Source organism: Streptomyces sp. NPDC091377, assembly GCF_044757045.1.
Classification (GTDB): domain Bacteria; phylum Actinomycetota; class Actinomycetes; order Streptomycetales; family Streptomycetaceae; genus Streptomyces.
Window position 1 is genome coordinate 342,842 of the sequence record NZ_JBIVUE010000007.1, and the last position, 57,671, is coordinate 400,512.

The window sequence follows — 57,671 nt, forward strand, 5'->3', positions numbered from 1 at the left end:
AGCGTGGTCCAGCGCGGCGAGCCGCGCGGCGGCGTACCGCTGCTCGCGGAGCACGGCGTCGAGCCGGTCGTCGAGGGAGGCGCGGGCGCCGGGCAGCGCGTCATGGGCGGCGAGGGCGGCGGCGTGCAGCGCACGGGCCCGCACCTGTTCCCGTGCGGCGACCTCGGGGCCGTAGACGGTGGCGAGGTCCTGGAGGACCGACTCCACCACGTCCCAGGGCGGGACCTCACGCCCGTCGAGGCAGGCTCGCATGCCCTCCGGGTCACGTTGCCAGAACACCCCGCACCAGCCGGCGCTCTGGTCGAGCCGCGTCAGCAGCCCACTCAGGTAGTTCCCGAACTCCCGCAAGCGTCCCGGGAGTTGATCCACGCCCATCGCCCAGCCTCTGCACCGTCGGAGCACTTCGGGGCCTCAGCGAACACCAAGCGTGTTACAGCGTTGCTACGGGAGGTTTTCAGCGGGGGCGCGGGAAACTCCCCACCGGGTCCTCGGAGGAGTGCGCGTCGTCAGGCGACCGCCTGCGCCGGCACCACCGGTGTGCAGTCGCACGCCAGGTCGTCCAGGGACAGGCCGAGGGCCCGGGTCAGCGCGGCGACGGTGAAGAACGCCGGTGTCGGCGCCCGCCCCGTCTCGATCTTGCGGAGCGTCTCCGCGGAGATGCCCGCGCTCGCGGCGACCTCCACCATGCTGCGATCGCCGCGCGCCGTGCGCAGCAGGCGGCCGAGCCGCTCGCCGCGTTCGCGCTCTTCCGGAGTCAAAGGGGTGCGCACCATGGGGCCAGTATAGCCGGAGCACTATTCTTATACCGGTATAGTAATTGGCATGGTGGAACTCAAGACAGACACATCGCTCGACGCCATGTACGCCGCGGGCCAGGTCGTGGGCCGTGCCCTGACGGCCGCACGCGAGGCCGCCGACGTGGGCGTCTCCCTGCTGGAGCTGGACGAGGTGGCGCGCGCGGTGCTGCGGGAGGCGGGCGCGGGAGCGCCGTTCCTCAACTACCGGCCGCATTTCGCGCAGGTCCCCTTCCCCGCGGTGATCTGCACCTCGGTGAACGACGCGATCGTGCACGGCATCCCGACCGACTACCGGCTGCGCCCGGGCGACCTGGTGTCGGTGGACTGCGGCGCGGAGCTGGACGGCTGGGTGGGTGACTCGGCGATCAGCTTCGTCGTGGGCAGTCCCCGCCCGGAGGATCTGCGGCTGATCGAGACAGCCGAGCGAGCGCTGGCGGCCGGGATCGAGGCGGCGGTGGTGGGCAACCGGATCGGCGACATCGCCCACGCCATCGGCACGGTCTGCCGCGCCGCGGGCTACGGCATCATGGAGGACTTCGGCGGCCACGGCATCGGCCGCCATATGCACGAGGACCCGGCCGTCCCCAACGAGGGCCGCCCCGGCCGGGGCATGCGGCTGCGCCACGGGATGGCCCTGGCGATCGAGCCCATGCTGATCGCGGGCGGCCGGGACGACTTCCATGTCGCCCCCGACGGCTGGACCCTGAAGTCGAACGACGGCACGAGGGCCGCCCACGTGGAACACACCGTGGCCATCACAGACGCGGGCCCCCGCATCCTGACAGCCAGAACAGACCCCACCCCCTGACCCCGCCCACCCCCCGACCGACCCCCGCGGCAACGCCCCGAAGGGGCGCGGGGAACTGCGCGACCAGCCACACCCAACCCGCACCCGCCACACCACCCCGCCTCCCTCCCGCGCAAGCGCCCCACCCCCGACCCCACCCCCGACCCCACCCCCGCCCGCACGCCCGCCTCGAACATGCCCGTTTCCCACGGACGTGCGAAGGTACTCAACAGGTACGCACGCCCCCCAGCGGAACGGACCTGCCATGACCAGCGGCTACCCTCCCGCCGGCCTCCCGGACGGCGACCCCTTCGGCGAGTTCCTGGCCCGCTTCTTCGGCGGCCCCCGCCCCGCCCCCCGCCAGATCGACATCGGCCGGCTGCTGAGCCCCCCGGCGAGGGACCTGGTGCGCGGGGCCGCCCAGTACGCCGCCGAGCACGGCAGCCGCGACCTGGACACCGAACACCTGCTGCGCGCCGCCCTCGCGGCGGAGCCGACCCGCGGGCTGCTGGCCCGTTCCGGCGCCGATCCGGACACGCTGGCCTCGCAGATCGACGACCGGACCGGCCCGGCCCAGGACCAGGAGGCCGCCGCCCCGCCGCTGACCTCGCTCTCGCTCACCCCGGCCGTGAAGCGCGCCCTGCTGGACGCGCACGACCTGGCGCGGGCGAGCGGCGCCGGTTACATCCGCCCGGAGCATGTGCTCAGCGCCCTCGCCGCCAACCCGGACTCCGCGGCGGGGCACATCCTGAACGCGGCCCGCTTCACCCCGGGCCCCCTGCCGCAGGAGCCGCCGGAGGCCATGGCGCCCGGTGGGCCCGGCGCGGAGCGCCCCCGCCCCACCTCCACCCCGACGCTCGACAAGTACGGCCGCGACCTGACCGAACTGGCCCGGCAGGGCGGTATCGACCCGGTGATCGGCCGGGACGAGGAGATCGAGCAGACCATCGAGGTGCTGTCCCGGCGCGGCAAGAACAACCCGGTGCTCATCGGTGACGCGGGCGTCGGCAAGACCGCCATCGTGGAGGGTCTGGCCCAGCGCATCGCGGACGGCGACGTACCGGACATACTGGCGGGACGCCGGGTCGTGGCCCTCGATCTCACCGCCGTGGTCGCGGGCACCCGCTACCGGGGCGACTTCGAGGAGCGGCTCACCACCATCGTCGGCGAGATCCGCGCCCACTCGGACGAACTGGTCGTCTTCATCGACGAACTGCATACGGTCGTCGGGGCGGGCGCGGGTGGCGAGGGCGGCGGCGCGATGGACGCCGGGAACATCCTCAAGCCCGCCCTGTCCCGTGGGGAGCTGCACATCGTCGGCGCGACCACGCTGGAGGAGTACCGCAGGATCGAGAAGGACGCGGCCCTCGCCCGCCGCTTCCAGCCGATCCTGGTGCCCGAGCCGACCCCGGCCGACGCGCTGGAGATCCTGCGCGGGCTGCGCGACCGCTACGAGGCCCACCACCAGGTCCGCTACACCGACGAGGCGCTCGACGCGGCCGTGGAGCTGTCCGACCGCTATCTCACCGACCGCCGGCTGCCGGACAAGGCGATCGACCTGATCGACCAGTCGGGCGCCCGGGTGCGGCTGCGGTCCCGTACGAAGGGCACGGACGTACGGGCCCTGGAGCGTGAGGCCGAGCGGCTGACCCGGGAGAAGGACCAGGCGGTCACGGACGAGAAGTACGAGGAGGCGACCCGGCTGCGGGACCGGCTCGGTGAGCTGAAGCAGCGGATCGCGGAGGCGTCCGGCGGGGACGAGGCCGACGAGGGCCGGCACCTGGAGGTGACCGGTGAGGCGATCGCCGAGGTGGTGTCCCGGCTGACCGGTGTTCCCGTGAGCCGGCTCACCGAGGAGGAGAAGGACCGTCTGCTGGGCCTGGAGGACCATCTGCACCGCCGGGTGATCGGCCAGGACGAGGCGGTGAAGGCGGTCTCGGACGCGGTGCTGCGGTCCCGTGCCGGGCTCGCCAGCCCGGACCGTCCGATCGGCAGCTTCCTGTTCCTCGGCCCGACCGGTGTGGGCAAGACGGAACTGGCCCGCGCTCTCGCGGAGGCCCTGTTCGGCAGTGAGGACCGGATGGTCCGCCTGGACATGAGCGAGTATCAGGAACGGCACACGGTCAGCCGTCTGGTGGGCGCCCCGCCCGGCTATGTGGGCCACGAGGAGGCGGGCCAGCTGACCGAGGTGGTGCGCCGCCACCCGTACGCGCTCCTGCTCCTGGACGAGGTGGAGAAGGCCCACCCGGATGTCTTCAACATCCTGCTCCAGGTGCTGGACGACGGCCGGCTGACCGATTCCCAGGGCCGTACGGTCGATTTCACCAACACGGTCGTCGTGATGACCAGCAACCTCGGCTCGGAGGCGATCGGCCGGCGCGGGGCGGGCATCGGCTTCGGCGCGGGCGGCGCGGAGGCGGACGAGGAGGCCCGCCGCGAGCAGATCCTGCGTCCGCTGCGCGAGCACTTCCGGCCGGAGTTCCTCAACCGTATCGACGAGATCGTGGTCTTCCGCCGTCTCACCCCGGAGCAGCTCCACCGGATCACCGATCTGCTCCTGGAACGCACCCGCCGCCTCCTGCACGCCCAGGACATCGCGGTCGGCTTCACCCCCGCGGCCGTCGACTGGCTCTCCCGCCAGGGCTACCAGCCGGAGTACGGCGCCCGCCCCCTGCGCCGCACCATCCAGCGCGAGGTCGACAACCAGCTCTCGCGCCTGCTGCTGAACGGTGAGGTGCGGGAGGGTTCCCAGGTGACGGTGGACGTGTCGGACGGCCGACTCACCTTCCGCACGGAGGAGACATCACCGGAAGAGACGTCACCCACCCCCACCTAGGGACTCGGGAAACCGCGCGCCCAGCCGCGCCGCCCCCGCACCCGCACCCGGCACCGGACGGGCCGCACCCGCACCCGCTACCGGACGGGCCGTACGACCATCGCCGCTCCCCCGCCCCGCCGTACCGTCTCCGCCGCGGCCACCCAGGTGCCGTCCCCGAGCCGCTGCACCCCGGTGGCCGCCCCGATCTCGGGGTTGGCGCGGAACGAGTGCCCGATGGCCTCCAGCGCGGGACGCGCCTCACCGCCGTACAGCCCGGGTTCCAGCTCCGTCTGCGCGGCGTTGCGCTGACTGGCGCGGGGCGCGGCGATGGCGTCGACCAGGGGCAGCCCCCGGTCGAGGAGCCCGGTCAGGGTCTGGAGCACGGTCGTGATGATGGTGGCGCCGCCCGGCGAACCGAGCGCGACGACCGGCTTGTCGTGGCGGTCGAGCACGATCGTCGGGGCCATGGAGGAGCGGGGCCGCTTGCCGGGACCGGGGAGGTTCGGGTCGTGGACGGCCGGGTTGGCGGGGGCGAAGGAGAAGTCGGTCAGTTCGTTGTTGAGGAGGAACCCGCGCCCCGGCACGGTGATCCCGCTGCCGCCGGTCTGCTCGATGGTGAGGGTGTAGGAGACGACGTTGCCCCACCGGTCGGCGGTCGTCAGATGGGTGGTGCTCTCGCCCTCGTACGTCGTCGGCGCCGCGGTCCCCCCGGCCCCGCAGGGGACCGGCTTGCGGGGGTCGCCGGGGGCGAGCGGGCTGCTGAGCACCGCGTCGTCCTTGATGAGGCAGCCGCGGGAGTCGGCGTACCGCTGCGAGAGCAGTTCCTCGGTGGGTACGTCCTCGAAGGCCGGGTCGCCGACCCAGCGCCCCCGGTCGGCGAAGGCGATCCGGCTGGCCTCGATGAACCGGTGCAGATACTGGACGTCGCTCGCCCCGGAGAGGTCGGTGCGCTCCAGGATGTTGAGGGCCTCGCCGACGGTGGTGCCGCCGGAGGAGGAGGGCGCCATGGCGTAGACGTCGAGGCCGCGGTACGAGGTCTTCGTCGGCGCCTGGGACCGCACCCGGTAGGACCGCAGGTCCTTGGCGGTGAGGTCGCCGGGGCGGGCGTTCCAGCCGGAGGCGGGGTCGACGGGCGGCTCGTTGACGGTGTCGACGATGTCCTCGGCGAGGTCGCCCCGGTAGAGCGTGCCGACGCCGTCGCGGGCCAGTGCGGCGTAGGTGCGGGCGAGGTCGGGGTTCTTGAACGTGCTTCCGACGACCGGGAGCCGTCCGCCGGGCAGGAACAGGTCGGCGGTGTCCGGGAAGTGGCGGAAGCGGGTCTCGTTGGCGGCGGTCTGGTCGCGGAAGGTGGAGTCGACGGTGAAGCCGTCCCGGGCGAGCCGCTCGGCCGGCCGGAGCAGGCTGCCCAGGCGTTTGCTGCCCCACTTGTCGAGGGCGGAGCGCCAGGTGAGCGGGGTGCCGGGGGTGCCGACGGACAGGCCGCTGGTGACGGCCTCGGCGAAGGGCACGGGCCTGCCGTTCTCCAGGAAGAGATCGGACCCGGCGCTCAGGGGCGCGGTCTCACGGCCGTCGAGGGTGTGCACGTCACGGGACGTGGCGTCGTAGTAGACGAAGTAGCCGCCTCCGCCGATGCCCGCGGAGTAGGGCTCGGTGACACCGAGCGCGGCGGCGGTGGCGACGGCGGCGTCCACGGCGTTCCCGCCCTGCTTCAGCACCTCGATCCCGGCGGCGGAGGCGTCCGCGTCGACACTGGCGACGGCGCCGCCGTGCCCCACAGCGACGGGGCTCTTCGGCGCCGGGCCCTTCGAGGATGCGGCCTGCGCTTCGGCGGTGGGCGGCACGGCGGCCGTGGGTGGCGCCGCGACCGTGGGTGGCGCCGTGGCCCCCACCGACACGACGGCGACCGACACCGCCAGGACCGACAGCTTCCGCACGCCAGGACGACCCATGCGTACCTCCAGTCAGGAACCGTCCGCGCAGCCTAATCGACTGGGCATGCCCGCGTCAGGAACACACTCGGACGCGGCGGCACCTTCACCCGGCGTCACCTGTCCCGGAGGCGGCTGCCGTCGCCCTGCCCGGAGGCGGGCCTGGACGCAAGCCCGGACGCGGGCCCGGACGCGAGTCCGCCCGGGCCCGCTAGCATGCGCGCCCATGAATGACGACGTGCGCAACATCGTTCTCGGCGTGATAGCCGCCGGCCTGTCCGCCGCGCTCGGCTGGGCCACCCGTACCTATCTGTGGAAGCGCAGACTCCGGCGCAGGCAGGCGTTCTTCGGGCTGCCGCAGAACGCGGAGTCGCTGCTCGTCGTCAACCGCGACCCGGCGGCCTCCGAACCGGCGGTGCACCGCCTCGACGTCTTCGCGCTCCTCGAACTGGCCGCACTGATCAAGGACTGCGGCGCGCATCTCCAGATGGTGACGCAGGACAACGTCCAGCAGGGCTTCGGCGAGCGCACGGAGTTCTGTGTGGGCGGGCCGGGCTCCAACCGCCGGATGCTGGCCCATATGAGCGCGATGCTGCCGGGTGTGCGGGTGAACATCGCCCCCGAGCCGGGCCCGGACCGCGGCGCCTTCCAGATCGGTGCCGAGCGCTACCGCCTGGAGGCGGGGATCACGGAGTACGTCATGCTGGCCCGGCTGACCGCGGGTGAGCGGCGGGACGCCCGTCCGGTGTTCCTGTTCTGCGGCCAGCGGGCGATCACCAATCAGGCGGCGACCCGCTATCTGGCCCGCAACCACGAGCGGCTCGCCCGCAAGTACGGCAGCCATTCCTTCGTCCTGCTCCTGAAGGTGGTCAACTCCCAGGCGTACGGCCCCGACGTGGTCGAACTGGTGGCGGATGTGACCCGTGCGGCCCAGACCCCCCTCCCGGCGGCGGCCACCGACCCTTCCGCCGCCGCCACGCCCCGCACCTCACACCGCGCGCAGCCCTGAGCGGGCCGTGTCGCGAGGGTCGCCGCGGTCGCCACCGGGTCGACGGCCGCCGCGGTCCCCACCGGATCGACGGCCGCCGCGGTCGCCACCGGCCCCGGCCCCGGGTCGCCACCGGCCCCGGCCCCGGGACGCCACCGGCCCCGGTCCCGGCCCGATTGCGGACCGAAGCTGACCGCAAGTCGCTCTACGGTCGTCCCATGACTCAGAAGCAGAAAGTTCTTGTCGCCGGTGCCACCGGGACCGTGGGCCGTCAGATCGTCGCCGAACTGCTCGCCCGGGGGCACGCGGTCCGCGCCCTCACCCGGAACCCGGCCACCGCCGCGCTCCCGGCGGACGCCGAGGTCGTCCAAGGCGATCTCACCGACCCCGACACCCTTGTACCGGCCCTGGAGGGCGTGACCGGCCTCCATCTGATCACCTTCGGGGACGCCGGGTTCACCCCGCTGGAGACCGGCCCGCGCATCCTGGACCTGGCCCGCGCGGCCGGGGTACGCCGGGTCACCGTGCTGCACGGCGGCGGACCGACCCCGGCGGAGGACGCCGTACGGGCCGCGGACGATCTGGACTGGACCGTGCTGATGCCGGTCGAGTTCATGTCCAACGCGCTGGAGTGGGCGGACGGGATCACGGCCCGGGACGAGGTGCGTGAGCCGTTCGTGGAGCGGCTCAGCGCCATGGTCCACGAGGGTGACATCGGCGCCGTGGCGGCGGTGGCGCTCACCGAGGCCGGTCACGGCGGCCAGGAGTACATCCTCACCGGCCCCGAGGTACTCACCGTCGGCGACAAGGTGGCGGTCCTCGCCGCCGCCCGCGCCCGGGAGATCAGGCTGGTCGAACTCGGCGAGGAGGAGGCCGTCGCCCAGTGGCGGGCGGCGGGCCAGCCGGAGGAAGTGATCGAGTTCCTGCTCCATGTGTACGGCGACACCCCGGAGGTGGGCCGCACGGTCGTGGACACCGTCGAGAAGGTCACCGGCCGCCCCGCGCGGACCTTCACCCAGTGGGCGGCGGAGCACGCGGGATCCTTCACGGCGGCGTCCGGCACGACCGGTCATGGGGTCCCCCGTCACTGATCGGCTCGGACAAAGACCGGATCCGGTCCGTACCGCTCACCACGACCGAGGGGAGCGGACCCCGCGTCGCGTGGCTCCGCGACGTGGGCCCGCCCGGCCCCGGCAAGCTGGTCGGTCACGCGCCGTCGAAGACACGCTCGACCCGCTCTCCATCGAGCACAACCCGTCCGGCGCGCGGCTGACCTTCTCCTCGTCCACGGACGACCCCTGGTACGGGTCGACTCCGCTGCGCGAGCAGTGATCTCCGGCCGCTGCCGGGCGGGGCTGGCTCAGTGACATCCGCTTCACCGGCCCGTCGACCCCCTACGGCCCGTGCGGGAACTTCCCGCCCGGCAGCAGCGCACGACGCACGGCCGTACGCGCACGGGTGGAAAGGAACATGGCAGCACTCCCCCGTCAGTGCGTACGGACCCTGGCGTTCCGCAGCTCGATCAAAGGATCGATGACCATACAGCCCTACTCGCTCTCCGCTGAGTCGTGGTTGCCGCAAACTATCCAGACAACAAGGGAGCGAACTCACGACACGCACTTTTCGGGCATAAGCCGTATTTAACTCGACCTTATGGCCACGGCTTCACGTCTCCGCGACCTCGGCGTAGAGCTGCGACAGTTCAGGCACTCCGCTGGCCGCCCACTCGTGCCCGGCGCTCACCACGTCGAACTCCCGACCCGAGGCCAGCCGTACCACCGGCTGCCCGTTCGGCCACAGCACCCAGGTCGCGCCCGTCACCGTGCGCACGACGACCGTGCCGAGGTAGAGACCCGCGTCGTTGCCGAGCCAGCCCAGGGTGTCGTCGTCGTCGCGCCAGCGCGGCACCACCTGGTCCAACGCCTCAAGGGACTCCGGCGAGTCGTCCAGGGCGACCCCCGCGTCGCCCGCCTGCCTGCGCAGCAACTCGCACTCGGCGAGCAGATCGCCGATCCCCGAGGCATCCGCGACCCCCTCACCGGTGGAGACCACCGCGACTCCTAAGGCGTCTCCATGGCGCTTGCGGTGTCTGCCGCTGAGGAAAGGGATGTTCATCCGTCCAGCGTGTCATTCGCACCCCCGTACGCACCACAGGCGCGCGGACCTTCGCAACCGGTCGATTCGCCTCCCCTTCCGGGCATGGCGCGTTGACGGACCCGGCCCGGCTGCCTAGCTTCACGGTGCGCCGACCGTGCGGACCCCGCGCGGCACCGGCTGGACGAACCGTTCGGGAGGTCCGGTTGTCGGCACACCGAAGTACGCGTCGGGCGGTACGGCGGTCGGGCCGGCGCGGGCCGCGCGGTCTTCAGGCTCTCGCCGCCGCGCTGTTCGTCGTCGCCGCGCTGCTGCCGACGGCTTCGGCACGGGCCGTCGAACCCGGGGCGGCCGGGGCGGCCAGGGCGGTGGGGGCCGTGCCGTTGGAGCAGTGGTACGACAACGTCGCCGTGAGCGAGGACGCGCGGCCCGGCGCGGCCGACTTCGACGGTGCGGGAGCCTCGCTGTCCGCGCGGGATCTGGCGGCGGCGGGCTGGACCCCGGGCGCCCCGCTCACCGTGCAGGGCGCCCGGCTCACCTGGCCCCGGCGGGCGCCGGGCGAGCCGGACAACGTTCGTGCCGCGGGCCAGTCCGTGCTGGTCGAAGGGCGCGGCGACGCCCTCGCGTTCCTCGTGGCGGGCACCGACGGAGGCGACGTCCGCGGCACCGGCCTCGTCTCGTACGCCGACGGCTCCACGGCCCCGTACGCCCTCACCGCGCCCGACTGGCGCACCGGCCCGCTCGCGACCAAGGCGGTGGCCCTGCCGCACCTCAACACCCCCGGCGGACAGCGCGCCGAGAAGACCCGTCTCTACGTCGTCACCGTCCCGCTCGCCCCCGGTCGCGCGGTCGCCTCGGTACGGCTGCCGTACGCGCCGGGCCTGCATGTCTTCGCCCTGTCGGTGCGGGCCAGCGCCGGCGGCTGGACGGGGTCGTGGGCCGCGGCGCCCTCCGGTCTGCCGGCGGTCGGCCCCTGGACGGACCGGACGCTGCGCCTTGTCGTGCACACCTCGGCGGGCGGGCCACGGGTGCGGTTGCGCTTCGACAACGCGTTCGCGAGCGCGCCGGTGCGGATCGGCGGCGCGACCGTGGCGGTGCGGGCGGAGGGCGCGGCGGCGCGCGGCACCCCGGTGGCGGTGCGCTTCGGCGGTGCGGCGGGGGTCACCGTGCCCGCCGGGAGCCAGGCGTACAGCGATCCGCTGGCCTTCGCCGTGCCGCCCGACTCCCATCTGCTGGTCAGCTTTCATCTGCCGGGCACGGTGAGCGCGCTGCCGATGCACCGGCTGGCCGTGCAGCGGTCGTTCGTCAGCACCGACGGCGACCACACAGCCGACGGCACGGCGGCGGCGTACCCGACGACGATCAGCAACTGGCCGCTGCTGACCGGGGTGGAGGTGGGCGGCGGGCCGGGGTCGCTGGTGCTGCTCGGTGACTCGATCACCGACGGCGACCGCTCGACCGTGGACGCCGACCGGCGCTGGCCCGACGTCCTGGCCGACCGGCTGCTGACGCAGGAGGTGGTCCCGCGCTACGGCGTGCTGAACCAGGGCATCGCGGGCAATCGCGTCACCACCGACCGCTACCCGGGCGACGGGGTCTCCACCGACGCGGCCGGGGTCAGCGCGCTGCACCGGCTCGACCGCGATGTGTTCGCCCAGCCGACGGTACGGACCGTCGTCGTTCTGCACGGCGTGAACGACCTGCTCGCGGGCGGCGACGCGGCACAGGTCACCGAGGGTCTCCGCGAGATCGCCGAACGGGCCCGGGAGCGGGGGCTACGGGTGCTCGGCGCGACCCTGCTGCCGTGCGGCGGGCGCAGCGGCTGCACGACGGCGGTGGACGCCGAGCGCGTCGCCGTCAACGACTGGATCCGCGGCGGCGGGAGCCGGGCCGGCAACGGGAGCCGGGGCGGGGGCGCGGGGTCCGCGGTCGCCGGGGTCTTCGACGGGGTGGTCGACTTCGACGCCGTGATCCGCGATCCGCAACGGCCGGAACGGATGCTGCCCGCCCACGACAGCGGCGATCATCTGCACCCCGGGGACGCGGGGTTGGCGGCGATGGCCGGGGCGGTGGATCTACGGACCCTGTGAGGGCCCCCGCCCAGCCCCGCCCAGCCCGTCCCTGCCCCTGCCTCTGTCCCTGCCTGTGCCTCTGTCCCCTGCCCCTGTCTCCGCCCCTGTCCCTCATCCCTGCGGGACGTCCAGGTCGACCACCACCGGCGCGTGGTCCGAGGCGCCCTTGCCCTTGCGCTCCTCGCGGTCCACATAGGAGTCGGTGACGGCCTTGGCGAAGGGCTCGTTGCCGTAGACGAGGTCGATGCGCATGCCGCGGTTCTTGGGGAAGGCGAGCTGGCGGTAGTCCCAGTAGGTGTACGGGTGCTCGTACTTCAGGGGGCGCGGGACGACGTCCGACAGGCCCGTCTCGCGCAGGGCGGTGAGGGCGGCGCGCTCGGCGGGGGTGACATGGGTGAGGCCCTCGAAGACGGCCACGTCGTAGACGTCGTCGTCGGTCGGGGCCACGTTGTAGTCGCCGAGGACCGCGAACGGGCGGCTGCCCGCGGCGTCCCCGGCGACGGCCGCGCGCAGGGCCTCGTACCACTGGAGCTTGTAGGCGTAGTGCGGGTGGCCCACCTCACGGCCGTTGGGCACATAGACCGACCAGACGCGCACCGGGCCGCAGGTCGCGGCGATGGCACGGGGCTCGTGCTTGCCGTCGTAGCCGGGGTCACCGGGCAGGCCCTTGACGACGTCCTCGACGCCCACGCGGGAGAGCACCGCCACGCCGTTCCATCTGCCGTCCGCGTGGACGGCCGCCTCGTAGCCCAGTTCGCGCAACGCCTCGAACGGGAACTGCTCCTCGGCCAGCTTGGCCTCCTGGAGGCAGAGCACGTCCGTGCCACTGCTCTCCAGCCAGGCGAGCAGCCTCGGCAGGCGGGCGGTGATCGAGTTCACGTTCCAGGTCGCGATGCGCATGTCCACCAACCTACCGGGCGGGTCTGACAACCCGGTCGGGGCGGCCCGGTCGGGGGCGACCTGGTCGGGGCGGCCCGGTCGGGTCCGGGTCAGAGGTCCGCCGTCGCCCCCGACGCCAGCCGCAGGTGCTCCGCGCCGGAGAGATGACCGAGGTGGGTGTCGTAGATCGGGCGGGCGAGGTCGGTGAGGAGGGCGTCGTGGATGTCGTAGACGCGCTGCGGGCCGACCTCGCGGACGTACTCGATGACCTCGGAGATCTTGTTCCAGGGTGCCTGCACCGGGGCCAGCAGGGTCTCCACCGGGTGGTCGGGCACGGTGAGGGCGTCACCGGGGTGGAAGACCCGGCCGCCGTCGATCAGATAGCCGACGTTGGTGACGCGCGGAAGCTCCGGGTGGATCACCGCGTGGAGTTCGCCGTGGACCTGGACGTCGAACCCGGCGGCGGTGAAGGTGTCCCCGTCGCCGACCGTGTGCACGCGGCCCGGGAACGCCGCCGTGAGCTGTTCCGCGACCGACCTGAGGGTCCAGATCTCGGCCGCGGGGTCGGCCTCCAGCGCGGCCCTCAGCCGGCCCTCGTGGAAGTGGTCGGGATGCTCGTGCGTGACCAGCAGCGCGTCGGCGCCGAGCGCGGCGTCCTCCTCGCTGAACCCGCCCGGGTCGAGGACGAGCGTCCGCCCGTCCTTCTCCAGCCGGACGCAGGCATGCGACTTCTTGGTGAGTCTCATACGTCCCATCTTGCCCCTGAGGTGGTCGTGAGGGCACGCGGGAGGGCGCCCGGAGAACCGGGCGCGGGGCGCCCACGACGGATCGCGGTCGGGCCGCTCACTCCGCGGGGGTGGTCTCCTCCCGGATGACCTGCTGGGCCACCTTGAACGCGCTGTTCGCGGCCGGGACACCGCAGTACACGGCCGCCTGGAGCAGGACTTCCTTGATCTCGGCGGGGGTGAGGCCGTTGCGCAGGGCGGCGCGGGTGTGGAAGGCGAGTTCGTCGAGGTGCCCCCCGGCGACCAGCGCGGTCAGGGTGATGCAACTGCGGGTGCGGCGGTCCAGGCCCGGCCTGCCCCACACCTCGCCCCAGGCGTAGCGGGTGATGAACTCCTGGAAGTCGCCGGAGAACTCGTCCGCCTGCGCCAGCGCCCGGTCGACGTGCGCGTCCCCGAGCACCTCGCGGCGCACCTTGATCCCGGTCTCGTACGGGTCGGGCCGCCCCGCGTGGTGCGGCTGGGCGACGGCCGGGGCGGGGGCGATCTCGGCGACGGGCGTGATCGGCACGGGCGGGGCGAGCACCGGCTTGGCGGGGGTCGGCGGGATGGCGGTCTGCCCGGTGTCGTGCGGGTGCTGCCAGGCGGTGGAGAAGTGCCGTACCAGCAGATCGGTGACGGCCGCCGGCTGCTCGACCGGCACCAGGTGGGAGGCGCCGGGGACGACGGCGAGGCGCGCGTCCGGGATCCCGGCGACCAGGGTACGGGCCTCCGCGGGGCCGGTGACCTGGTCGTCGGAGCCGACCAGCACCAGCGTCGGCACCCCGACCCGGCCCAGCTCGGACCGGACGTCGAACCCGGCGAGCGCCTCGCAGGCGGCGATGTAGCAGCCGGGGTCGGTGGTGCGCACCATCTGCACGGCCCAGTCGGTGATCGCTGGCTGCGCGGCGGCGAACCCGCCGGTGAACCAGCGTTCGGGCGAGGTGCGGGCGATGGGGTCGAGCCCGTTCGTCCGTACGATCACTCCGCGCTGACGGAACTCGTCGGCGGTGCCGAACCTCGGGGAGGCGGCGATCAGCGCGAGCGAGGCGAGCCGCTCGGGGTGCCGCAGCGCCAGTTCGACTCCGACCGCGCCGCCGAGCGCGCAGCCCGCGTAGCCGAACCGCTGGACGCCGAGCCCGTCGAGGGTGGCGAGCAGCCGGGCGGTCAGCTCGGTGACCGAGTCCGCGGGGTAGGCGGGGGCGCCGCCGTGTCCGGGCAGGTCGAAACGGAAGACGCGCCACTGCTCGGCCAGCTCGGGAACCTGACGGTCCCACATGTGCCAGGTGGTACCGAGCGATGGCCCCAGGATCAGCACTGGCAGGTGCTCTGGCCCGTCGAAGCGGTACTGCAGCGTATCGGTCATGCCTTCAGTCACGGGTTCACACCTTCATCTGTCACGATCTGTCACACACCCCCCGCGAGACCTCCCCATGCCCTCCGCTGCTGGAAGCAGGTCCGCCACGTCCGGCTTCACGTACCGCTTCTTCGTCGTCTTCACGTTCGTGTGCCCAGCCCACCTGGTGAGCAAGCGGTCCGGCACACCGTTGTCGGCGAGGTACGTGAAGCAGGACGCCCGAGCATCGTACAGACGGACCCCACGAAGGCCGTTCCCGTACCCGTCGCCCGCCGCGAGGCGTTCCACCTCCATGGCGGCGTGGCCGGCGTACACCTTGCGCTCTTCAGCACCGGGCGGCAGGGCCTCCATCGGTGCGGCATCCGGTGGCCGAAGAGGCATACCTGTATCCGGTCGTGCGCGCACATGCCACCGGCGGGGACACTCTGGCGGACCGACGGCAGTCACGTGACGTTCAATTCGGGTTTCAGGCCGGTCATTTCACCGCGGTCGGCAGCCGGGGTGAATCGCTCCGAATTACTCGGATGTCACCGTGAGGGTGAATGTGCTGGGCGGCGGGTTGGCGGTGGTCGAGTGCGTGGGTATCGGCTCGGTGCAGGCCGCTGCGGAACCGCCGCGTCGGCCGCCGAGGGAAAGGAACTCCACGCTCATGCGCCGTTTTTCCACTGCCATCGGCACTCTGGCCTTCTCCGGGGCGCTGGCTCTCGGGATCGCCGCTCCCGCGCACGCCGCTCATGGCGACCTCACCAACCGCGTCGGATGGCATGTGAGCAACCCCAGCGGCTGCGTCGCAGTGCCGCTCGACAACCGGAATGAATTCCATCTGCTGAACAACACCAATGAGTACGCTCTCGTCTACCAGAACACGAGCTGTACCGGCCCGGTCATCGACGTGATTGCGCCGGGTGACCGGTCCAACGACGACGACAGCGCCGTTCTGGGACGAGCTGTCTATATCGCCTGATGAGGCTTTGCGGGCGCCACCGCAGGACGGCCATCGGCCCCTGCGGTGGCGCCCGCCAGGATCATGCGTGTCTCCACCGGCGAACGTTCGGGTCCCGGCCGACCAGGGTCTGTCGTTTGGCCGGGATGTTCCAAACGACAGGCCCCAGGGAAGACGGTCGGCCGGCGGGTCACCATCGAGCGGCATGCCCTGCGGTCGGACACCGGCATCGCCAGCACGCCGCCGGCTCCCCCCGGCCCGTCGCGTACGGTCAGTCGACCCGCCATTTTCCGTTGTCGACCCGTGCCCCGGGCTTCCAGTAGAAGACCCTTCCGCGATCACTGTCGTAGTCGAAGTGATCGTTCGCCGCGTACAGGTATGCCTTCTCCGTCGTGTTGAAGAGGTAGATGAGGTCACCTTTCACCAGGACGGGATTGTCGCCTCGTTTGATCTCATTGGATGCCGTGACCGTGACGCCGCATACCTTCCCTTGGGTCGTGATATCCCCAGTGGCTTTCACGCCCTTTTCGGCGACGATGTCTGATTTCGCGGTGAGAATCCCATCAACGGTCAGGCTCTTCTCCGCGACCAGTTCCCCCTTCACGGTGAGTGCCTGGACTTGGGCGACTCCGGTCTTGACTGTCAGAGTGTCGTTAGCGGTGACTGTCTTTGCTTCGAGCGCGCCGCTTGCCTTCAAGCTCGCACCGGAGATCTCACCTTCACTTTGAATCCTGCCGTGGCTCGTGATTTCACCCTGCGGCAGGTTGATCTCCTGCTTGTCCGCGCGGATCTCGATCTTTGCTTTCCCGGCTTCGATCAGCGTGCCTCCCTGCACGGTCAGGCCGGTCAGTCGCGGATCGCGGACGTTGACGGTGGTGGTCTGTGTGTGGGTGGTCTCCGCGATGACGTACTGGAGCTGGAAGGTGGTGTCGCGGTAGACCTCGCCTTTCCAGGTGAAGTCGAACCGCCCGTCGTTCATACCCTTCGTTTCGTGGTCGGGTTTGACGGTCTCCTTCGCCCCCGGTCCGCAGATGATCTTGTATTCGAGTTTCGGACCCCGCCACTTGAGGACGATCTTCTGTCCCGCGCCCACCTCCTGGCCGAGCTGCTGCTGATCGGCGGCTACCGCGTGGAAGTCCTGGACGGGCTCGGGGGGGACGTCGGGTCGCGGGTACTTGGTCAGGGGAAGGGTGGCGAAGCGCGGGTTGGGCGGCCAGTGTTTGACGTCTGTCGTGGTCTTTTCCCTGATCACGATACGGGCGGTGCCGGGTTTGGTGCTGATCTTGCAGTTGCGGAAGATGAAGGCGGTCCCGGTACTGGTGACCTCGCCGTCGTCGTGTCCTCCGGGCTTGGTGGCTTTGAAGCAGGCGTAGTCGCCCTCGGGAAGGGCGGCATCGGAGTTCTTGTCGACAGCCTGGATGGTCCAGCCGTCCGCGCTGGCGTCGCCGGACTTGGCGCTGAGCAGGCTCTGGCCAAGGTCACCGTAGGGGATGGAGATGATGATGCTGCTGCAGTAGACGGTATCGGTTCCTCCATTGGAGACCACGATCTGGAGGGTGCTGAGCGGGGTGGTCTCGTCGGCCGCGGCGCGGAGCGGGAAGGGATCGCTGATGATGGCGTAGTCGAGCAGTGGCGGGTTGCCGTCTGTCATGTCGACGTGCTCCCTTGGCGTGGGGCGGGTGGGCAGGGGGGATCAGTCGAGGAATCCGCCGGTCAGGCGCAGGTACCCGGTGCGTACGGTGGGGTGGTCCTCGTCGAGGCGGGCCGTCTCGTCGATCTGGACGAGGGGTTCGTGGTGCCAGACCGGGGACTTGCCGGCTTCGGTGGTGTTGAGTTCCGACCAGTTCCAGGTGCCCCGGGCGGCGGTGGGGTGGGGCAGGGCGAGAGCGGTGGTGAACTCGGGCTTGCCGGGCTTGGCGTCGGGGCCGGGGATCGTGCGGGGCGCGGTGAGGACAGGGCTCAGGCGCAGCGCGGTCTGCGTCGCGGCGAGTGCGGCGCGGGTGAAGCGTGCGGGCAGCTGCAGGGGGGTGACGGGCAGCAGGTCGGTGGTGGCGTGGACCGCCGCCTGGGGGTCGAACAGCACGGTCAGGTAGGTGTGGGTGGTGGAATCGGCGGGCAGCCGGTGCCAGTTGTCGGCACCGATCTTCTTGATGTAGCCGGTCGGCTTGGTGCCGGGGGCCGTGTCCACGGCGTAGAAGGTGGTGTAGTCGGTGAGGGCGCTCTCGGTGGTGTCGGCCGTCTGGTTGGGTTCGGTGAAGTAGCCGATGAGTCCGTCGCCCAGTTGTCCGGCGTTGCCGAGGCGGATGGGCCAGTGGAGTTTGAGGTGGGACATCGTGCCGGGCGGCTCACCCTTCTTGTCCTTCACCCGCCGGCGCCACTGGGTGAGAGCCTGCCAGTCCAGGGCGTGCTCCCAGCCGGGATCGCTGACGGGCGGGCCTTCGAGTTCGATGCCCATGCGGGCGCGGGCCAGGGCGAGGGGCCTGCCGAGGAGGGTGCCCAGAACGTCGTCGCCGTAAGGGTTACCGGGGTCGATACCGTGCAGGACATGGGCGATGGTGGACAGCAGTTCCAGAAAGACGGCCTGTCCCTTCGCGGCGAGTTCGGTGGCGAAGTCGTGGAGGACGGGCTGGTCCTTCTTGAGCTGGTCGAGGGTGTGGACGGCGGAGTCGGGCAGGGGTGACCAGGCCACCACGGTGGTGACTTTGTCCGCTTCCAGGGCGAGTTGGGGCCGCAGCTCACCGAGGGGCTTGCCGTCCGCGGCGTAGCAGAGCAGGGCCCGGTCGACGTAGTTGGGGACGATCCACGCGCCCACAGGGGTGGTGCCCGCGCTCATGTCGACGTAGCGGGTCTTGTCGTTCTGGCTGACGAAGTCGAAGCGCAGGCGCGCGGGTTGCAGCAGACGGGGCGGGAGCTGGACGAACCGGTCTTCCCTGGTGCTCTCGGCGTACCTGCCGTTGGGCTTGAGGCTGTCTCCGATGAGCGGGGTGACGAGGTCGCTGTCCTTTTGCAGGACGGCGTCGAGGCTCTGGCCGAACTCGTCGACGATGGTCAGGGCGAGTACGGCGAACTGGCCTGCGCGGATCTGAGTGAAGCCGGACGCCTGCCATCCCTTGAAGGGCAGGGGCAGCGGGCCCGGGTCGGGCAGGTGGTCGAAGGCGTCGCCGACGAGTTCACCGACCCGCCCGGGCGGGGACAGGTTGGGAGCCTTGTCCCGTCCGGCGAGGGCGTCGGTCAGGCCGTCCGTCTTCTGGGAGAGCACATCGGCCTGGGCGACGGTGTCGGCGAACGCGGTGAACGCGGCGGCGAGCCGCCTGCCTTCCTCGCCCGGACCGGCGTCGGCGGCGTACTCCCGGGCGCGGGCGACCATCTTGTGCTGGGGCAGGGGGACGAGGAAGCGGCGGCCGATGATCTCGTTGCGGCACAGGTCCGGATCGGGTGCGCCGCTGGTCCAGGTGTAGCGGCCACCGTCGAACTGCCAGTTCGCCTTGCTCGTCGCCTGGTCGGAGTGCGGGACGTGCCAGTAGCGGACCTTCCACTGGTACAGCAGGGGCTTCCATGGCTGCCGCCACGTCGGAACCTTGAGATCCTCCGGGACCTTCGGCCCGGGTTTGCCGATCAGGTGGACGAACTCGGCGAGCAGGTCGGGCACCAGCGGGGGCAGGTTGTCCAGGTGCAGCTTGGCGAACTCGGCGGGCAGGCTGTGACCGCCGAGGATCTGTGTGCGGGTACGGCAGTTGAGCAGACTTCCGGAGGCGGTGGACGTGGTGAGTGCCGCGTGCGGCTTTCCGCCCCGGGTCTGGCCCAGGACGACGGTCGGGTCCGTCGCCTGCCAGAACGAGGGCAGCGCCTCACTGCGCAGCTCCCAGCCCCCCTGCGTCGTGGCGTTGTCCTCGGTGAGTGCCTTGGTGGCCTTCGCCAGCCGGGTGGCGTAGTCGGCGACCTGTTTCTGGCGGCGCACCAGTTCGTCGGCAAGTCGTACGCATTCGGTGGTGGCGGTCTCGCCCGCGCCGGTCTCGGCGATCTCCTGGTAGAACTGCTCGCGTGTGTACTGAGCAGGCAGCAGGGGGCGCCCGTGCATCCACCACAGGGTGTACAGGCGCTGCTGGAGGGCACGCAGTTCCCGCTGGGCCTCGTCGAGGTCTCTCTGACAGGTGTTGAGGTCGGCCAGGAGCTTCTCGGCGGCGCTGGGAGCCGTGGACCAGGTGACCTGCGCCGGGTCTCGCGGGGCGTTGCCGTGGGGATCCGTGGTCGGTACCAGGCGCCAGACGGTGCCGCCGGCGCGCTGTTCGAACCAGCTGCGGTGCGTGTCCTGGGCGGCGAGGATGTCGCCGTCCGGGCCGTCGAGGGTGTCCAGGTGTCCGGCCGCGAACATATGGAGGAGGTGTGCCGCGTCGTCGCCCGCCTTGAAGAGGTCGGGTTTGGCGGCGGCGGCCTCGTCCGCGCTGGACCCGAAGGCGATGGTGATCTTCGTCTTCTCCGGGAAGTCGCTGTCGGGCGGCTGGGAGGCGCCGGGCTTCCAGTCGATCCCCGCGATGCGCCCGCAGTACAGGGTGGAGGTGGGTTTCCAGTGTGCGGGGATGTCCTTGCCGACCTGCCATCCGAGGTCGGCCAGGACTTCCGCCACCGTCCGCTTCTCGGTCTTCTTCTGATTGAGGTCGAGCAGACGGGTGAGTTCTTCCTGACCCGGGTCGGAGTACCAGCCGATCACCTGGTAGTCGACGGCTCCGGAGGAGAGCCCGGTGAGCGGGTCGTGCAGGGAGAACACGTTGCGGTGGTAGGGCTCGAAGATGTGGAAGGTCATCAGGCCCGGCCCGACCGCGGTGAGGAACAGCTCCTCACGGTTCTTCTCGGCCGGTTCCCTCCATGCCTGTGCGGCGGGCCCGATGTCCGTGGCCCGGCCGATCCGGGTGGTGACGAGAGTGGCCCGGTAGGGCGTCTTCGTGAGGTCGTCGTCGGCATCGCTCCGGAACGGGTGCATGAAGGGCGACGCGCCCTTGCGCGAGTCGAGGTAGTCGCTCTCCACCACCCAGGCGGCGGCCTTGCTCTGGTCGGTGCCGACGCGGCGCACCACCAGCCATCGGTTGGGCACGAGCGGGAACTCGCTACGGCCGCCCTGGGTGCGGGGTCGGCCGTGGCGCAGTCCGGCGGGGAGCTGCCATCGCACCACGACTCCGTTGTCGAGGTACTGGCTGCTGTTCTTGCTGTTCCAGGACGTGTCGTTGGAGAACGCCCGGGGTTCGGGAGTGGCGTTGTAGTGGAGGAGCTTGTATTCGGGAACCCAGCGGCGGAATCCCCTGCCGCCGCGCAGGCGGACGGCGTCGGTGACGGCGAGGGCGTCCACGGTCACGGGGACGATCAGCTGGTAGTCGGTGTCGGTCACGTGTGCTGGCCTTCGTCTCAGGATGCCGGGCGGGGTTGGACGCTGAAAGTCCGCCGCTGGGCCGCATTGATCATCTGAATGGCGAACTCGCTCGGCGTGAGGGCGTCCGTGCCGGTGCCGCCGGAGTCCATCAGCGCGTGCTGGAGGAGGGCGGTCCGCAGCTTCTTGGCCAGTTCGGTGACCTTGAGGACGTTGTCCGGACCGTCCGCGGGCGTGGACCTCAGCAGAGAGCGGAGCTTCTCGGTGCCGGCGTCGGGGTATTGAGAGGTGCTCTCCTCGCCGACGGTGCCCTTGAGACGCCGCAGGCGGATGACACCGTCATCCAGGGGGTCGTCGGTCTGGCCGCTGGAGGGTTCGTCGATGCCGAAGTGGAGGCCCTGGGCGGGCTCGGCCAGCTCGACCCGGCCGGGTACGCCGTCGATGAGGACCAGCAGCACATCCCGGGCGAGTTCCTCACGGCGGACGACCGGCAGGGGTGTCTCCGGCGTTCCGGTGCCGGGCTTCGGCTCCTGAGCGGCGAGGTAGGGGCGGACTTCCAGGGCCGGCCAGCCGGTCACCAGCTGCGAGCGGATCAGCAGTCCGGTCATCGGGGCAGGCGGGGCCAGCAGGTCCTTGAAGAGGTGCTTGTCACATTCCAGGTCGAAGTCACGGGCGAGGCCGACGCTCAGGGCGCCTTCCACCGCGGTGGTGATCCAGTCCTGGTCCAGGTGGAAGAACCGTACGCTTTCCGGCGGCAGCATCCGCGCGTCCGGCACCAGATGAGGGAACGGCACGCCTTCCAGGCGGCGCAGCCCGGCCAGCCAGTTCCGCACCAGAAGGCCGTCCTCGCCGCCCTCGACGGTGATGTCCCGTACGTGCTCACCACCGTTCTCGCCGGTACGTCCGGGCCGGTCGCCGGCCGGTGCGGGCCCGGTGGTGCCGGTGAGGCCCGACAAGGCGCTCTCCAGGCACGCGCGCAGATCCGGGTCCGTGCGCAGCAGCTCTCCGGTGATCCGGGCGGTCACCGGGAGTCTCGTCGCCAGCGGGGGCGGGGACACGACCGGCACTGCCGTGCCGCTTCTCCCGGCGGTGGAGGTGGGGGCGTCGGCCCAGGCCCGGGCCAGAGCGGGAGCCCCGGCGGTCACCAGCGCCTCCAGCCGGGCCCGGGCACCTCCCCGTGGGGCACCGGCTCGTCCGTCGCCGAGCGGTCCGTTCGCGTCCGGCGCCGACGCGGACCGTGATTCCTCCAGATACGTGCGGGCAAGGTCATGGGCCTTGGCCCGCACCCGCAGGAGCGCCGCACACATCTCACGGTCGGCGAGCGCCACACCACGCCCGGCGGTGAACGCCACCGCGAGAGACACGTCGAAGATGCCGTACCGCGCCAGATGGATCAGTGCCTGCGCCGCGCACCGCCGCCGCTCCTCGTCCGACCGCGGCTTCGCGTGCACCGGTGTGAAGGGGCCCCGGTACCAGCCGAACGTCATCCGCCCCCACTCGGTACGGCACGCCAGCGGGAGGTAGCCCTCCTCCAGCCGGGCGAGGACCTCCTTCTGTTCGGTGCCCACCGCGCGCCGCCCGTTGGAGGGCACCGCCAGCAGCAGTCCGGACCCGTCCGCCCCCTTGGCGGGCAGGAAATTCTCCGTCAGGGCGGCGAACCCGGGCGAGTGATCGGGCAGGGTCTCGAACGCGGACGACCACAACGACACCAGCCGCAGCTTCTCCGCCTTCCCCTTGTAGCCTTCGTCACCGGTGGGGAGGCGGTCCAGCCAGCCCTCCAGCGACACCAGGTGCGCCACATAGCGACCGCCGGCCGCCCGCGGCAGGCGGGACGAGACCATCACCGCGTAGTCACCGATCACGATCTCGTCCAGCGAACGGAACGCCTGCTGGTACTGCTCGTTGACGCGCCGCAGATGCGTGAGATGGTGCAGCTCCTGCCGCTGCGGCGCGAGTGCGTGGAAGACGGCGGCGTCCACCAGAATGGTCCGGCACAGCTCGTTCTTGTCGTCGACGGGGTTGGCCGTCAGATCGACGTCGGGCAGGATCACACCGCTGCCGTCGCCGGGGTGGCGGGGACCCTTCTCCCCCGCGGTGATCTCGGGCGCGGTGCGCTGCTCCGTGGTGCCGAAACAGTGCGGGTCCTCGGCCAGTTCTCCTTCCGCGAACAGCAGCAGAGCCATCCACGGCAGCCTGTCGGCGGGCTTGGTCTCGGCGGAGGCGATGTCCCGTTCCCAGGGGAGCGTCGGCCGGTTCAAGGTGACGTGCGGCAGCACGGTCGAATACAGGCCCACCGAGCCGTCGGGCGGGTAGAAGCCGTGCATCCACTCCGGCTGTAGAGCGAACCGCGGGGCGCGCACCTCGACGGCCTGGGTGACCGGATTCTTCTCGGTGGGCAGGTAAGGCTGATGCGCGTCGTCGACGCTTGTGCCGTTCTTCGTCAGCGTCTGCCAGGCGCTGAGGGTGTAGACGCCGGCGGCCAGTTCGGGGACGAGGTGGTCGACGAACTCGACGGCCAGGCTGGGGTCGGGGTCGCTCAGGTACTCGGGCGCGATCACAGAGGGGGTGTCCTTACTTGACGGGCGCCGGCACGGTCACCGCGAGCGCCATCGGTTCATCGTCGAGTTCCGCTGACGCGCCGGGTGAGCCGTCGTGCAGGGGGACGGTCTCGTCAAGCAGGATCGGCTCCGGCCCGGAGGTGTCGACGACCGTGATCCCCTTGACGCCCTTCAGGGCGACGAACAGCCGGCCTCCGTCCGGGCTCGCGGCCAGCGCGAGCGGCTGGTCGCCGACCCACACCGGGTCACCGACCGGGCGGATCTTCTTCGCGTCGGTGACCGAGGTGTCGAACACCGAGACCGTCCCGCTGACCGGGCTGGCCACGAACAGACGCGTCCCGTCGGCGGACACGGTCAGCGCGTTCGGGTCCGTTCCCGTGGGCAGGGTCGCGACGACCACCCCCTGGTCCACGGCGACCACGGACACGGTCGCGCACCGGTCGTTGACCGCGTACACCCACCGTCCCTTCGGGTCCACGGCCAGTCGGGCCGGTCGTGGCCCCGCCGCCCACTTCGTGCTCCTGTCGGGATTGGTCGAGGTGGCGTTCTTCCAGACATAGATCGTGTCTTGGTCCTGGTCGCAGACGTAGATCTCGGGGTTCGCGGGATCCTGATTCCCGGCCGCGACCGCCACGTCCCGGGGCGACTGCGACGGATACGTTCCGTTCGACACCCCTTTGGTGGCGGTTCCCTTGGCCGGATCCATGGTGACGATGACGACCTGGTTGTCACCGATACCGAGGACATAGGCCGACTTGGCGTCCGGGCTGAAGGCCACCCCACCGGTCCGCTTGGGGAACCACGGGTCCTGCGCTCCGGTCCAGGTCCTCGTCTTCCCAGGTGGGTTCGCGCTGATGTCGATCAGCTCGATGTGCTGGTCGTCCCGTACGTCGAGAACCGTGGTCCCGGACGGATCGATGGCCAGGAAGTTGACGTCCTCCTTGGCGACGTTGCCGATCTGATCGCTGGAGGCCACGGTCAGACTGTCGGTGTCGATACAGATCAGTCGGCCTGAGCGGCCCAGCGCGTACAGGCGCGGCCCGGGAGGGGTCGGCTCGACCTCGATGTCCGGCTCTTTCCGCTCGGTCGTGGTGTCACCGGACACCAGGGGATCGAGCGGGTCCAGGGCATCGTTGAAACCGGGGCTGACTCCCAGGTAGGCCATGGCCTCAAACAGTCGCCTGCGCGCCCATGCCACGTTCTGCGTCTGCTCGCCGGTACCGCCGACGTACAAGTCGGCCGTCGGCCGGCCGGCCTCCTCCGGTGTGCGCTCCGCTCGGGCGGGCGGGGGAACGGTGCCGCTCGTCCGGTGAGCGGCTGATTCGGCGAGCAACTGTTCCGCGTCGGCCGTGGGCGGTACGGAGACCTTGGCGAGAGGGCGGAGGGGAAGGGGTCCGTCGGGGAAGCGGTCGTCGTGGAGGAGCGTGCCGGCCATGACCTTGCCGGGGGAGGTTCCCTGGTGCGGGAGAGGCAGCCGGAGGTTGACGCCGGTGAGCTGGCCGGAGACCTGACGGTCGCTCCCGGACCCCAGGTCACCCTGGTAGCGGCTCCACAGCGCGGCCGGCAGGTTGGACAGTACCTTCGTGTCGCTGTCCTTCGTGTACCGCCAGGCGGACAGGTCCTGGGTGACCTGCTTGTTCTTGACGGTGCGCGACAGGGTGAGGGTGAGTTCGGACCGCAGGTCCTCGCCGCTCCCGCGGAGCAGCCTGATGTCCGCGCGGGACGCACCTGCGATCGTGGCCGGGTCGCCCTCGGCGCGGCTGAGGCGGACGCTGGTGGACGGGACGACGGTCCGCACGGTCCACGAGAACACGCCCGGCGCGACCACCCACGGCGGCTGCTTCGCGTCGTCGGCGCTGGGGGCGGCGGCACCGGGGACGGGGATGAGACCGTCGGTGACCGACAGCTTCACGGCCTGCCCGGCCGGCAGATGCCGGCGGAACTCGTCCCAGGTCGCCGCCCGGTCGGCCAGCTTGCGGTCGTCCCCGAAGTCGATGGTGACGTCGATGAACCACAGGTGCACGGTGACGAATCCGGCGGTCGGCGGACCCCACAGCCCCAGTGTGGCGCCCACCTCGACCTTGATCGTCTCCCGTACCAGCCACAGGTCGAGTACGTAGGAGACACCGATGCTGATCTCGATGCGGGCGTCGAACCGGAACGGCGAGAACTCGATCAGCAGGTCCGCGCCCGCGACGAGCCAGGCGTGCAGGTCCCCGGAGCGGTAGTGCACCTCCAGTCGGCCGCCCGCCATGATCGCACCGGGGGTGAGCGCGAAGTAGGCCCGCCCGCTCATCGTCAGTCCGGGCAGGATGGGCCAGTTGAAGCCGAGCGCGGGCACTCTCGGGTAGTGGGCGGGGACCGCGTACTTGGGGTGGTAGCCGCCCAGGGTGACGACGAAGTCTCCCCGGTGGGCGTCGTCGAACCACAGGTAGAACGCGAACCCTCCGGTCAGTACGCAATGCTCGTCGATCACGAAGGAGCCGGGGGCGAGCTGCGCCGTCGCCTTGAGGATCTGCTCGCTGCCCCGGTACGTGACCGACATGCCGAGCTTCGCCTGCGCGTACTTCGCGAGCCCCGCGCCCTTGGGGAAGGCGGCTTCGGCCGTGCCGAGCAGGGAGACCGCGAAGTCGTCGCCCACCTCCAGCGTCAGCAGGGCCTGGCAGTCGATGAACTCGAACAGCTGGAAGCCCAGTCCGGCGGCGAACCACAACTGGCCCACCGCGGGCCGTACCCAGGCGTCCTTGCCGCCACTCATCAGCGTGTCGAGGGCCTTGAGCGGATCGGTGTCGGTGAAGTCCTTGAGGAACGGGAAGTCGAAGACCTTGTCCGCCTCGGGCACCCGTACCGATGTGTTGTAGCCGAACCCCGCCATCAGCGCCGTCAGCTTGACGGGCGGCGGACCGCCGAACTGGCCGGTGGCCTTTCCGAACACGAACATCGACGGTGCCCCGTCGTTCGTGGGACAGGCGTAGGCGCCGAGCGCGGTGAGCCCGAACGACTTCACCGACACCACCACCGCGCCCTTGACCAGCGGGTTGTACGCTGTGGTCGGCTGGTTGACCAGCGCGCCCATCAGCGTCAGCGGGGAGCGGTCGTAGCTCAGGCTCAGCCCGTCCAGCCGGAACTTCAGATCGGCGGGTGTCTTGATCGGTACGCCGATGCCCAGCCCCAGCACCCCGAGCGTCAGACCCGCCATGCCCAGACTGGCCTCGAAGAGCACCCACACGGTGTTCGCCGCATAGCTGACGCCGGCCCGCTCCAGCCGCAGCGGCCCGAGCGCCTTGTGCACATCCACCCACGCCACCAGCGGGGCCGACATCCCGCCCCCGGCGCCTACGGTGGCGAGGGCGGGCGTGTCCGGCTCGACCACGGTCTGCGTGTCGCCGCCCACGACGAGTTCGCGCTGCTTGGGTGCGCTCGCGGGAGGGCGTACGGACACGGAGGTGGCGGTGGTGGTGCCGGGCAGCAGGACATCGACACCGAACGCGGTGCCCTTGGGCAGCTGGTCGTCCGGCAGCCGTGGCAGGCCCGTCTGCCCCGCGCTGGTGATCGCCCGGTTCACGGCGTCGAGGGCCGCGTTGAGCTGCTTGAGCTGGGGCGCCTTGTACGACTGGGGCGCGTACAGCACGCTCAGCCCCACCAGGCGCAGGTCCCGGTCCTTGGGGACGGCGTCCTTGAGCAGCGGTACCTGGGTCAGGCCCGCGTCGACCGTGATCCCGGCGCGCAGCACCCACAGCCGCTCCCCGCCTTTGTCCTTCGGATAGACCATGACGACAGTCAGGGACGGGGCGAGCTTTCCGGCAGCGAGATGGAGCACCAGCGACTTGGTCTTGGTGGAGTAGCCCAGGACGATGCCCTTCAGGCTCGCGGCCCCGTCCAGCCACTCGGAGACGCCCGATGTGTCGTCCACCCCCACCAGCTTCACCAGGTCCGCGATCGTCACCCCATGGGCTTCGGCGCAGGTCGCGGTGAACTCCCCCTTCTCCACATCGCCCGACAACGCGAAGGTGAGCGCGCGTGACTTGCCCGCGCTGTCAGGGACCTGGAGCACCAACTGGGCGTTGAACGTGCGCTTCCAGACACCGCCCTGCTGCTGGGTCATCACGGCGGTGACGGACAGTTGGGCGTCGATGTCTCCCAGCGGCATACGGGCCTGGGCGTCCAGCGTGACCGTCTTGGCGTCGCCCGTGCTGAACGAGACACCCAGTCGGTCCAGCGTGACGTCTTTGAGAACCGGCGGGGCGTCCGCGCCGAACATGTGGAACAGGTCCGCAGGCTTGACGCCGATGGCCTCCCCGCTGAACTTCCATACGTTGTGGTCTCGTTCGCCGGTCAAGGCCACTTTGCCGTCGCCGATCTTCCACGCGCACTCCAGCGTCGCGTTCGTGGACGATCCCGACTTCCTGATCTCCACGTACACCTCGGCCAGGCTCTTGACCGGGTCGATCGAGATGTCGGAGGCGACCCGGACGCCCAGCGCCACGGGGTAGGGCTTGCTGGTGTCCAGTGAGAAGAACAGTTCCTTGACCCGCAGCCCCTTCAGCTGATCGAGTCCGAGATCGGCGTTGAACGCCTGGAGCAGGGTGTCCAGCGACACGTCCTGCTCCAGACGCCCGCTGAGCACGCCCCGCGGCAGCTGGGCGCTGACGTTCATCGTGACGCCCTGCACCACGGTGATCCGGCCGCCCACCATCGTGCGCGGGGTCTTCGACCTGTTGGTGATCTCGAACTGGGCCCGCGGGTCGGCCACCGTGAAGCCATCGGTGATCTTCCAGGATCCGGACGAGGTGACCAGCGGGAAGACCTCGGTGAGCGCGCCCTTGCCGTCGGCCGCGGTGCGGGGCAGCCGCGCCATCACCCGCAGGTCCGTCAAAGACACACCGCCGGAGGTATCCCACGGCACCGTGAACCCCTGCCCCACACCGGCCCATGTGCCGAGGCCGGCCAGATCGTCCAGGTCTTTCAGCGGGACCGGGGCGAAGTCGCCCATAAGGGTCCAGCCCTCCCCCGCCATCGGCTGCGTCCCCCACACATACGGGTGCGGTCCGCTGCCCGGTGAGGGGAACTCCGTGAGTTCCACGCCCAGTCCGGCCGCGCCGGTGGTCCGGCTGCCCTGCTCGGCCACGGCCAGAACCAGATGCAGTCGGCTCTTGCCCAACTGCTGAAGCGCGGTGGGATCAACCTTGAGATGACCGGCGGGAAGCGACCAGTCGTCCACGGCGAAGCGCATCCGGACACCGGTGACCACCTTTCCCGAGGAGTCGGGCACGAAAACGGCCCGGAAGGGGAAGGGGCCCTGCTTCACACCCTTGGGTCCACCCAACTGGGCCTCACCCTCCAGCGTCAGATCCTGAGGGCTGCCCTGCGCGGAATCGACGGTCAGTGTGCCGTTCGGCAGATGTGTATCGAACAGGGAACGGCCTTCGGAGATACCGAGTTCCTCGCCCGACAGCACGAACGAAGCGCCCGCCAGTTTCTCCTTGAGTTTCTCGACCGTCAGTCTTTCACCCACGACACTCTCGCCTCTCCTACGGAAAAGTCTTCGGCCCCTCGCGGAGCACGCACGGCACAGAAAGGAATCCGGTGCCCGGGCGATCCCCCGGCCCGTTTCCGCCGCACAGCATCGCGATCAGCGCGCAAACCACCGCGGCGAACTGCGGTCAACCACACATGCGGGACACCTGCGGACCGGCTACACGCACACTGCGGAGCCGTACCACATCTCAGAATCTCAGCATGGGCACCACCATCTGCGCCAGGGCCGCCACGGGAGTGACCGTTGTAGTGCCCCCCCATCCTGAGATCAACATTCCGATCGGACGCCTCAAGTCATCGAAGACGAATGAGCCAGAATCGCCCGGAATGCTGAAGCACTCCACATGCTGACCGTTGATCGTCTGATAGTAACCCGAGCTCGGCGCGACAGTGATCGTGAACTGCTGGACGAAATAGAATGAGGTGAAAACGAACTCATTCCGCGAGTTAATAGTGGACCCGTTGACCTGAACGTCAACATTCACATGGGCGAGCGCGCCGCCGGTCCGACCGCTGAACGGTCCACACTTCGACACCGGTAGCGCCGACGCGGGTGGGTTTGCCGGGGAGATGCGGAGAGACGGGCCGTAAGCCTCCGTCGCGAATCCCCCTGGGCCGTTGGGATCCACGTTCAGAAATCCTCTTAATACAAAATCCGGGATCGCGATCCTGGCTACCGCAACGTCCACAAAGTTGACCATGTTCGTCTGAGGGACCCAGGGTGTGAGAGGCACGACCTCGATGTGATTGGCGATCGCCTGCGGGTCGGCGGATTGTTCGGGTTGATGAACGTCGTGCCATCGGTTGAACGCCGGCCCCACCACGTGATTCTGGGCGAGTACGTGATTGCAGGACACCAGCCATGCATCGCCCTGCTGGTCCTGGAGCGTGGTGCCCATTGTGCCTGCCGGCCACCAGCCCACCTGTCCTGGCACGTACATGGGTGGCTGCGTCCGGTCGTCCTTGCATCCGAGAGGATTGGGGGTGATGGGCGTCGAGCCGCAGACGGGACGGCGGTGCAGATTCGGCCACTGCTGCTGCTTCTGCACGTCGGTGACGTACAGTTCGAATTCAAGCGTGTCGGCGATGCTTTTCCCCAGAAGCGAATCGAGAGCCGCCTTCATCTCCTTGCGGTCCATTTTCTTCAGGACGTAGATGACGAGCCGGTATTTTCCTCCAGGAGCGGCGGGGAGACCGATACCCACTCCGTGAGCGTTGCCCAGTCCGCTGCGGTCCGTGCGCTTCTCGATCGGCCCGCGCACTCTGATCGCCTTGCTCACCTTCTCCTTGATCCCGGCCAGGGTGGCCATCGCGTCCTTGGAGATCTCCTGATCCCGGCCCTCCGGCCCGCTGCCGTCCGACGGGTCACCCATAAAAATCTCCTCCTCCTGATGGATCACGGGTCATGGGAAACAGGCAGGCACGCACCGGCGGGGGCTTGCCCGGGTGGACACACCTGAGTGACGCCCGCCGTCCGAACCGGCGGACAGAGGGCTGGCGGACAAGGGGCCGGCGAAGTGCGGTCACACGACGGCCCGGCCTGGCCGCATTCGGTCCGGGGACCGTGCGCTGCAGTACCAGCCGCTCAACTGACGGTACGTACAGACACGTTGGCACCGCTCGGGCGGTTGGACGGCGGCTGTCGTGGGGAAAGGCTTGTGCGGTCCGGTCGCGCGCAGTGGGACGGCGCGCCTCTGTCGCACGGTCGATGAGCGAGCGGCACATGCACTGGAGGTCCCGTCCCATCGGGCGACAGCCAGTAGAAGGACTCGATGGGTCCGCTGCACTTCCCGGACCCGGGGGCCGTCCCGCAGACGCGAGACAGCCGACCAGAACGCCGGACCACGACGCCCAGAACCAGCGCGGGGGCCGGGGCGCTGACCACCCAAGGTTCTCGTGGTGACTCGTCGGCGAGCCTAATGGCAGCGAACGCCCCAGATGAATCTGAAACCGGGTTTCGTTCCCAATGTCACCTTCCTGAGTGAGGATCTGCCGTCAGGCTCACGCGGCACCGGCGAGCTCCAGATATTCCTTGACGCGAATATTCGTTGTGGTGAATACTTTGACGCATGGACGAACTCCTCGCCGCCCTCGGCGACCCCGCGCGCCGGCGGCTCGTGTCGCTGCTGGCCGAACGGCCCCGTTCGGTCGGGGTGCTCGCGCAGCTCGCCGGGGCGCGGCAGCCGCAGACCACCAAGCATCTTCAGACACTGGAGCGTGCCGGAGTCGTCGTCTCCCAGCGATCGGGCCAGCGCCGTGTCTACGCCGTCCGGTCCACCGCTCTGCGTGAACTGGCGGCGGCGCTCGGCGCTCTCGCCGACAGCGCGGAGCGGGCCGGCGGCGCGCAGGAGACGTACGAGCGCTACGGGCGCGGTCTGGACACCGAGCGGCTCGCGGCGCAGGGGGCGGGGTGGGCCGACGGCCGGTCCTTCGGCTTCCGTCGTTCACTCGCCGCCCCGCCCGAGGTGGTGTGGCGGCATCTGACGGATGTCTCGCTGCTGGGCCGCTGGTGGACTCCGGACGATCTACGGGTCTCCGAGCTGGTCTTCGAGGCACGGCCGGGCGGGCGGATCGTCCTGGAGTACCGCGAGGCCGAGGACACCGGCGACTCCGATCCGGCCGCCGGTCGGGCCGAGGGGACCGTGGAGGGCGTACGCGCCGACGAGCGCCTCGCCTACCGGCTCTCCCCGCTGCTGCCCGACGGCACCCCGGCGTTCACGGCCCAGGTCGAACTGGACCTGCGTCCCGCCGGTTCCGGCACGGACCTCGACGTCCACTGGCGGCTCGCCGACAGCACGGTCGACGCCGCGGACTTCGTCGCCGGCATCGAGATCGGCTTTGGGCAGAGCCTCGACAAGCTGGCGACAGCGACAGCGACAGCAGTGACACATGTAGACACAGACATCGACACGGACACGGACACAGGGAGTGCGTCATGAACGGTTCTGGCGGGCGCAGGGTTTCCGCGAATCTGGCCCTCAGCCTCGACGGGCGTTACCACGGGCCCGGCGGACCGGGCGACTTCGGGATGTTCCTGCCCTATGTCGCCACCGACGTCGCGCGGGACCAGTTGACCCGCGTCTGGGAGGGGGCGACGACCGCCGTGCTCGGGCGGGGCAACGCCGAGGGGTTCCTGGGCTATTGGCCGTCGGTCGCCGATGACGAGAGCGCCGATCCACGGGACCGCGGGTACGCGAAGTGGCTGGTCGGGGTCGAGAAGGTGGTTCTGTCGACCACGCTCACCTCGGCGCCGTGGGACCACGCGCGGGTGGTGAACGCCCCGGCGGCGGAGGTCGTCACCACCCTCAGGGCGAAAGGTGAGGGTGACATCCTCGTCAACAGCAGCCCCAGCGTCATCAAGCCGCTGCTGGCGGCCGACCTGATCGACCGGCTCTGCCTCATGGTGGTCCCCGAGATCGCCGGAGGCGGCCCGCGACTGTTCGAGGACGGCCTCCCGGGGACACGGTGGAGCCTCACGCACCAGGAGTCGGGGAAGCTGGGTGAGTCGGCGCTGGTCTACGACCGGGTGCGCTGAGGCCGGTCGAGGGGAGGGAGAGGAACATGAGCGAAGCACAGCGGTCGGGGACCGAGGCGGCCGATGTCCGCGCGTTCCGGGAGCGGCTCGGACTGCCGGGGCTCATCGATGTGCACACCCACTTCATGCCCGAACGCGTCCTGCGCAAGGTCTGGGACTACTTCGAGGCGCTCACCCCGGGGACCGACGGCGTGGCATGGCCCATCACCTACCGCGCCGAGGAGACCGAACGTCTTAAGGTGCTGCGCGGCTTCGGAGTCCGCGCGTTCACCTCCATGCTGTACCCCCACAAGGCGGACATGGCCGAGTGGCTCAACGGCTGGGCCGCCGACTTCGCCCGCCGCACCCCGGACTGTCTGCACACCGCGACCTTCTTCCCCGAACCGGGCGTCGCGTCCTACGTCAGGGACGCGCTCGACTCCGGCGCCCGGGTGTTCAAGGCGCATGTGCAGGTGGGGGCGTACGATCCGGCCGACGACGCGCTCGACCCCGTCTGGGGGCTGCTGGCCGAGAGCGGCACCCCCGTCGTCATCCACTGCGGTTCAGGTCCCATGCCCGGCAAGCACACCGGTCCCGAACCGATCGGCCGGATCCTCGCCCGGCACCCCCGACTGCCGCTGATCGTCGCGCACATGGGGCTGCCCGAGTACGAGGACTTCCTCGGCCTCGCCGAGCGCTATCCACGGGTGCATCTGGACACGACGATGACCTTCACCGACTTCACCGAACGCCTCGCGCCCTTCCCCCGGCGGGCCCTGCCCCGGCTGGCCGCCCTCGGCGACCGTGTCCTCCTCGGCAGCGACTACCCCAACATCCCTTATCCGTACGTCCATCAGCTCACCGCCCTGGAACGCCTCGGACTCGGTGACGCCTGGCTGCGCGCTGTCTGCCACGACAACGCGGCGCGGCTGTTCGGGGTGTGAGCCGGGCCGTCTGCCGCCGGTGCCGGTACGCGTCGGTCTGTTGCCGGTCGCCCCTTTGTCCATCGGCCCTTTGCCCGTCGGTATGTTGCCCCGTCGGTCTGTTGTGGCCCGTCCACCCGGGTCAGCCCGGTCGAGCCGGTCAGTCGGGGTCCTGTCGGGTGCCGAGGCCGGTGAGGGCGCCGACCGGGTCCAGGTCGGGGGTGCCCCGGGGCCACCAGTCCTCGGCGCCCGGTTCGGACTCGTAGGCGTACCACAGCCCGTCCCGCCCCAGCCGGAGTTGGACATGGCCGCTGGGGTGGGTCAGGCGGTTGCGCCGGGGGCGGAACGCGGGCAGGTCGGCGGCGAGCAGCAGCGGCCGGGCGCGGTCGAAGCGTCCGGCGGGGGGATCCCAGGGCTCCTCCAGGACCGCGAGTCCCTCGTAACCGCCCTGCCGCCATGCCGCCACCGCGCGGGCCAGTTCCGACACGGTCCGTCCGGCGGCCGAGGCCAGTGACGCGTACAGGGCGCGGGTTCCGGCCGTGAGCCCGGAGCCGGGCCGGGCGGCGGCCAGCCGTACCGCGTCCTGCCACAGCGTCAGCTCGGCGACCGGGTCACGGCCGGTGCTCAGCAGGGCGTGCGCGCGGGCGGCGGCGTCGGTCGCGAGTTGATCGAGCGCGAACGGGTCGGGTCCGCCCGGGGCCGCCGGGTAGGCGGGCGGGTGCCCGGGGTGCGGCGGCACCGGCAACGGGGGCGGCAGCGGGGGTCGTACGCGCCGGGCGAAGGCGTCGCCGGCGCGCACCCCGGGCTGGTCCGCGGGGGCGCGCTCCTGGGCGGCACGGGCCGCGCGGGCGGCGCTGCGGCGGGACAGCGCGTCGAGCAGTTCACGTTCCCCGCGACCGCGCAGCAGGAGCAGCACGAAGGGGTCGGCGTCGAGCAGGCGCGCCGTTTGGTAGCAGAGCGCGGCGGCGTGCTTGCAGGGGTGGGCGCGGTCGGGGCAACTGCACTGGGGGTCGAGTTCACCGGGGCCCGGCAGTAGGCGGACCTCGCCCTCGGCCAGGGCCTGCGGCATCTCCTTGTCGAGCAGTGCCGCGATGTGTCCCGGCCGCTCGGCCGCCGCGTCCAGGAACCGCTCCCAGTCCGGGTCCTCCAGTGTCCGCAGCCGTACCTGCACCCGGTACGGCCGGGGCCGGCTGCCCCGCACATACGCCAGCACCAGGCCCGGCGTCACGGTGATCGCGTCCACGTTCCCGCGCTCGGCGTAGCCGCGTCCCCGAGCCAGCCGCGCGGGGTCCAGCGCCCCCTCCTCCAGGGCTCGCACCCAGGCGTGACCCCACCAGGTCGCCGCCAAGCCGCCGCCGTTGTCGTCAGCGTCAGCGTCAGCGTCAGCGTCAGCGGGGAGCGCCGGGAAGGCGGGGAAGGTACGGCGGTGGTCACCGTCCCGGTGCGGGGAGGCCATGGTGCGGGGGGTGTGGGGCTGGGCCCCGGTGGGGTACGGGGATCCCGTGCGGGGCGGCCGGCCGTCGTCGGGCGACGGTTCCTCGTCGGGGTCCGGCTGTACGGCCGCCCCCTTCGGCTCCATGGCGTCCGGCTGTGCCCCTCTCGCCACCTCCGCGATCAACTCCCGCACATCACGGGCACGATTCCTTGAGCCCCCGCCGGCCTCCTCGACGGCACGCGGGGCGGATCCGGGGCGCGTACCTGTACCGGTTCCCGTAGCCGTACAGGTGCCTGTGCCTGTGCCTGTGCCGGAGTCTTCCTCCGGCGGGTCGGCTGCCCTGCGCGCCGAACGCAGCGCTTCCCGTGCGGCATCGGCGGGGGACGAAGGCTTCGACTCGGCCTTCTTCTTCAGGGCTTTCGCCGCCGGGGCTTTCTCCGCCGGAGTCTTCGTCGCCGCAGTCTTTGTCGCCGAGGCCCGCTCGGTGGGGGCTTGTTCTGCGGGGACCTGCTCGGCCGAGGGCTCGTCGGCATGGCTCTCCGCGACGGCGTCGACAGGTCCGCCCTCGGTGTTCTCACCATCCGGCCCCGGCCCCGGACCCGGCTCCGGAGGCGTCCGTGGTTCTCCCGCCCGTCGGGCCTGCACCGCCTCTCTCAAGGCCGCGCGGGCCTCATCACCGGGGCGAGGCCCGACGGAGTTCACGGAACTCACGGCGCCACTGTCTCCGTCGCCGCTCCCTCGCCCCCGCGCGGCCCTCAGCGCCCGGCGGGCCGCGTCGGCGGGCCGCTCGTCCCCGCTCATGACTCCCTCCGCAGGGACACCAGGTCGGACAGCTCCCGGTCGGTCAGTTCCGTGAGGGCCGATTCACCGGAGCCGAGGACGGTGTCGGCCAGGGCGCGCTTGGAGTGGAGCATGTCCGCGATGCGGTCCTCGATCGTGCCCTCGGTGATCAGTCGGTGGACCTGGACGGGCTGGGTCTGGCCGATGCGGTAGGCGCGGTCGGTGGCCTGTTCCTCGACGGCCGGGTTCCACCAGCGGTCGAAGTGGACGACATGGCCGGCCCGGGTGAGGTTCAAGCCGGTGCCCGCGGCTTTCAGGGACAGCACCAGGACCGGGGTGGCGCCGCTCTGGAAGCGGTCCACCATCCGCTCGCGTTCGGGGATGGGTGTGCCGCCGTGCAGCAGGTCGACGGGGATCGCGCGGGCCGACAGGTGGGTGGCGATCAACCGGGCCATGCCCACGTACTGGGTGAACACCAGCGCCGAGCCGTCCTCCGAGAGGAGGGTGTCCAGGAGTTCGTCCAGGAGGGCGAGCTTGCCGGAGCGGGCCGCGAGGTGGTCGGTGGCGGACGAGGGCACGGGGTCGGGGCCGGCGGCCGGGCCGGTCGGGGCCGGGGCGGTGGCGGCTTCCTTGAGATACAGGGCGGGGTGGTCGCAGATCTGCTTGAGCGCGCCCAGGAGCTTCAGCACCAGGCCCCGGCGGGCGATCCCGTCCGCGGTCTCGATCGCCAGCATCGACTCGCGCACCACCGCCTCGTACAGCGCGCCCTGTTCGCGGGTGAGCGGCACCGGGTGGTCGGTCTCGGTCTTCGGCGGCAGTTCGGGGACGATCCCGGGGTCCGACTTCCTGCGGCGGAGCAGGAACGGGCGGACCAGGCGGGCGAGCCGCTGTGCCGCCTCCTCGTCCTCGCCGTTCTCGACCGCGCGGGCGTGGCGGGCGCGGAAGGACTTGAGGGGGCCGAGGAGTCCGGGGGTCGTCCAGTCGAGCAGGGCCCACAGCTCGGAGAGGTTGTTCTCCACGGGGGTGCCGGTGAGCGCCACGCGCGCGGGGGTCGGGATGGTCCGCAGGGCTTTCGCGGTGGCCGAGTACGGGTTCTTCACGTGCTGGGCCTCGTCGGCGACGACCATGCCCCAGCGCCGGTCGGCGAGGGTGGTGGCGGCGGAGCGCATGGTGCCGTAGGTGGTGAGGACGAAGCCGCCGGTGAGGTCGGTCAGGGTGCGGTCGGTGCCGTGGAAGCGGCGGACGGGGACGCCGGGCGCGAAGCGGGTGATCTCGCGCTGCCAGTTGCCGAGGAGGGAGGCGGGGCAGATGACGAGGGTGGGTTCGGGGCGGGCCCGCTTGAGGTGGAGCGCGATGAGGGTGACGGTCTTGCCGAGGCCCATGTCGTCGGCGAGGCAGCCGCCGAGGCCGAGGGAGGTCATCAGGTCGAGCCAGCCGAGGCCGCGCAGTTGGTAGTCCCTAAGGGTGGCGGCGAGGCCGGGCGGTGGTTCGGCGGGGCGTACGCCGTCCGTCAGCCGGTCGCGCAGGGCGGCGAGGGCGCCGACGGGGACGGCCTCGACCGTCTCGCCGTCGATCTCCGCGGCGCCGGTGAGGGCGGCGGACAGGGCGTCGACCGGGTCGAGCAGGCCGAGTTCGCGCTTGCGTGCCTTGCGGACCAGGGCGGGGTCCACGAGCACCCAGCGGTCGCGGAGCCGGACGACCGGGCGGTGGGCCTCGGCCAGGGCGTCCATCTCGGCGTCGCTGAGCGGGTCGCCGCCGAGGGCCAGTTGCCAGCGGAACTGGAGCAGTTCCTCGCTGTCGAAGAATCCGGTGCCGTCGGTCGCGGAGCCCGGCGCGGGCCGTACGACGGCCGCAGCGGTGAGGTCCTGTGCCAGGTCGCGCGGCCAGTGGACGGCGATCCCGGCCGCCGCGAGGCGGGTGGCGGCCACTCCGAGCAGGTCGCCTAGTTCGTCCTCGGACAGGGCCAGTACGTCCGGTACGTCGCGCTCGCTGAGCCGCTCCAGCGGGGGCCATACGCGCGCCGCGCGCCGGACGGCGAGGGCGGCGTCCACGCGCGTGCGCGGTCCGAAGGCGTCGTCGGCGTCGCCCGCCCACAGGGCCGCCGCGTCCGCCACCAGTGTGGGATCGGCCAGGCTGTGCACCTGGACGACGGCGGCGCCGGCTCCCCGCGCGCGTGCCCCGCCGGAGTGTCCGCCGTCGCCGCTGTCGAAGAGGTCGTGGGCGGACAGGTCCAGGCGCAGCGAGATCCGTACGCCCGCGTCCATGCCCGCGGCGACCTCGGCGGCCCAGTCCTGGGCGTCGGGCAGGCGCTGGGGGCGGAGATCGGCGAAGGGCCTGCCCAGCGCGTGCGGGGCCGCGGGGGTGCGGGGCAGGGTGTCGGCCACGGCGTCCAGGAAGGAGCGGAGGACGGCTTCCGGCTCGGGCAGGCGCAGCGGGCCGGTGCCGGGCAGCGGGACAGCGTGGCCCTCGGGCGGGAGCGCGGCGGCGACCGCGCGCAGGTGGGCGATGTCGGACGGGTCGAGCGGGCCCGCGCGCCAGGCGTCGTGTCCGGAGGGGGTGAGGCCGGGCAGCAGGCGGCCCTGTGCGGCCAGGCGCAGCGCGTGCAGGGCGGCGGCGCCCCAGCAGGCGGTGGCGGGGTGGGCCGCGGGGTCGTGGCGGGCCCGGACGAGCAGCGGGAGTGCCGCGCCGAGCGGCAGGACCAGCGCGGGCGCCCGACGGCGTCGTAGCGACGCGCCATGGGGTCGTACGACCGTCAGATCCTCGGTCCGGGCGCCGGGGACCGGGGGTGTTTCGGCGGTCGGGGCGGCGTCGGGGTCCCAGAACGCCATACGGCCCGCGCGGGGCAGGGGCGCGGGGAGGAACACCGCGGCGAGCCGCACCGGCACCTCGCCCGCGGTCAGCACCGCCCCTGCGGTCCCGGAGGTCTCGGCTGTCTCGGAGGTCTTGGCGGTCTCGGCTGACTCGGAGGTCTCGGCTGACTCGGGCATACGTCTGGTCACCTCCCGCCCGTCTGTCGGAACACTTGTCTTCGACTCTACGGGCGGGGTCTGACAATCGGCCCCGCCGCCCCGGCCGGGGCGGCTGTTCGGCCCGGGGGTCAGGGCGTGGTGCGGGAGACGAGGTAGACGAACGGGTTGTTCGGGTCGGCCAGGCTCACCATCACGTCCTGCGTGGGGTGCGGGTTCTTCTGGGCGTGGGTCAGGCCGTACCAGGGGCCGGGGGTGTGGAAGTTCCAGCCGCTCACGTTCTGGTCGCGCTCACTGATGGTGATCTTGTTGCGTTCCAGTTCGACCCGGCTGGTGCCCATGGAGCGCAGGAACGCGTCGAGGCCCGCGTTGGGGGTCTGGAACTGGACGTAGAGCCGGCTGGTGCGCCAGTTGTTGGTCTCGTAGTAGGCGACCTTGCCCGCGGGGCGCGGGATGGGGACCTGGTAGAGGCGGAGCTGGACCTTGGAGGGCCAGCCCCAGGTCAGCCCGGTCGCGGAGTACTTCTCCTCCTTCTTCTTGCCGCTGTCGCGGCTCTGGTTGGCGGAGATGACCAGATAGCCGGCCGGGATGCCGATGAGCAGCACGATGGTGAGCAGGGTCAGGGCCCGGCGGCGGAACTGGCGGCCACGGCCCTCGGGGGGGCGCGGCGGCTCGCTCGGGGTCATGGCCTCGCGGGGCAGGGACACGGTCACATCGACTCCCCTGACGTGCGCCGGGCCTCCGCGTACCGCTCGTACCGCTCGTAGCGCTCCACCCGGCGTCGCTTGGCGCGGCGGAATCTGCGGGCGACCAGACGGGCGAGGTCGGCGGCGCCGACCATGCCGGCCTCGGGTCCGAGCTGGGCGCGGACGATGGTGGCCTCGGGGCGGTAGCCGCGGCCGGTGAGATGGCGTTTGAACGCGTCGCGCGCGGGGACGATCAGCAGGTCGTCCGCGGCCGAGACGCCGCCGCCGATCACGAAGCAGGAGGGGTCGAGCGCGGCGGCGAGGTTGGCGATGCCGACGCCGAGCCACTGGCCGATGTCCTGGAGCAGCTCGGTGCACATGGCGTCGCCGTCGCGGGCCAGCTCGGTGATCATGGGGCCGGTGATGTCGGAGATCTGGCCCTTGACGTGCTCGATGATGCCGTACGCCACCGGCGAGTCGGCGGCTGCCAGCTCGCGGGCCTCTCTGACCAGGGCGTTTCCTGAGCTGTACTGCTCCCAGCAGCCGCGGTTGCCGCAGGGGCAGCGGTGGCCGCCGGGGACGACCTGCATATGGCCGAACTCTCCGGCGACACCGTACTTGCCGCGTTTGACCTGGCCGTCCTCCAGGATGGCGCCACCGATGCCGGTGCCGAGGGTGATCATGACGAGGTGGTCCTCGCCGCGGCCGGCGCCGAAGCGCCACTCGGCCCAGGCGGCGGTGTTGGCGTCGTTGTCGACCAGCACCGGTACGGAGAGCCGGCTGGCGAGGCGGTCGCGCAGGGGCTCGTTGCGCCAGGACAGGTGGGGGGCGAAGAGGACGCGGTTGCGGTCGGCGTCCACCCAGCCGGCCGCGCCGATGCCGACCGCGTGCACGTCGTGCCGGTCGGAGAGGTCCAGGACCAGTTCGACGATGGTGTCCTCGACGACCCGGGGGCTCTTGGACTTGTCCGGGGTCTCCGCGCGGAGCTTCTCCAGGATGTGCCCGTCGGCGTCGACCACGCCCGCCATCACCTTGGTGCCGCCGATGTCGATGCCGACGGTCGGGACCCGGGGCGCGGTCAGGTGGGAGCGGCGCTCCCTGGTGCCGACCGTTCTCAGCGCGGGCGCGCGTCTCGAACCGATGGGGGCTCCGCCGACCCGGGTATTGGTCAGGGCCCTCGGGAAGGCGAGGTCGCGATAGGTGCTCATCGGGGCCGATTCTGCCGCACGCCCGCCCTGGTCGCCGAATGGGGCGGACACCGAGCCGCGCCCCCGACCACCGGGAGGGCCGCGCGGGGGCGCGGCGGGGGGCACGGCAGGCGGAGGGCGGGGGGCGCGCGGCGGGGGCGCGCGTGGCGAGTGGCGGACGGCGGGCGCCGGGCAGCGGCCAGCGGGCGCCGGGCAGCGGGCGGCGGGCGCCGGGCAGCGGGCGAGCACCGGTACGGTTCCACGCGGCCCTCGGCTCCGGCAGGGCAAGCCTCCAGCTCCGACAAAGAGCCCCCTCAGCCCCGGCCGGAGTACGGCACTCGGCCCCGGCAGGACAGACCCCCGGCCCCGGCCGACCAAACCGCTCGGCCCCGGCGACGGGCGCCCCCGCCGCTCCGGCAGGGCAAGCCTCCGGCTCCGGCAAGGAGCGCCCCTCGGCCCCGGCGAGACACGTGCCTCGTCCCCCTCAGCCCCGCTGCAACTCGTGTCGTAGGTCGTCCAGGTCGTCCCCGCCCGCCATCTGGCGGGTGAGTTCGTCCAGGGTGATCTCCTCGCGGGCGTGGCTGCCGGTCATCGTGCCGCGTCGGAGGAGGACGAAACGGTCGCCGACCAGGTACGCGTGATGCGGGTTGTGGGTGATCAGGACCACGCCCAGACCCTGGTCCCTGGCCGCCGCCACGTACTTGAGGACGACACCCGACTGCTTCACCCCGAGCGCGGCCGTCGGCTCGTCCAGGACGAGCACCTTCGCGCCGAAGTACACCGCGCGGGCGATCGCCACGCACTGGCGCTGGCCGCCCGAGAGGGTGCCGATGGGCTGGTCCACGTCGGGCAGGTCGATGCCCATGCGGAGCAGCTCCGTGCGCGTGGTCTCCCGCATGCGGTGGACGTCCAGGCGCTTGAAGGGGCCGACGCCCTTGCGGGGCTCGGAGCCGAGGAAGAAGTTCCGCCACACCGGCATCAGGGAGACGACCGCGAGGTCCTGGTAGACCGTGGCGATCCCGCGGTCCAGTGCCTCGCGCGGAGAGCCGAGGCGGGTCTCCTCGCCGTCCAGGCGCAGGGTGCCGCCGTCGTGCCGGTGGAGCCCCGCGATGATTTTGATCAGGGTGGACTTCCCGGCGCCGTTGTCGCCGAGCACACAGGTGATCTCCCCGGCGTGCACCTGGAGGGAGACACCCTCCAGGGCCCGGATCCCGCCGTAGCGCTTGCTGACGTCGGACAGCTCGACCAGGGCCGTACGCGGCTCGGGCAGGCACGCGCCCTTCGGGTCGGCCCCGGTCAGCGCCGCGACCCCGGACCCGGCCCCCTGTTCGACCCCGGTCAGCCGTTCGGTCCCGGTCATGCGGCGGCCTCCGCGCGCTTGCGGACCCAGGCGTTGAGCAGGGTCGCGAGGAGCAGCATCGCTCCGAGGAAGAACTTGAACCAGTCGGGGTTCCACTCGGCGAAGACGATGCCCTTGCTGGTCATGCCGAAGATGAGCGCGCCGACCGCCGAGCCGACCGCGCTGCCGTAGCCGCCGGTGATCAGACAGCCGCCGATCACGGCCGCGATGATGTAGATCAGCTCGTTGCCGACACCCTCGCCGGACTGGACGACGTCGTACGAGAAGAGCAGGTGCTGGCCGGAGATCCAGGCGCCGAAGGCGACGCCCATGTAGAGGCCGATCTTCGTCAGGTCGACCGGAACGCCGACCGCGCGGGCGGCGTCCTTGTTGCCGCCGACGGCGAAGATCCAGTTGCCCGCGCGGGTGCGCAGCAGGATCCAGGAGGCGAGGGCGATCAGGGCGAACCACCACAGGATGGTCACCTTGAAGGCGACCCCGCCGAGGGTGAGCGTCGAGGCGAACAGGTCGCGCGCGCTCGGGAAGCCCTCCATGTCGGCGATCGACTTGGTGGAGACGGTGCCGCTGATCAGCTTGGTGAAGCCCAGGTTCAGGCCGGTCAGCATCAGGAAGGTGCCGAGCGTGATGATGAAGCTCGGCAGTCTGGTGCGGGTGAGCATGAAGCCGTTGAACGCGCCGATCGCGAGCGTGACGAGCAGGGACACGCCGACGCCCACCCAGACGTTCGCGGTCATCTGGTAGCTGAACATGGACGAGATCAGCGCGGAGGACGTGACGAGCACGCCCGCGGACAGATCGAACTCGCCGCCGATCATCAGCAGCGCGACCGGGACGGCCATGATGCCGATGGTGGAGGCGGCGTACAGGACGGTGCTGAGGCTGGACGCGCGCAGGAAGCTGTCGGCGACCACGGCGAAGAACACGAACACCGCGATCGCGCCGACCACCGAGCCCAGCTCGGGCCGGCCGAGCAGTCTCCGCAGCGGAGAGATATGCAGAATCCTTTCGTCAGTGGTCGCGGTCATCGGGTGCCCCGCTTCGTGTACTCCTCCAGCTCGGCCGCCTGGTCCTTGGTGATGATCTGCGGGCCGGTCAGCACCGGCCGACCGCCGCCGAGGACATCGGCGTTGTAGCGGTACAGCCACAGCAGATCGACGGCCTCATAGCCCTGGAGGTAGGGCTGCTGGTCCACGGCGAAGCCGAGCGTGCCGTCCTTGAGGCCGGCGGCGACCTTGGCGTTGAGGTCGAACGTGTCGATCTCGGCGTCGCTGCCCGCGCCCTCCTTGGCCTTCACCGCCGTGTCGGCGTAGGGGGCGCCCAGGGTGACCACCGCGTCGACGGCCTTGTCCGTCTGGAGCTTGGCCTCCAGGGTGGACTGCACGTCCGGCATGCTCGTGCCGGTGACGTACAGGTTCTGCACCTCGCCGTCGAAGGTCTCCTTGACGCCCGCGCAGCGCTGCTCGTGGCCGACGTTGCCCTGTTCGTGCAGGACGCACACGGCCTTCTTGCGCCCGCGCTCGTTCAGCTCCTCGCCGACCGCCTGCCCGGCGATCGTCTCGTCCTGACCGATATGGGTGAGCGCGCCGAACTCCTTGGACTCGGCCGATCCCGAGTTCACGGTCACGACCGGGATCCCGGCCTTCACCGCGCGGGCGACCGCCGCCTTCATCGCGTCCGGCTTGGCCAGGGTGACGATGATCCCGTCGACCTTCTTGTCCACGGCCGCGTCCACCAGCTGGGCCTGCTGCTGGGCCTCGTCGTCGTGCGAGTACACGAAGTTGATGTTGTCCTTGGCGGCGGCCTCCTCGGCGCCGCTCTGCACGATGTCCCAGAAGGTGTCGCCATCGCCCGAGTGGGTGATCATCGCGAAGGTCCAGCGCGGGGTGGTCACCGCCGACTTCCCCCGCTCGGCCGCGGCCTTGCGGGCGTCCTCGGCGCGCTTGCCGCCGGTGCTGCTGCAACCCGCGAGCGACGCGCACAGCGCCCCTGCCAGCGCTATGCCTACCCAGGTCCGAAACGGTGCCACGAGGCTGTGCCCTTCTTGCCGTGTTCTGCGTACGCGAGGAGCCGGTCAGCTCACCGGCCCAAACGCCCCAGTATCGAACACAGGGATCGTGCCTCCGGCTACCGGGGAGCGCGACTCGGTCACATTGTCCGGACAATGAGACGAAGGTCACGTCACATCCACGGACCGGATCAGGGCCTGACGAGGAGCTGGAACTCGAACGAATAGCGCGTCGGACGGTAGGTGTGCGTGCCGTACTCGACCGCGCGGCCGGTGTCGTCGAAGGTGGTGCGCTGCATGGTGAGCAGCGGCGCCCCCTCGGGTTCGCCGAGCCGCCCGGCCTCGTCGGGGGTCGCGGCGCGGGCGCCGATGGACTGCCGGGCGCTGTGCAGGGTGATCCCGGCGGAGCGCATCAGCCGGTACAGGCCGGTGGACTCCAGCTGACCGGTGTCCAGGTCGAGCAGACCGGGCGGCAGGTAGTTGCACAGACAGGCCATCGGCTCACCGTGGGCGAGCCGCAGCCGTTCCACCCGGTGCACCTCGCTGTCCTCCGGGACGCCGAGCGCCGCCGCCACCTCCGCCGGGGCCGGGACGACGGTGTTGACCAGCACCTTGGTCGCGGGCCGCTGGCCGGCCGCCTCCAGATCGTCGTAGAGGCTGCTCAGCTCCAGCGGGCGCTTGACCTGGCTGTGCACGACCTGGGTGCCCACCCCGCGGCGGCGTACCAGCAGGCCCTTGTCCACGAGGGACTGGATGGCCTGGCGGACCGTCGGCCGGGACAGACCGAGCCGCCCGGCCAGCTCGATCTCATTGCCGAGCAGACTGCCCGGCGTGAGCGTTCCGTGCTCGATGGCGGCCTCCAGCTGCTGGGAGAGCTGGAAGTACAGCGGCACCGGGGAACTCCGGTCGACACTCAGGTCCAGCCGCACGGTCGGGTCCACATCTGGTTTCGGCACGGCCCGAGCGTAGCTCTGCGGACGGTTGACGGGAAGTTGCGTCGTTCGATTGTCCGGACATACGCATTGACAGCGGGGCCGGTGGGCCTCACTTTGTTTCCATGCGCATCGGGGTCATCGGTACGGGCCGCATCGGCACCATTCATGCGAACACGCTCAGCCGTCACCGGGACGTGGGTTCACTGATCCTGACGGACGCCGATCCCGCACGCGCTCAGGAGCTGGCCCACCGGTTGGGCGAGACCGCCGCCCCCGGCGTGGACGAGATCTTCCGCTGGGGCGTGGACGCCGTGGTGATCACCACGGCCACCGCCGCGCACGCGGAGATGATCGGCCGGGCCGCCCGCTCCGGCCTCCCCGTCTTCTGCGAGAAGCCGATCGCCCTGGACCTGCCGGGCACGCTGGCCGCGATCACCGAGGTGGAGACGGCGGGGACGGTGCTCCAGATGGGTTTCCAACGGCGCTTCGACACCGGTTACGCGGGTGCCCGTGAGGCGATACGGTCCGGTCGGCTCGGCCGGCTGCACACCGTGCGGGCCATGACGTCCGACCCCGCGCCGCCGCCCACCTCGCATCTGCGGATCTCCGGCGGGCTGTACCGGGACACGCTGATCCACGACTTCGACATCCTGCGCTGGGTGACCGGGCACGAGGTGCTCGACGTGTACGCCGCCGGGTCGGACCACGGGCCGACGCTGTTCCGGGCGATCGGTGACCTGGACACCGCGGCGGTGGTGCTCACCCTGGAGGACGGCACCCTCGCGACAGCGACCGCGACCCGGCTGAACGGCGCCGGTTACGACGTCCGGATGGAGCTGGCCGGAGAGCTGGACCAGATCGCCGTCGGCCTGGACGACCGTACGCCCATCGCGTCCACCGAGCCGACCGGGCCACCGGCCGCCAGCAAACCCTGGACCGGCTTCCTGGAACGCTTCGGACCGGCCTACGAGGCCGAAATCGCCGCCTTCATCGAGGTGGTGCGGGGCGAGCGGGCCAACCCCTGCGACGGCCGTGAGGCCATGCAGGCGCTGCGGATCGCGGAGGCGTGCGACCGCTCGCGGCGCGAGCACCGGCCCGTGCGGCTCGGGGAGATCCTGGGGGGACCCGAGCCGGTGTGATCCAGTATGAGGCTTACGGGTTACGGGTTACGGGTTGTGGGTTACTGGTTGTGGGTTACTGGTTGTGGGTCGTGGACTACGGTCCATGGACCACGGGCTACGGGTCACCAGCGCACCGGCAGGCTCCGTACCCCCCGTATCAGCATGCCCGGCAGCCATTCGCCGGGTGGGCCGTCCAGGGCCAGGTGCGGGGCGCGCTCCAGGAGGCTGCGGAGGGCGGTCGTGACTTCCAGGCGGGCCAGCGGGGCGCCCAGGCAGAAGTGGATGCCGTGGCCGAAGGCGATGTGGCCTCGGGTGTCGCGGTGGATGTCGAAGCGGTCGGGCACGGGGAACCGGTCACCGTCGCGGTCGGCCGCGGTGAGGCCGATCAGCACCGGCTCGTCCTGCGCGATCGGGACTCCGGCGATCTCCAGCGGCTCGGCGGCGTACCGGAACGTGGCGTTCTCCACCGGGCCCTCGTAGCGCAGTGTCTCCTCGACCGCGGCGTCGATGAGGGTCATGTCCGCGCGCAGGGCGGCGAGTTGGTCGGGGTGGGTGAGGAGCGCGTGGACCCCGTTGGTGATCAGATTGACCGTGGTCTCATGGCCGGCGATCAGCAACAGGTAGGCCATTCCGCGCAGTTCGGCCACGGAGAGCCGGTCGCCGTCCTCCGCCGTGGTGCGGATCAGATCGCTGAGCAGGTCCTCGGCGGGGCCCGCCGCCCGCTTGGCCTCGATCAGCTCCGTCAGGTACTCACCGAGCCGGCTCACGGCCGCGTACTCGCTGTCGGGGTCCGTGGGCGCGACCGTCTCCGTGGACAGCCGACGGAACTCGGCGCGGTCGACCTCGGGGATGCCGAGCAGTTCGCAGATGACGGTGATCGGCAGCGGATAGGCGAGCGACTCCACGAGATCGGCGCGGCCGAGCGGGATCATCGTGTCGAGCAGTTCGTCGGTGATGGCCTGGATCCGGGGGCGCAGCCGCTCCACCCGGCGCATGGTGAACGCCCGCGACACCAGTGAGCGCAGCCGGGTGTGCTGGGGCGGGTCGGTGGAGAGGAGGTAGTCGCCTATCAGGTCCACGTCGAGGAAGGTCTTCCCGATCCGGCCGGCGTCCTTGGCGAGCCGCTGGTCCGCGAGGGCGGCACGCGCCTCCTCGTACCCGACGACGAGCCACATCTCGCCCTCGGCGTCCCGGCCGGGGGCTCGCACCCTGTGGACCGGGCCCCGTGCGCGCAGGTGGGCGTACACCGGGTGCGGGTCGGTGCGGAACGCGTCCCCGAACTTCCCCAGATCGACCACTTCCACCATCATGTTCCCCCTTCCGTCTGCCCGTTCAACGCGCGGGGATCCGGTGAAGTGCCCCCGCCGCGCCGCCCGTTCGCCCTCCCGGTCTCCGCCCGTAGGCCCGTAGGCCCGTAGGCCCGTCGGCACCGTCGCGGCCCCTGCCGATCCTCGCCGCTCAGTGTTCTTCGTCGAGGAGTCCGGCGTCGTAGGCGAGGAGTGCGATCTGTACGCGGTTGTTCAGGCCGAGCTTGGCGAGGACGCGGGAGACATGGGTCTTGACGGTGGCGATGCTCATGAACAGTTCGCCCGCGATCTCGGCGTTGGACAGTCCGCGGCCGACGGCCACGGCGACCTCGCGTTCGCGGTCGTTGAGCGCGGCGATCCGGCTACGCGCGCGGGCCCGGCGGTCGTCGCCCGCGGTGCCCGCAGCGTGCTCCATCAGCTGGCGGGTGACGGTCGGCGACAGCACGGGGTCGCCCGCCGCCACCCGGCGTACGGCGTCGAGGATCTCGGTGGGCGGGGTGTCCTTGAGGACGAACCCGGCGGCACCGGCCCGCAGGGCGCGCAGCACCTGTTCGTCGGCGTGGAAGGTGGTCAGGACGACGACCTGGGGCGCGTCGTCACGGCCGCGCAGCCGGGCGGTGGCGGTGAGGCCGTCCACCGTGGGCATCCGGATGTCCATGAGGACGACGTCCGGGCGGACCGTGTCCACGAGTGCCTCGACCTCCGCGCCGTCGGCCGCCTCTCCGACGATCTCGATGTCGTCGGCGCCGCCGAGCATGAACGACAGGCCCGCCCGGACAAGGGGGTCGTCATCCACCAGGATCAGTCTGATCGCAGTCATGGCCCTTACGTAATCACGGTCGGACACCGCCGGACGCACCGATGGCGCGGACGCGGGCGGGGCGGGCCCAAGAAGGTTGGCAGGGACGGGAAGTACGGGATGCGGGCGGTGGGGATGCTGGGGGCCGAGGGGGCTGGAGCGGGGCTGGAGGGGGGCTGGAGGGGGGAATCCGAGGTGCCGGGCGGCGGCGTCACCCTGCGCTGTCGTCGCTCCGGGACGCCCACGGCAGCCAGGCCCGGACCTCGAAGCCACCGTCCGGGGCGGGGCCGTGTTCCAGGCGGCCACCGGCGAGGGTGGCGCGTTCGGTGAGGCCGATGAGTCCCTGGCCGGAGCCGGGGACGTGCGGGACCTCGCCCTCGGGGTCGGGATTGCGGACGCGGACGGTGAGGCCGTCGCCGGGAGCGCCGGTGACGGCCACCGTCACCTCGCTGCCGGGGGCGTGCTTGCGTGCGTTGGTGAGGCCCTCCTGGGCGATGCGGTAGGTGGTGCGGCCGACGGACGCCGGGACGGTGTCGGGATCGGTGACCCGCAGATCGAGGTGGACCTTCGTCCCGGCCGCGCGCGACTCGGCGACGAGCGCGTCCAGCGCGGCGAGGGTGGGCTGGGGCCGCCCGGACTCGTCGGACTCCCCCGCGCGCAGGACGCCGATGATCTCCCGCAGGTCCTGAAGGGCCTCGTGGGCGCTCTCCCGGATGACACCGGCCGCCCGCACGATCTCCTCGCGCGGTGCGTCCGGCCGGAACTCCAGGGCGCCCGCGTGCACGCTCAGCAGGGTCAGCCGGTGCGCGAGCACGTCGTGCATCTCGCGGGCGATCGACTCCCGGGCCAGTCGCTGGGCCCGGTCGGCGCGCAGTTGCGCCTCGGTCTCGGCGTGCCGCGCCCGGTCGCGCAGGGTGAGCATCAGCTCGCGCTTGGAGCGGGCGAGCCTGCCCCAGGCGATGACGACGAGGACGAGCAGCACCGAGAACCCGACGATCAAAGGGTAGGACATGTCCGGCTCGGGCCGCAGCCAGTAGAAGAGGGGGAGCTGGAGGAAACTGATGCCGGCGATCCAGCCGACGTACCGGAAGGGCCGGTGCACGGCGACGGTGAAGATGGCGACGAGGAACGCGCCGGCCGCCGTACTGGACAGGAAGCTGACCGCCAGGAGAGCGATCGCGAGTCCGACCGGCCAGCGGCGGCGCAGCCAGACCGCGCCGCAGGCCAGGGCGCCGAGGAGCTGGTCGAGTCCGGCGAGGGCGGGCGAGATGTCGCGCGCGGCCATGCTGTCCGCGTCCAGGGCGCCGATCAGTGCGGCGATCAGGAAGAGGGAGAAGTCCACGATCCAGTCGCGGGCGGTACGGCGCGGGCGGCCGGACCTCCCGGAGCGCGGGGCGTCCGGGTCCAGTTCGTGCACGACGGCGGACGGAAGCAGCCAGCGGCGTCCCTTGAACGGGAACGCCGACGCGGACTCCACCACGGCTTGACCTTTCACGGTCGACAAATCTACGCAGTGCGGGACCGTGGCACCTCATCGTGCGGAGAACACCGACCAAAGTCGCGGTGCCCGAGACTTTCGGCGTGCCGCGCCGGGGGGACGGGAGACTTCCGTCGGTCGCGACCCGTCCGGCGGCCGATGCGCGGGCGCGGGGCGCGGAGGGATCGTCGGGCGTATGAGGCAGTTCCTGGAGATTCTCGGATTCCTGGCCCTGGTCCAGGGCGTGCTCGGGCTGGTGCACCGGTTCACGGGGTGGGGCGGCGGCCTGGTGCATCGCTTTCTTGAGGGGTACGAGGTCTTCGCCGGTGTCGTGCTGATCGTGCTCGCGTTCGCGCTGTTCGCGGCGGCGGAGAGCCGGAGATCGGGCTGAGGCGCCGAGGAGCCGAGCAGGCCCGTGTTCAGGGGGTCTCGGGGAGGGTGTCCTCGGGAAGGGGGAATTCGCCGTACTCCGGGCGGCCCACGCGGCCGTACGTCTGGATGGAGACGCCCCTGGCGGTGATCCGGCCGCCCTCGTGCCGGAAGGCGGTCGGGAGGGCGCCCTCGGCGAAGAGGCGGCGGCCCGCGCCCAGGACGACCGGGAAGGTGAGCAGGTGGATGGTGTCGACCAGGCCCCGGGCGAGCAGGGACTGGGCGAGGACGGCGCTGCCGTGCACCTGGAGTTCGCCGTCGGTGGTGTTCTTCAGCGCGCCGACCTCCTCGGTGAGATCGCCGCCGAGCACGGTGGTGCGGGCCCACGCCGGGTCGGTGAGGGTGGTCGACGGGACGTACTTCGGCAGCCGGTTCAGCGGGCCCGCGATGGGGTCCTGCGGGTCGGTCACCCGGGGCCAGTACGCGGCGAAGATGTCGTAGGTGCGGCGGCCCAGGAGGAAGGCGCCGACGCGGTCGAAGAGGTCGGAGACGAAACGCCCGGACTCGTCGTCGCTGTACGGGACGGTCCAGCCGCCCTGGGTGAAGCCGTCCCGGGTGTCCTCCTGGGGACCGCCGGGGCCCTGGTGGACGCCGTCGAGGGACACGAACGCGGTGAGGGTGAGCTTGGCCATGATTGGTGCCTGCCTTCTGTCTCCTGTTGCTGTTGCTGCTGTTGCTGCTGTTGCCTGCTGCTGTTGCTGCCTGTTGTGCTGCCTGCTTCTGTTACCTGTTCTGCTGCCTGTTCTGCTGCCTGCTGCCTGTTTTTGCTGTCGGGCCTCGGGAAGGGACGGTTTCAGAAGTTCAGACCCGCGCGGGCTTCGCAACTCATCGGATCGGCCGCTCCGGCACCGCTCAGGTCGGTGTCCGTTCGCCGCCAGCGACGGGCGGGGGCGGTCGGTGGAATAAGGGCATGACGAACACACTGACAGTCGGGAAAGGTCACGACAGCGGCACGCTGATGGGCAGGAAGGTCCTGGTCACCGGTGGCAGCCGGGGTATCGGCGCGGCGACGGCGCTGCGGCTCGCCCGGGCGGGGGCCGATGTGGCGGTGACCTATGTGAACGGCAAGGACGGGGCCGAGGACGTCGTCCGTGCGATCGAGGCGCTCGGGCGACGCGGGGTCGCGCTGCGGGCGGACTCCGGTGACCCGGACGAGGCCGCGGGGGCGGTCGTGCTGGCCGCCGAGGCGTTGGGCGGGCTCGATGTCCTCGTGAACAACGCCGGGGTGGGGGTGCTCGGGCCGCTGGAGGGGCTCGCGCCCGCCGATGTGGAGCGGGTGCTCGCGGTGAATGTCCGCGGGGTGTTCCTGGCGTCCCAGGCCGCCGCCGCGCGCATGGGGCCGGGCGGGCGGATCATCACCATCGGCTCGTGCATGGTGCAGCGGGTGCCGGGTCCGGGCGGGACGCTCTACGCGATGAGCAAGTCCGCGCTGGTGGGGCTGACGAAGGCACTCGCGCGGGAGTTGGGGGCGCGCGGGATCACCGCCAACATCGTGCATCCCGGGCCGATCGACACCGACATGAATCCGGCGGACGGCGAGTACGCGGCCGGGAACTCCGCGCTCACCGCGTTGGGCCGGTACGGGGTGGTGGACGAGGTCGCGTCGGTGGTGGCGCATCTGGTCGGGGCCACGTACGTGACCGGGGCGGAGTTCACCGTGGACGGGGGGTTTACGGCGTAACGCCTGGTCAGCGGGGAGCCGGGCGGCAGAGTCAGGAGCTGCCGCCCGCCCTCCCCCACCGCGGGGCGCCACGTCTGCCGCCTGCCCTTCTCCTCCCCCCGCCACAGGCCGCTACCTCTATCGCTCGCCGTCCAGTTCCCGGTGACGGGCCGTCAGGGCCGCCGCGCCTTCCGCCGTGAGGGTGCCGTGCAGCCGCAGGCGGGAGATTCCACCGTCCGGGTAGATGTCGACGCGGGCGTGGGTGCCGTCGGCCGGGGTGTCCAGGACGAAGCGGTGGTTGGTGTCGGGCTGGAGGCGGGTGCGCGGAAGGATCTCCCGCCAGGTGCCGGCCCCGTCGGCCCCGTCGGCGTCGTCGCCGTCGCTCACCGACACCGACGCCCAGCCCGCGCTGTTGCCCTTCAGACAGGCCGTGTCGATCTCGACGGCGTGGATCCGGGAGCGGGCGGTGAGGCGGTAGCGGATCCAGTCGTGGCCCTGGTCGCGGCGGCGGCGGGTCTCCCAGCCGTCGTCCATCTTGCGGGAGCGGCCGGGCTGGATGGTGTGGGTGGCGGGTGAGTAGAAGAGGTCGGAGGCGTCCTCGACCCGGCCGCCGTTCTCCAGGGCGACGACGTCGAAGGAGCCGAGGGCGGCGAGCCAGCGCGGGTCCGGGACGACCTCGCCGTGGACGCGCAGCCGGGCGATGCCGCCGTCCGGGTGCTGGTTGACGCGGAGGTGGGTGAAGCGCCGGTGCGAGGTCACCGCGAAGCCGTTGGCCGCGTGGCCGCCGATCGGGGTGCGGGGGACGAGGGGCGTCCAGGTGACGTCGTCCGCGAGGAGTTCCGCGGGGGACGGGGAGCCGGGCAGCGAGGTGCCCTCGATCGACACGGACTGGGGGTGGTTGCCGCGGAAGTGGGCCGTGTCCACGACGATGCCGTGGATGACGCCGGGGGCGCCGAGCCGGATCAGGGCCCAGTCGTGGTCCTCCGGTGCCGGCCAGGGGTGCTCGGCGGAGACCCCGCGGCGGCGGCGGGTCTCCCAGCCGTCCATGATCTTGCCCTTGTGGCCGAAGTGCTCGGGGTCGAACACGGCGGGCCCGGGCAGCAGCAGGTTCTCGCGCTGGGCGAAGAACTCGTCGTTGGCGGCGATGACTCCGGCGCCGAGGCGGCGGTCGGCGAGGTCGACGTGGTGGGTGAAGGGGAGGTCGGCGGTGCGGTAGTCCGCGTAGGGGTCACCGCCGCCGTAGGGGTGTGCGTCGCCGGTGAAACTCACGATCGCCGTCACGGTGATCAGGTCCTGCCTTTCGTGTCGTCGGGTGGGAGTCGGTGGTCGGTCCGGGTGAGGAGGTGGCCCCGCGGTGCGGTGAACTCGCCGTCGTGCAGGATGCGTCGGCCGCGCAGCCAGGTGGAGCGCACGACGCCGTAGAGGGTGCGTCCGGCGTAGGCGGTGACCCGGTTGCGGTGCTGGAGGGCGGCGGGGTCGACGGTGAAGGCGGCGTCGGGGGCGAGGACGGCGAAGTCGGCGTCGTGACCGGGCGCTATGGCGCCCTTGCGGTGGTCGAGGCCGACGAGCGCGGCGGTGCGGGACGCCATCCAGCGGACGACGTCCTCCAGGGTGAGGCCGCGGGCGCGGGCCGCGGTCCAGACCGCGGGGAGGCTGAGCTGGAGGCCCGATATGCCGCCCCATGCGGTGGCGAAGTCGTCCGTCTTGAGGTCGGCCGTCGACGGGGAGTGGTCGGTGACCACGCAGTCAATCGTGCCGTCGGCGAGTGCCTGCCACAGCAGATCCTGGTTGGCGGCCTCGCGGATTGGCGGGCAGCACTTGAACTCACTGGCCCCGTCGGGGACTTCCTCCGCCGTCAGGGTGAGGTAGTGCGGGCAGGTCTCCACGGTGAGCCGGACGCCGTCGGCGCGCGCGGCGGCGATCAGCGGCAGCGCGTCGGAGGAGGAGAGGTGGAGGACGTGGACGCGGGCGTCGAGCCGTCGCGCCTGTTCGACGAGGGCTCCTATGGCGGTGTCCTCGGCGTGGCGCGGGCGGCTGGCCAGGAAGTCGGCGTACCTGGGGCCGCCCTGCTGGGGGGCGGCGGCGAGGTGGTGGGGGTCCTCGGCGTGCACGATGAGCAGTCCGTCGAAGCCGGCGATCTCCGTCATGGACCGGGCGAGCCGGTCCCGGTCCAGGTGCGGGAACTCGTCCACGCCGGACGGGGAGAGGAACGCCTTGAAGCCGAAGACCCCGGCCTCGTGCAGCGGGCGCAGGTCGCGGACGTTGTCGGGCAGGGCGCCGCCCCAGAAGCCGACGTCGACGTGGGCCTTGTCGGCGGCGGCCTGCCGCTTGATCCGCAGATGCTCGACAGTGGTGGTCGGCGGGAGGGAGTTGAGGGGCATGTCCACGAGGGTGGTGATGCCGCCGGCCGCCGCCGCGCGGGTGGCGGTCCAGAAGCCCTCCCACTCGGTGCGGCCGGGGTCGTTCACATGCACGTGGGTGTCCACCAGGCCCGGCAGCAGCACATCGTCGCCGAGGTCCTCGGTCCGCGCCGCCGCCACGGGTGCGTCGTAGGGGAGTACGGCGGTGATGGTGCCGCCGGTGACGGTGACGGACGCGGCGCGTGTCCCCTCGGGGGTGAGGACGCGCGTCGAGCGCAGCACCAGTTCCACGGGTTCCGCCCCCGCGTCCACACCCTCTGCTCCCGCGTGCACGGTGTCGGACACCCGCATCCCCTCTCTGTTCAACGTTTTGTTGAATCTGATGCCGGAGTCTTCACTCCCGTCGCAGTCGCGTCAAGAGGCACCTCAAGAGGCACACTTCTCCCCAGTACACCTCGGCGCACTCGACGCAGCCCTCTGGACGTTTCCACAAAGCGGAATTACACTTCCGGAAGGCAGAACGTAGCTCCGCGTCAGCGGGGAGTCGACCGGTTGCCGGGTAGGCTTCTGCCCTCCCGCCAGCCCCGAAAGGAACGCGCCGTGCCGACGTCGAGCGCCAGCACCAACGACTCCGTCAAGTCCTCCCCCAGCGGCGGCGTCCAGTCCCTTGAGCGCGCCTTCGACCTGTTGGAGCGGATGGCGGACGCGGGCGGCGAGGTCGGCCTCAGCGAGCTGTCCGCGAGCAGCGGGCTTCCGCTGCCCACCATCCACCGGCTGATGCGCACCCTGGTGGCGTGCGGCTACGTACGCCAGCAGCCCAATCGGCGGTACGCGCTCGGCCCGCGGCTGATCCGGCTGGGTGAGTCGGCCTCCCGGCTGCTGGGCACCTGGGCCCGCCCCTATCTCGCCCGGCTGGTCGAGGAGACGGGCGAGACGGCGAACATGGCGCTGCTCGACGGCGACGAGATCGTGTATGTGGCGCAGGTGCCGTCCAAGCACTCGATGCGGATGTTCACCGAGGTCGGCCGGCGGGTGCTGCCGCACTCCACGGGGGTGGGCAAGGCCCTGCTGGCGGGTTTTCCGCCGGAGGAGGTGCGGGCGCTGCTGGCCCGCACCGGGATGCCCGCCGCGACGGAGAAGACCATCGTCACGGCCGACGGGTTCCTCGCGGCGCTGGAAGACGTCCGGAGCCAGGGGTACGCGGTGGACGACAACGAGCAGGAGATCGGGGTGCGGTGTCTGGCCGTGCCGGTGCCCGACTCCCCCACCGCGGCGGCCATCTCCATCTCCGGGCCCGCCGGCCGGGTCACCGAGGAGGCCACCGAGCGGATCGTGCCGGTGCTCCAGCAGACCGCGCTCGACCTGTCGCACGCGCTGGCCAGCTCCGGCGTCCAGTAGACGTCCGTAGACGTCCAGTAGGCGTCCCGGCCGTCAGGTTCTCTCAGGGCTGCCAGTCCCTCAGGGCTGCCAGTCCCTCTCAGGGCCCGTCAGGTCCTCGCGGGCTGCCCGAACACCTCCACCGCCGTCCTGACCTCGGCCAGCCGCCCCGACAGCGCGCTCACCGAGCCGATCGCGCCGGCGATCACCAGGAGCGAGCGGCGCAGCCGCGCGGGCTCCGGGGTGCCGTGGGTGAGTATCGCGGTGAGGGCGGCCAGTTCCTCCTCGGCGAAGAAGCGGTCCGGGAAGTCGGCCGGGTGGGCGGCGAGTTCACGGCGCAGCCGGGAGACCGCGGTCCGCAGTTCGGCGACCCTCAGCTCCGCCACCCTCGGATCCTCACGGCTGCCCGGCACCGTCGTCTGCTCCAGGCTGTCCCACAAGCTGTCCCACACGATCTTCTCCCCCCGCGCACCCGGTGGTGCGCTCTCCGGTCGTGCCCTGCCGGTGGTCGGCACCACGGACGCGGGTCAGTAAACGGCACCACGCGCGGCGCGCGCCACCACGCGGACCGAAATTCAGCCCGCTGTGTGCGCCCCGGGGCGCACGGGGAACGCGAGGTTGACTCCTGGCGGAGATTCGCGCCCGGCGCGCGCGGGCGATGCGCCCCGGTGTCGGGTAAGCAGGGACCATGACGGATCAGGACGAGAGCCCGGTCGCCGCGCTGCTGCTGGCCGCCGGGGGCGGGCGGCGGCTGGGCGGGCGCCCCAAGGCACTGCTGAGGCACCGGGGAAGACCGCTGGTCGAACAGGGGGTGGAGGTGCTGCGGACGGCCGGATGCGCCCGGATCCATGTCGTACTGGGGGCGCGCGCCGAGACCGTACGCCGGGAGGCGCGGCTGGACGGATGTGTGCTGGTGGACAACCCGGAGTGGGAGCGGGGGATGGGGTCCTCGCTGCGTGCGGGGCTGGACTCGCTGACCGGAACCGGTGCGCGGGCGGCGCTCGTCGCGCTGGTCGACCAGCCCGGCATCGGGCCGGAAGCGGTGGCGCGGGTGCTCGCCGCGTACGCGGACGGCACGGCCGGCGTCTCGCTGGTCTCGGCCGTCTACGACGGGGTACGCGGTCATCCGGTGCTGCTGGGCGGGGAGCACTGGGCGGGGATCGCGGCGTCCGCGACGGGGGACCGGGGGGCGCGCGCGTATCTCGCGGCGCACGCGCGGGAGCTTCGGCTGGTGGAGTGCGGGGATGTGGCCCGGCCGTACGACATCGACACCGAGGCCGACCTGGGCCACCTTGAGTGAGCGGGATGACACCGAGCGCCACCTTGGCTCGAATTGGAGATTCTCGACATCGACACAAATCTTGAACTTCCACAATGAGGAAACTAGTATCCACTGTTCAGAAGCATCTGATCTACGATCGGAGCCTCGCCGCCCCGTTCGCACGCTCTGGCACGCGGTGCCCGCCGTGCGGGGCGGCGGCACCCCGGTCCGCCGCAACAGCTCGCCGAAGGAAGTGACAGCTCATGTCCGCACCAGCGCCGTCCTCGCTGGCCATCGTCGACGCCGAGCCCCTGCCGCGGCAGGAGGAGGTCCTCACCGACGCGGCGCTCGCCTTCGTGGCCGAGCTGCACCGCCGGTTCACGCCCCGGCGTGACGCACTCCTCGCCCGCCGCGCGGAGCGCCGCGCCGAGATCGCCCTCACCTCGACCCTCGACTTCCTGCCGGAGACCGCCGCGATCCGCGAGGACGACTCCTGGCGGGTCGCCCCGTCGCCGGCCGCGCTGGACGACCGCCGGGTGGAGATCACCGGCCCCACCGACCGCAAGATGACCATCAACGCCCTCAACTCCGGTGCCAAGGTGTGGCTCGCGGACTTCGAGGACGCCTCCGCGCCCACCTGGGAGAATGTGATCCTCGGCCAGGTGAACCTGGCCGACGCCTACACCCGGAACATCGACTTCACCGACGCCGGAAGCGGCAAGTCGTACGCCCTGAAGGCCGACGACGAACTGGCCACCGTCGTGATGCGCCCGCGCGGCTGGCATCTGGACGAGCGTCATCTGACCGACGCCGACGGCGTCCCGGTCCCCGGCGCCCTGGTCGACTTCGGCCTCTACTTCTTCCACAACGCCCAGCGGCTGATCGACCTCGGCAAGGGCCCGTACTTCTACCTCCCGAAGACGGAGTCCCACCTGGAGGCCCGCCTCTGGAACGAGGTGTTCGTCTTCGCCCAGGACTACGTCGGTGTCCCGCAGGGCACCGTCCGCGCCACCGTCCTCATCGAGACGATCACCGCGGCCTACGAGATGGAGGAGATCCTCTACGAGCTGCGCGACCACGCCTCCGGGCTGAACGCGGGCCGCTGGGACTACCTCTTCTCCCTCGTCAAGAACTTCCGTGACGGCGGGCCCCGGTTCGTGCTGCCGGACCGCAACGCGGTGACGATGACCGCCCCGTTCATGCGCGCGTA

General features: G+C 71.4%; 42 protein-coding genes and 2 pseudogenes (1 of these 44 cut by a window edge). 17 read left to right on the forward strand and 27 right to left on the reverse strand.

The window, feature by feature from the left end; translation table 11 throughout:
• Positions 1-506 precede the first annotated feature (506 nt).
• Positions 507-773, reverse strand: a complete 267-nt coding sequence (locus ACIQNG_RS18400; RefSeq protein ID WP_401424879.1) for a helix-turn-helix domain-containing protein — start codon at positions 771-773, stop codon at positions 507-509.
• Between the two features lie 49 nt (positions 774-822).
• Between ACIQNG_RS18400 and map the strand changes: the two genes are divergently transcribed.
• Together map and ACIQNG_RS18410 are read left to right on the forward strand one after the other, a co-directional pair.
• A complete protein-coding gene (map, locus tag ACIQNG_RS18405) occupies positions 823-1,605 on the forward strand; it encodes a type I methionyl aminopeptidase (RefSeq protein ID WP_401424881.1) in 783 nt (260 codons plus the stop codon).
• Between the two features lie 244 nt (positions 1,606-1,849).
• Complete coding sequence (locus ACIQNG_RS18410; protein WP_401486120.1) at positions 1,850-4,420, forward strand: ATP-dependent Clp protease ATP-binding subunit; 2,571 nt, start codon at positions 1,850-1,852, stop codon at positions 4,418-4,420.
• Between the two features lie 77 nt (positions 4,421-4,497).
• Here ACIQNG_RS18410 and ggt read toward each other — a convergent pair whose 3' ends face one another.
• A complete protein-coding gene (gene ggt / locus ACIQNG_RS18415; RefSeq protein WP_401486123.1) occupies positions 4,498-6,351 on the reverse strand; it encodes a gamma-glutamyltransferase in 1,854 nt (617 codons plus the stop codon).
• Between the two features lie 205 nt (positions 6,352-6,556).
• On the opposite strand from ggt, the gene ACIQNG_RS18420 reads away from it, so the two are divergent.
• The 3 genes and pseudogenes from ACIQNG_RS18420 to ACIQNG_RS18430 form a co-directional block, all read left to right on the forward strand.
• The gene (locus ACIQNG_RS18420) at positions 6,557-7,339 is read left to right on the forward strand and encodes a hypothetical protein (RefSeq protein WP_401424888.1); all 783 of its coding nucleotides are present in this window, start codon (positions 6,557-6,559) and stop codon (positions 7,337-7,339) included.
• A 197-nt stretch (positions 7,340-7,536) separates the two neighbouring features.
• Complete coding sequence (locus ACIQNG_RS18425) at positions 7,537-8,409, forward strand: SDR family oxidoreductase (protein ID WP_401486125.1); 873 nt, start codon at positions 7,537-7,539, stop codon at positions 8,407-8,409.
• A gap of 35 nt (positions 8,410-8,444) precedes the next feature.
• A pseudogene (locus ACIQNG_RS18430) lies at positions 8,445-8,650 on the forward strand (acyl esterase); the annotation flags it as partial.
• A 333-nt stretch (positions 8,651-8,983) separates the two neighbouring features.
• Here ACIQNG_RS18430 and ACIQNG_RS18435 read toward each other — a convergent pair.
• A complete protein-coding gene (locus ACIQNG_RS18435; RefSeq protein WP_401424892.1) occupies positions 8,984-9,433 on the reverse strand; it encodes a DUF6278 family protein in 450 nt (149 codons plus the stop codon).
• A 185-nt stretch (positions 9,434-9,618) separates the two neighbouring features.
• On the opposite strand from ACIQNG_RS18435, the gene ACIQNG_RS18440 reads away from it, so the two are divergent.
• A complete protein-coding gene (locus ACIQNG_RS18440) occupies positions 9,619-11,502 on the forward strand; it encodes an SGNH/GDSL hydrolase family protein (RefSeq protein WP_401486128.1) in 1,884 nt (627 codons plus the stop codon).
• Positions 11,503-11,595: 93 nt separating this feature from the next.
• Here the strand turns inward: ACIQNG_RS18440 and ACIQNG_RS18445 are convergent, their stop codons facing one another.
• From ACIQNG_RS18445 to ACIQNG_RS18460, 4 genes are all read right to left on the reverse strand, one after another.
• Entirely contained in the window at positions 11,596-12,384 is a 789-nt protein-coding gene (locus tag ACIQNG_RS18445; protein WP_401486130.1) for an exodeoxyribonuclease III, read from the reverse strand.
• 89 nt (positions 12,385-12,473) lie between these two features.
• A complete protein-coding gene (locus tag ACIQNG_RS18450) occupies positions 12,474-13,109 on the reverse strand; it encodes an MBL fold metallo-hydrolase (protein WP_401486133.1) in 636 nt (211 codons plus the stop codon).
• Between the two features lie 97 nt (positions 13,110-13,206).
• Positions 13,207-14,490: a 4-carboxymuconolactone decarboxylase gene (pcaC, locus tag ACIQNG_RS18455; RefSeq protein ID WP_401424902.1), complete on the reverse strand. Its 1,284-nt coding sequence runs from the start codon at positions 14,488-14,490 to the stop codon at positions 13,207-13,209.
• Positions 14,491-14,514: 24 nt separating this feature from the next.
• Positions 14,515-14,832, reverse strand: coding sequence for a hypothetical protein (locus tag ACIQNG_RS18460; RefSeq protein WP_401424904.1), 318 nt, complete (start codon positions 14,830-14,832; stop codon positions 14,515-14,517).
• Positions 14,833-14,834: 2 nt separating this feature from the next.
• Between ACIQNG_RS18460 and ACIQNG_RS18465 the strand changes: the two are divergent.
• Both ACIQNG_RS18465 and ACIQNG_RS18470 read left to right on the forward strand, forming a co-directional pair.
• Positions 14,835-14,918 (forward strand): annotated as a pseudogene (locus ACIQNG_RS18465) (hemerythrin domain-containing protein); the annotation flags it as partial.
• Between the two features lie 95 nt (positions 14,919-15,013).
• The gene (locus ACIQNG_RS18470) at positions 15,014-15,445 is read left to right on the forward strand and encodes a hypothetical protein (RefSeq protein ID WP_401486135.1); all 432 of its coding nucleotides are present in this window, start codon (positions 15,014-15,016) and stop codon (positions 15,443-15,445) included.
• Positions 15,446-15,695: 250 nt separating this feature from the next.
• On the opposite strand, the gene ACIQNG_RS18475 is transcribed toward ACIQNG_RS18470, so the two are convergent.
• The 5 genes from ACIQNG_RS18475 to ACIQNG_RS18495 form a co-directional block, all read right to left on the reverse strand.
• Positions 15,696-17,075, reverse strand: a complete 1,380-nt coding sequence (locus ACIQNG_RS18475; RefSeq protein WP_401486137.1) for a hypothetical protein — start codon at positions 17,073-17,075, stop codon at positions 15,696-15,698.
• A 42-nt stretch (positions 17,076-17,117) separates the two neighbouring features.
• Positions 17,118-20,804 carry a hypothetical protein gene (locus ACIQNG_RS18480; RefSeq protein ID WP_401486139.1) on the reverse strand — a complete coding sequence of 1,229 codons (3,687 nt, stop codon included), beginning with the start codon at positions 20,802-20,804 and terminating at the stop codon, positions 17,118-17,120.
• A 17-nt stretch (positions 20,805-20,821) separates the two neighbouring features.
• Entirely contained in the window at positions 20,822-23,341 is a 2,520-nt protein-coding gene (locus ACIQNG_RS18485; protein WP_401486141.1) for a hypothetical protein, read from the reverse strand.
• A gap of 13 nt (positions 23,342-23,354) precedes the next feature.
• Positions 23,355-28,856 (reverse strand): DUF6603 domain-containing protein, encoded by a 5,502-nt coding sequence (locus tag ACIQNG_RS18490; RefSeq protein WP_401486144.1) that lies wholly within the window; start codon positions 28,854-28,856, stop codon positions 23,355-23,357.
• Positions 28,857-29,067: 211 nt separating this feature from the next.
• Positions 29,068-30,279 carry a hypothetical protein gene (locus tag ACIQNG_RS18495; protein WP_401486146.1) on the reverse strand — a complete coding sequence of 404 codons (1,212 nt, stop codon included), beginning with the start codon at positions 30,277-30,279 and terminating at the stop codon, positions 29,068-29,070.
• A gap of 669 nt (positions 30,280-30,948) precedes the next feature.
• Between ACIQNG_RS18495 and ACIQNG_RS18500 the strand changes: the two genes are divergently transcribed.
• Genes ACIQNG_RS18500 through ACIQNG_RS18510 form a run of 3 tightly spaced genes read left to right on the forward strand, consistent with a single transcriptional unit; the run spans position 30,949 to position 33,337 of the window.
• Entirely contained in the window at positions 30,949-31,818 is an 870-nt protein-coding gene (locus ACIQNG_RS18500; protein ID WP_401486148.1) for a metalloregulator ArsR/SmtB family transcription factor, read from the forward strand.
• Positions 31,815-32,414, forward strand: a complete 600-nt coding sequence (locus ACIQNG_RS18505; RefSeq protein WP_401486150.1) for a dihydrofolate reductase family protein — start codon at positions 31,815-31,817, stop codon at positions 32,412-32,414. The genes ACIQNG_RS18500 and ACIQNG_RS18505 overlap by 4 nt, the downstream gene beginning before the upstream one ends.
• Positions 32,415-32,440: 26 nt before the next feature.
• On the forward strand, positions 32,441-33,337 hold the full coding sequence (locus ACIQNG_RS18510; RefSeq protein ID WP_401424910.1) for an amidohydrolase family protein: 897 nt from the start codon (positions 32,441-32,443) through the stop codon (positions 33,335-33,337).
• Between the two features lie 139 nt (positions 33,338-33,476).
• Here ACIQNG_RS18510 and ACIQNG_RS18515 read toward each other — a convergent pair whose 3' ends face one another.
• From ACIQNG_RS18515 to ACIQNG_RS18550, 8 genes are all read right to left on the reverse strand, one after another.
• Complete coding sequence (locus tag ACIQNG_RS18515) at positions 33,477-35,552, reverse strand: SWIM zinc finger family protein (RefSeq protein ID WP_401486152.1); 2,076 nt, start codon at positions 35,550-35,552, stop codon at positions 33,477-33,479.
• Complete coding sequence (locus tag ACIQNG_RS18520; RefSeq protein WP_401486154.1) at positions 35,549-38,518, reverse strand: SNF2-related protein; 2,970 nt, start codon at positions 38,516-38,518, stop codon at positions 35,549-35,551. Before ACIQNG_RS18520 ends, ACIQNG_RS18515 begins: the two co-directional genes overlap by 4 nt.
• A gap of 110 nt (positions 38,519-38,628) precedes the next feature.
• Positions 38,629-39,210, reverse strand: a complete 582-nt coding sequence (locus ACIQNG_RS18525) for a sugar kinase (RefSeq protein WP_401424918.1) — start codon at positions 39,208-39,210, stop codon at positions 38,629-38,631.
• Complete coding sequence (locus tag ACIQNG_RS18530) at positions 39,207-40,391, reverse strand: ROK family glucokinase (RefSeq protein WP_401424920.1); 1,185 nt, start codon at positions 40,389-40,391, stop codon at positions 39,207-39,209. The genes ACIQNG_RS18525 and ACIQNG_RS18530 overlap by 4 nt, the downstream gene beginning before the upstream one ends.
• Before the next feature lie 463 nt (positions 40,392-40,854).
• Complete coding sequence (locus tag ACIQNG_RS18535; protein WP_401486323.1) at positions 40,855-41,760, reverse strand: ATP-binding cassette domain-containing protein; 906 nt, start codon at positions 41,758-41,760, stop codon at positions 40,855-40,857.
• Positions 41,727-42,755: an ABC transporter permease gene (locus tag ACIQNG_RS18540; RefSeq protein ID WP_401424923.1), complete on the reverse strand. Its 1,029-nt coding sequence runs from the start codon at positions 42,753-42,755 to the stop codon at positions 41,727-41,729. Before ACIQNG_RS18540 ends, ACIQNG_RS18535 begins: the two co-directional genes overlap by 34 nt.
• The gene (locus ACIQNG_RS18545; protein WP_401486157.1) at positions 42,752-43,756 is read right to left on the reverse strand and encodes a sugar ABC transporter substrate-binding protein; all 1,005 of its coding nucleotides are present in this window, start codon (positions 43,754-43,756) and stop codon (positions 42,752-42,754) included. Before ACIQNG_RS18545 ends, ACIQNG_RS18540 begins: the two co-directional genes overlap by 4 nt.
• Positions 43,757-43,926: 170 nt before the next feature.
• Entirely contained in the window at positions 43,927-44,664 is a 738-nt protein-coding gene (locus ACIQNG_RS18550) for a GntR family transcriptional regulator (RefSeq protein WP_401425198.1), read from the reverse strand.
• Positions 44,665-44,792: 128 nt separating this feature from the next.
• Between ACIQNG_RS18550 and ACIQNG_RS18555 the strand changes: the two genes are divergently transcribed.
• Positions 44,793-45,809 (forward strand): Gfo/Idh/MocA family oxidoreductase, encoded by a 1,017-nt coding sequence (locus tag ACIQNG_RS18555; RefSeq protein WP_401486159.1) that lies wholly within the window; start codon positions 44,793-44,795, stop codon positions 45,807-45,809.
• A gap of 104 nt (positions 45,810-45,913) precedes the next feature.
• On the opposite strand, the gene ACIQNG_RS18560 is transcribed toward ACIQNG_RS18555, so the two are convergent.
• From ACIQNG_RS18560 to ACIQNG_RS18570, 3 genes are all read right to left on the reverse strand, one after another.
• Positions 45,914-47,098, reverse strand: a complete 1,185-nt coding sequence (locus tag ACIQNG_RS18560; RefSeq protein ID WP_401486326.1) for a cytochrome P450 — start codon at positions 47,096-47,098, stop codon at positions 45,914-45,916.
• A 151-nt stretch (positions 47,099-47,249) separates the two neighbouring features.
• The gene (locus ACIQNG_RS18565) at positions 47,250-47,918 is read right to left on the reverse strand and encodes a response regulator (RefSeq protein ID WP_401486161.1); all 669 of its coding nucleotides are present in this window, start codon (positions 47,916-47,918) and stop codon (positions 47,250-47,252) included.
• Positions 47,919-48,108: 190 nt separating this feature from the next.
• Positions 48,109-49,401 carry a sensor histidine kinase gene (locus ACIQNG_RS18570; protein WP_401486163.1) on the reverse strand — a complete coding sequence of 431 codons (1,293 nt, stop codon included), beginning with the start codon at positions 49,399-49,401 and terminating at the stop codon, positions 48,109-48,111.
• 169 nt (positions 49,402-49,570) lie between these two features.
• On the opposite strand from ACIQNG_RS18570, the gene ACIQNG_RS18575 reads away from it, so the two are divergent.
• The gene (locus ACIQNG_RS18575; protein ID WP_401424935.1) at positions 49,571-49,765 is read left to right on the forward strand and encodes a hypothetical protein; all 195 of its coding nucleotides are present in this window, start codon (positions 49,571-49,573) and stop codon (positions 49,763-49,765) included.
• A gap of 28 nt (positions 49,766-49,793) precedes the next feature.
• On the opposite strand, the gene ACIQNG_RS18580 is transcribed toward ACIQNG_RS18575, so the two are convergent.
• The gene (locus tag ACIQNG_RS18580) at positions 49,794-50,435 is read right to left on the reverse strand and encodes a dihydrofolate reductase family protein (protein ID WP_401486166.1); all 642 of its coding nucleotides are present in this window, start codon (positions 50,433-50,435) and stop codon (positions 49,794-49,796) included.
• Between the two features lie 278 nt (positions 50,436-50,713).
• Here ACIQNG_RS18580 and ACIQNG_RS18585 point away from each other — a divergent pair, with 278 nt between their 5' ends.
• Positions 50,714-51,484: an SDR family oxidoreductase gene (locus tag ACIQNG_RS18585; RefSeq protein WP_401486170.1), complete on the forward strand. Its 771-nt coding sequence runs from the start codon at positions 50,714-50,716 to the stop codon at positions 51,482-51,484.
• 117 nt (positions 51,485-51,601) lie between these two features.
• Here ACIQNG_RS18585 and alc read toward each other — a convergent pair whose 3' ends face one another.
• Positions 51,602-52,744 carry an allantoicase gene (gene alc / locus ACIQNG_RS18590; protein WP_401486172.1) on the reverse strand — a complete coding sequence of 381 codons (1,143 nt, stop codon included), beginning with the start codon at positions 52,742-52,744 and terminating at the stop codon, positions 51,602-51,604.
• Positions 52,745-52,749: 5 nt separating this feature from the next.
• Positions 52,750-54,168, reverse strand: a complete 1,419-nt coding sequence (allB, locus tag ACIQNG_RS18595) for an allantoinase AllB (protein ID WP_401486174.1) — start codon at positions 54,166-54,168, stop codon at positions 52,750-52,752.
• A 255-nt stretch (positions 54,169-54,423) separates the two neighbouring features.
• On the opposite strand from allB, the gene ACIQNG_RS18600 reads away from it, so the two are divergent.
• On the forward strand, positions 54,424-55,221 hold the full coding sequence (locus tag ACIQNG_RS18600) for an IclR family transcriptional regulator (protein ID WP_401424946.1): 798 nt from the start codon (positions 54,424-54,426) through the stop codon (positions 55,219-55,221).
• A gap of 89 nt (positions 55,222-55,310) precedes the next feature.
• On the opposite strand, the gene ACIQNG_RS18605 is transcribed toward ACIQNG_RS18600, so the two are convergent.
• Complete coding sequence (locus tag ACIQNG_RS18605) at positions 55,311-55,613, reverse strand: DUF5955 family protein (RefSeq protein WP_401425202.1); 303 nt, start codon at positions 55,611-55,613, stop codon at positions 55,311-55,313.
• Between the two features lie 275 nt (positions 55,614-55,888).
• On the opposite strand from ACIQNG_RS18605, the gene ACIQNG_RS18610 reads away from it, so the two are divergent.
• Positions 55,889-56,500 carry an NTP transferase domain-containing protein gene (locus tag ACIQNG_RS18610; protein WP_401424949.1) on the forward strand — a complete coding sequence of 204 codons (612 nt, stop codon included), beginning with the start codon at positions 55,889-55,891 and terminating at the stop codon, positions 56,498-56,500.
• Positions 56,501-56,724: 224 nt separating this feature from the next.
• Positions 56,725-57,671, forward strand: the 5' portion of a protein-coding gene (gene aceB, locus ACIQNG_RS18615; protein WP_401486176.1) for a malate synthase A. It continues 679 nt past the right edge of the window; 947 of the gene's 1,626 nt are visible here — the first part of the coding sequence; its start codon is at positions 56,725-56,727; its stop codon lies off the right edge, out of view.

Bases quoted from the DNA above. Each gene is read 5' to 3' on its own strand.
- ACIQNG_RS18400 (WP_401424879.1), bottom strand. From the start codon at position 773: ATGGTGCGCACCCCTTTGACTCCGGAAGAGCGCGAACGCGGCGAGCGG.
- map (WP_401424881.1), top strand. From the start codon at position 823: ATGGTGGAACTCAAGACAGACACATCGCTCGACGCCATGTACGCCGCG.
- ACIQNG_RS18410 (WP_401486120.1), top strand. From the start codon at position 1,850: ATGACCAGCGGCTACCCTCCCGCCGGCCTCCCGGACGGCGACCCCTTC.
- ggt (WP_401486123.1), bottom strand. From the start codon at position 6,351: ATGGGTCGTCCTGGCGTGCGGAAGCTGTCGGTCCTGGCGGTGTCGGTC.
- ACIQNG_RS18420 (WP_401424888.1), top strand. From the start codon at position 6,557: ATGAATGACGACGTGCGCAACATCGTTCTCGGCGTGATAGCCGCCGGC.
- ACIQNG_RS18425 (WP_401486125.1), top strand. From the start codon at position 7,537: ATGACTCAGAAGCAGAAAGTTCTTGTCGCCGGTGCCACCGGGACCGTG.
- ACIQNG_RS18435 (WP_401424892.1), bottom strand. From the start codon at position 9,433: ATGAACATCCCTTTCCTCAGCGGCAGACACCGCAAGCGCCATGGAGAC.
- ACIQNG_RS18445 (WP_401486130.1), bottom strand. From the start codon at position 12,384: ATGCGCATCGCGACCTGGAACGTGAACTCGATCACCGCCCGCCTGCCG.
- ACIQNG_RS18450 (WP_401486133.1), bottom strand. From the start codon at position 13,109: ATGAGACTCACCAAGAAGTCGCATGCCTGCGTCCGGCTGGAGAAGGAC.
- pcaC (WP_401424902.1), bottom strand. From the start codon at position 14,490: ATGACCGATACGCTGCAGTACCGCTTCGACGGGCCAGAGCACCTGCCA.
- ACIQNG_RS18460 (WP_401424904.1), bottom strand. From the start codon at position 14,832: ATGGAGGCCCTGCCGCCCGGTGCTGAAGAGCGCAAGGTGTACGCCGGC.
- ACIQNG_RS18475 (WP_401486137.1), bottom strand. From the start codon at position 17,075: ATGACAGACGGCAACCCGCCACTGCTCGACTACGCCATCATCAGCGAT.
- ACIQNG_RS18500 (WP_401486148.1), top strand. From the start codon at position 30,949: ATGGACGAACTCCTCGCCGCCCTCGGCGACCCCGCGCGCCGGCGGCTC.
- ACIQNG_RS18505 (WP_401486150.1), top strand. From the start codon at position 31,815: ATGAACGGTTCTGGCGGGCGCAGGGTTTCCGCGAATCTGGCCCTCAGC.
- ACIQNG_RS18510 (WP_401424910.1), top strand. From the start codon at position 32,441: ATGAGCGAAGCACAGCGGTCGGGGACCGAGGCGGCCGATGTCCGCGCG.
- ACIQNG_RS18515 (WP_401486152.1), bottom strand. From the start codon at position 35,552: ATGAGCGGGGACGAGCGGCCCGCCGACGCGGCCCGCCGGGCGCTGAGG.
- ACIQNG_RS18520 (WP_401486154.1), bottom strand. From the start codon at position 38,518: ATGCCCGAGTCAGCCGAGACCTCCGAGTCAGCCGAGACCGCCAAGACC.
- ACIQNG_RS18530 (WP_401424920.1), bottom strand. From the start codon at position 40,391: ATGAGCACCTATCGCGACCTCGCCTTCCCGAGGGCCCTGACCAATACC.
- ACIQNG_RS18540 (WP_401424923.1), bottom strand. From the start codon at position 42,755: ATGACCGCGACCACTGACGAAAGGATTCTGCATATCTCTCCGCTGCGG.
- ACIQNG_RS18555 (WP_401486159.1), top strand. From the start codon at position 44,793: ATGCGCATCGGGGTCATCGGTACGGGCCGCATCGGCACCATTCATGCG.
- ACIQNG_RS18560 (WP_401486326.1), bottom strand. From the start codon at position 47,098: ATGGTGGAAGTGGTCGATCTGGGGAAGTTCGGGGACGCGTTCCGCACC.
- ACIQNG_RS18565 (WP_401486161.1), bottom strand. From the start codon at position 47,918: ATGACTGCGATCAGACTGATCCTGGTGGATGACGACCCCCTTGTCCGG.
- ACIQNG_RS18575 (WP_401424935.1), top strand. From the start codon at position 49,571: ATGAGGCAGTTCCTGGAGATTCTCGGATTCCTGGCCCTGGTCCAGGGC.
- ACIQNG_RS18580 (WP_401486166.1), bottom strand. From the start codon at position 50,435: ATGGCCAAGCTCACCCTCACCGCGTTCGTGTCCCTCGACGGCGTCCAC.
- ACIQNG_RS18585 (WP_401486170.1), top strand. From the start codon at position 50,714: ATGACGAACACACTGACAGTCGGGAAAGGTCACGACAGCGGCACGCTG.
- ACIQNG_RS18610 (WP_401424949.1), top strand. From the start codon at position 55,889: ATGACGGATCAGGACGAGAGCCCGGTCGCCGCGCTGCTGCTGGCCGCC.